The organism is Variovorax frigidus (assembly GCF_051216515.1).
In the GTDB taxonomy this organism is placed as follows: domain Bacteria; phylum Pseudomonadota; class Gammaproteobacteria; order Burkholderiales; family Burkholderiaceae_C; genus Variovorax.
This window is the reverse complement of the sequence record NZ_JBPJZF010000004.1, coordinates 506392-563313: the sequence shown is the minus strand read 5'-3', so window position 1 is coordinate 563313 and position 56922 is coordinate 506392. Positions and strand designations below refer to the sequence as shown.

Below are 56922 nucleotides of genomic sequence, written 5' to 3'. Positions count from 1 at the left end.
TACGCGGCCGGCGACCACGTCAACCAGGCGCAGGGCAAGCTCTACGAGGCCAGCGCCGAAGTCGGCCGGCTCGAGGGCGAGATCCGCTTCGTGGTCGAGGGTCGCCAGCGCGTCGAGCAGCGCCTGATCCAGCTGCGCGAGCAGATCGGCCAATGGAGCGGCCGCCGCGAGCAGGCTGAGGTCGAGATCGAGACCCTGGCCGGGCAGGGCGTCGATGCCGAGGAGCAGGCCGAACTGCTGGCCGCGCAGCTCGAGGAACACGATGCGCGCATGCCCGAGCTGGAAGACGCGCAGCAGCGCGCCCAGAACGAGGCCAATGCGCAGCGCGCGGCCGTCGTGCAGGTGCAGCAGCAGATCCAGGTGTTGGCCGCCGACCAGCGCAACATCGAGGAACAGAGCCGCCAGCTGACCTTGCGCAGCGAACGCCTGCGCACCGACAAGCAGGCGCTGGCCGCGCCCGACGAGGAAAAACTGCAGGACCTGCAGTTCCAGTTTGCCGCCGCGCAGGAAGCCGCGGCCGAAGCCGATGCCCGCCTGCAGGACCTGCAGGAAGCGGTGCCGCAGCTCGACGACGACCGCCGCACACGGCAGCAGGCCGTCAACACCGAGGGCGCACGCCATGCCGAGCTGTCGGCCCGGCTCGAGGCGCTCAAGGCGCTGCAGGAAAAGGTCAAGACCGACGGCAAGCTCGCCCCCTGGCTGGCCAAGCACGGCCTCGACGGGCTGCAGGGCCTGTGGAGCCGGATCCACATCGAGCAGGGCTGGGAGAACGCGCTCGAGTCCGCGCTGCGCGAGCGCCTGGGTGCGCTCGAAGTCTCGCGGCTGGACATGGTGCGGGCCTTCGGCGGCGACGCCCCGCCGGCCAAGCTGTCCTTCTACAGCCCGCCCGCGGCCGGCCTGCCGCCCGGCGGCGCGACGCTGCCCCGCCTGTCGGACCTGCTGCGCGTCAACGACGCCGGCCTGCAGGCGCTGCTGGTCGACTGGCTGCACGGCTGCTACACCGCGGCCAGCTTCGAGGAAGCGCTGGCCCAGCGCGGCCAGCTCCAGCCTGGCGAGGCGATCTTCGTGCAGAGCGGCCATGCGGTGAGCGCGCACAGCGCCAGCTTCTATGCCCAGGATTCCGAGCAGGCCGGTCTGCTGGGGCGCCAGCAGGAAATCGAGAACCTCGACCGCCAGTTGCGCGCCCAGACGCTGCTCAGCGAAGAGGCGCGGACCGCGCTGGTGCGCGCCGAAGCAGCGTACGCCGATGCGGCGCAGCGCCTGGTCACGGCGCGCCGCGAGGCCGGCGAGACGCAATCGCGCGCGCACGAACTGCAGGTCGAGACGCTGCGCCTCACGCAGCTGGCCGAGCAGACCCGCGCGCGCAGCGAACAGCTGGCCGCCGACCTCGGCGAGGTCGATGCGCAGCTGGAAGACCTGCAGGAGCGCCGCGTCGCCGCCGAAGGCCGCTTCGAGGAACTCGACATGCAGCTGGCCGACAGCCAGGAGCGCCACGCCCAGCTCGACGAGCGCGTGATCGAGGCCGGCCGCGCGCTGGCGGCCAGCCGCGACCAGCACCGCAGCCTCGAACGCCAGGCGCAAGAGGCCACCTTCACGCAGCGCAGCGTCGACGCACGCCGCGGCGAACTGAGCCGCGCGATCGAAACGGCCGCGCAGCAGACCGTGGCGCTGGCCGACGAACAGGAACGCGCACAGGCCGAACTCGGCCGGCTGTCGGATGCGGCCGCGCAGGCCGGCCTGCAGGATGCGCTGTCGCTCAAGCTCGAGCGCGAGACCGCCTTGGGCGCCTCGCGCAGCCAGTACGACGACCTCACGCTCAAGCTGCGCGCCAGCGACGAGCGCCGGCTGCAGCTCGAGCGCGAGCTCGATCCGCTGCGCCAGCGCATCACCGAATTCCAGCTCAAGGAACAGGCCGCGCGCCTGGGCTTCGAGCAGTACGCCACCTTGCTGGCCGACGCCCAGGCCGACCTGGAGGCGATCGCGCTGTCGATCGAGACCGACAAGGTGCGCCTGACCGGCCTGCAGGGTGAGATCGACCGGCTGCACCGCGAGGTGGCGGCGCTGGGCGCGGTCAACCTGGCGGCGCTGGACGAGCTGGCCATGGCCAGCGAGCGCAAGACCTTCCTCGATGCGCAGTCGGCCGACCTGAACGAGGCCATCGGCACGCTCGAGGACGCGATCCGCAAGATCGACGGCGAGACGCGCGAGCTGCTCGGCGGCACCTTCAAGATCGTGAACGAGCACTTCAGCCGCATGTTCCCCGAGCTGTTCGGCGGCGGCAATGCGCGCCTGGTGATGACCGGCGACGAGATCCTCGACGCCGGCGTGCAGGTGCTGGCGCAGCCGCCCGGCAAGAAGAACCAGACCATCCACCTGCTCTCGGGCGGCGAGAAGGCGCTCACCGCCATCGCGCTGGTGTTCGCGATCTTCCAGCTCAACCCCGCGCCGTTCTGCCTTTTGGACGAAGTGGATGCGCCGCTGGACGACGCCAACACCGAGCGCTATGCCAAACTGGTCACCGCCATGAGCAAGAGCACACAGTTCCTTTTCATCAGCCACAACAAGATCGCGATGGAGATGGCCGAGCAGCTGATCGGCGTGACCATGCAGGAGCAGGGTGTGTCGCGCATCGTGGCGGTGGACATGGAGTCCGCCGCATCCATGATCGAAGCCTGATCGGGTCCCGCACCACATGAGCAGCCTCACCGTCGCCCTCGCCATCCTGGGCGGACTCGTTCTCGCCGGCCTGGTGGCCTTCAACACCTGGTCCTCGCGCCGCAATGCACCGCGCCAGCCCGACGCGCCGCCGCCTACCGGGCTCGACCCGGCGTCCGCCGACGACGGGCCGACGCTGCACGTCGAGCCGCACCCCGTGCCCGGCAACGAGCGCCACGAGCCGCTGTTCGACCCGGACCTGCCCGCGCCCACGGCGCTGCCGATCCCCACGGCCGACCGTCGCGGCGGGCTCGATCCGCTGATCGACGTGATCGCGCCGGTCTCGCTCGACGGCCTGGTCTCGGGCGACGCCGCCATCGCCGCCATGCCGGCCACGCGCCGCGCGGGCAGCAAGCCGGTCGCCATCGAAGGGCTCAACGAACACAACGGCGAATGGGAGCCGCCGGTGGCGGGCCAGCGCTACGGCGCCTTCCAGGTCGGCGTGCAGCTGGCCAACCGCACCGGCGCGCTCAACGAGATCGAGTACTCGGAGTTCGTCGTCAAGGCCCAGGCCTTCGCCGACACGCTCAACGGCACGCCCGAGTTTCCAGAGATGCTCGACGAGGTCGCGCGCGCCCGCGAACTCGACCAGTTCGCCAGCGCGCACGATGCGCAGCTGGGCTTCGTGCTGCGCGCGCGCCATGCAGCGTGGAGCCCCGGCTATGTGCAGCAGAACGCAGCGCGGCTGGGCTTCGTGGCCGGACTGATCCCGGGTCGCATGGTGCTGCCGGCCGGCGAGGCCGGTCTGCCGCCGATCATTGGGCTGTCCTTCGACACCCAGGCCGCGCTGGCCGACGACCCGGCGCAGTCGGCGATCCGCGAGCTCACGCTGAGCCTCGACGTGCCACAGGTCGACCGCGCCGAGCGCCCCTTCGTGCGCATGCGCGAGTCGGCCGCCACGCTGGCGCGCGAGATGGACGGCGTCGTGACCGACGGCGACGGCCAGCTGCTGCGCGACGAGACCATGGACGTGATCGGCGCCGACCTCGAAGAGCTCTACGACATGCTCGACTCGCGCGATCTGGGCGCGGGCTCCGCGCTGGCGCGGCGGCTGTTCAGCTAGATGATTTTCCCGGCGTCGCGCACATGTCCTGTCGCTTCGCCTCTTCTTACTGCCGCGGTCGGGCCTCGCCGGAGCGCGCTGTGCCCGTTCCTGACCGCGTTCTCCTGTTGCCATGACTGCCCCTGACGAAAATGCCGCGCGCGAAGCCGCCGCGTTGAGCGAGACGCTCCGCCATCACGCGCACCTCTACTACGTGCTCGATGCGCCGGCACTGCCGGACGCCGAATACGACAAGCTGTTCCAGCGACTCCAGGCCCTGGAGGCCGAGCACCCCGAACTGCGCACCGCCGACTCGCCCACGCAGCGCGTGGGCGGCCAGGTGCTCGACGGCTTCGTCAAGGTGCGCCACCGGGTGCCGATGCTGTCGATCCGCACCGAAACCGACATCACGGCCGGCGGAGCGATCGCCTTCGATGCGCGGGTGCGCAAGGAACTCGGCCTGGCCGAGGACGCGCCGCCGGTGGCCTATGTCTGCGAGCTCAAGTTCGACGGCCTGGCGATGAACCTGCGCTACGAGCACGGCGTGCTGGTGCAGGCCGCGACGCGCGGCGACGGCGAGATCGGCGAGGAGGTCACGCAGAACATCCGCACCATCGCGCAGATCCCGCTGCGCCTGCACGGCGACGCGCCACCGCCGGTGGTCGAGGTGCGCGGCGAGGTCTACATGCGGCGCGACGATTTCGAGGCGCTCAACGACCGCCAGCGCGACCGGATCGCGGCCGGGCAGAAGAACGAGAAGGTCTTCGTCAACCCGCGCAACGCCGCGGCCGGTGCGGTGCGCCAGCTCGATCCCGCGATCGCGCGCGAACGGCCGCTGAGCTTCTTCGCCTACGGCCTGGGCGAGGTGTCGACGCCCGAGCAGGGCGGGCCCGACTGCGCGACGCAGTTCGACTGGCTCGAGCAGTTCCGCGCCTGGGGCTTCCCGGTGGCGATGCAGACCGCGCGCGCCGGCGGTGCCGAGGCGCTGGTGGCCTTCCACGAGCTCACGGGCCGCACGCGCGATGCCTTGCCCTACGACATCGACGGCGTGGTCTACAAGGTCGACAGCGTCGCGTTGCAGCGGCAGCTGGGCTTCGTTTCGCGCGAGCCGCGCTGGGCCGTGGCGCACAAGTACCCGGCGCAGGAGCAACTGACCGAGGTGCTGGCGATCGAGGTCCAGGTGGGCCGCACCGGCAAGCTCACGCCCGTGGCCAAGCTGGCGCCGGTGTTCGTCGGCGGCGTGACCGTGACCAACGCGACGCTGCACAACGAGGACGAGGCGCGCCGCAAGGACGTGCGCGTGGGCGACACCGTGATCGTGCGGCGCGCCGGCGACGTGATCCCCGAGGTGGTGGGCGTCACGCCCGAGAGCGCGGCGCGGCCCGCGGAGCAGCGCGGCGCGCTGTTCACCATGCCGCACCATTGCCCGGTCTGCGGTTCCGATGCGGTGCGCGAGGAGGACGAGGTCGACTACCGTTGCACCGGCGGCCTGTTTTGCGCGGCGCAGCGCAAGGAGGCGATCCTGCATTTCGCCGCGCGCCGCGCGCTCGACATCGAAGGCCTGGGCGACAAGCTGGTCGAGCAGCTGGTGGATGCGCAACTGATCCGCACGCTGCCCGATCTCTACAAGCTGGGCTTCGTCACGCTCGCCGGGCTCGATCGCATGGCCGACAAGTCGGCGAACAACCTCATCGCGGCGCTCGAGGCGTCGAAGAAGACCACGCTGCCGCGCTTCCTGTTCGGCCTGGGCATCCGCCACATCGGCGAGAGCACGGCCAAGGAACTGGCGCGCCATTTCGGCAAGCTCGACGCGATCATGGACGCCAGCGAGGACCAGTTGCTCGAGGTGGCCGACGTCGGCCCCGTGGTTGCGACCAGCCTGCGCACCTTCTTCGACCAGCCGCACAACCGCGAGGTGGTCGAGCAGCTGCGTGCCAGCGGCGTGCAGTGGGAAGAGGGCGAGCCCGCGCCGCGCGCGTTGAAACCGCTCGCGGGCAAGACCTTCGTGATCACCGGTACATTGCCTACGCTCTCGCGAGACGAGGCGAAGGACAAACTGGAGGCGGCCGGCGCCAAGGTGGCCGGCTCGGTCAGCAAGAAGACCGATTACCTCGTTGCCGGCGCCGAGGCGGGAAGCAAGCTCGAAAAGGCGAACTTGTTGGGTGTGGCGGTGATCGATGAAGGGGGCATGCTGCAGATGCTGCTCGAGACCCCCTCTCTTCCGTGAACCCTGCACGGAATCGCCAGGTTTCGCAGGGCCGCCTTACGTTGCGTTACCGCGCTTTGCGCAAGCGACGTCAGCAGAATGTATTTTTGGCGCCGAATGGCGTTGAAATAAGGAGATCGCTATGAAGATGAACATGCGTCGGTTGGTGATGGGTCTGGGCCTGAGCGCCGTGGTGGTGCTGGCCGGATGTGCGGCCTATCCCGCGGGAACCTACTATGACGGCGGCGGCTACAGCAGTGGTGGCTATGGTTATGGTGGCGGCTACAACGCCTACGAGGGCGGCTACTACCCCGGCACGGCCCCGGTCATCGTCCAGCAACCGCCGGTCTACGTGAACGGCGGCTACTACCGCCGCCCCGATTACCGCGGCGACTACCGTGGCGACTACCGAGATCGTGACCGCGACCACCGCCCCGGCTACCGCCCGAACCGGCCGCCGCAGAACGTGGACCGCCCGAACCGTCCCGATCCGCGCCCGCCGGTCGTGCGGCCGAACCGCCCGGCACCGTCCTCGGGCTATCCTCAGGTCGCCCCAGGTTCGCCGTCGCCGGTGCAACCGAACGGCCAGTACGTCAATTGAAGTTCGGACAACGGCGCAGCGATCGATCGTGACCGTCAGAGACATCCTGAAGATGGGCGATCCGCGCCTGCTGCGGATCGCGCAGCCGGTGGCCGCCTTCGACACCGACGAACTGCACCTGCTGGTGCGCGACATGTTCGAGACCATGCATGCGGTCAACGGCGCCGGGCTGGCCGCGCCGCAGATCGGTGTGGATCAGCAGATCGTGATCTTCGGGACCGGGGAGCCGAATCCCCGTTATCCCGATGCACCGGTGGTTCCTCGCACCGTGCTGCTCAATCCGGTCATCACGCCCTTGAGCGACGAAGAGGAAGAGGGTTGGGAAGGGTGCCTGTCGGTGCCCGGCCTGCGCGGCGTGGTGCCGCGCTTTGCGAACATCCGCTACACCGGCTTCGACCTGTACGGCGATCCGGTGGACCGCACCGTGAGCGGCTTCCATGCGCGGGTGGTGCAGCACGAAGTCGACCACCTGCTGGGCAAGCTGTACCCCATGCGCGTGCGCGATTTCACGCGCTTCGGGTTCACCGAAGTGCTGTTCCCGGGTCTCGACGCGTCGGACGACGACTGAACGAGACCCGCGTCCGGCTCAGTTGTATTTGCCGGCGACGCCGCCCACGCTCAGGCGACCCGCACCCAGGAAGGCCACCGCGATCGCGCCGAACAGGAACATGCCCTGCAGTTCGAGGGCCCAGCCGCCGCTCTTGCCCAGTGAGAACAGGTCACCCAGGTGCGCCAGCCAGATCGCGACGACCATGTTGATGGCGATGACCAGCGCGGCGGGGCGGGTGTAGAAGCCGATGATCACCAGGGCCGGTGCGACGATCTCGCCGATGTAGACCAAATAGGCCAGCACAGAGGGCAGGCCGTGCGAAGCCAGCATGCCCCCCACGCCGGTGACGCCCGTGCTGAGCTTGGCGATGCCGTGCAGCAGGATCAGGATGCCCAGCGCCAAGCGCAGGACGAGTTTTCCGGTGTCGTCGGAACGGGTCATGTCGAAAATCCTTTCAAGCCTAGAGGGCCGCATTGTGGTCCATGTTCGGGCGATTTCGCCGATCGATGGGCCTCCGCCGCTCGCGCGCTGCAGAGAGACGGCCCGGCCCGTAAACTGCGCGGGCCGTCTTTTGAGGAATTCCTGCCCATGAACACAACGTTTCGCCCCGCTCTGGCCACCCTGGCCGCCACCCTTGCACTGGCCAGCGCCGCGCCCGCCTTCGCCGGCAAGGTGCTCGACACCGTCAAGCAGCGGGGCAGCGTCAAGTGCGGCGTCACCAACGGTGTGGCCGGCTTCTCCGCGCCCGACACCCAGGGCAACTGGTCGGGCCTGGACGTCGACACCTGCCGCGCCGTCGCGGCCGCCGTGCTCGGCGATGCGAAGAAGGTCGAGTTCGTGCCGCTGAATTCGCAACAGCGCTTCTCCGCGCTGCAGGCCGGCGAAGTCGACATCCTGGCGCGCAACACGACCTGGAACCTCACGCGCGACGCGTCGCTGGGCTTCCACTTCACCACCATCAACTACTACGACGGCCAGGGCTTCCTGGTGCCCAAGAAGATCAAGGTCACGAGCGCCAAGCAGCTCAAGGGCGCGACCATCTGCACGCAGTCGGGCACCACCAACGAGAAGAACGTGGCCGACTGGTCGAAGGCGCAGGGCATTCCAGTCAAGACCGTGGTGTTCGAGAGCTTCGAGGCCTCGTTCAAGGCCTTCTTCGCGGGTCGCTGCCAGGCCTTCACCACCGACACCTCGGCGCTGGCCGGCCTGCGCAACAAGGAAGCACCGAACCCCGACGACTACCTCATCCTGCCCGAGCTGATCTCCAAGGAACCGCTCGCGCCCCTCGTGCGCCGCGGCGACGACGAGTGGTTCGCGATCGTGAAGTGGGTGCCCAACGCGCTGATCGAGGCCGAGGAAGCCGGCATCACGCAGGCCAACATCGACGAGCTCAAGCGCAGCAGCAAGGACCCGGCGCAGCAGCGGCTGGTGGGCAGCGGCGACGATCTGGGCAAGCTGCTGGGTCTGGACAAGGATTGGTCCTATCGCGCGATCAAGGCCGTGGGCAACTACGGCGAGATCTTCGAGCGCAACGTCGGACCGAAGTCCGTGCTCAAGCTGCCGCGCGGTGCGAACAACCTCTGGAACAAGGGCGGCCTTCTCTACGCGCTGCCGGTCCGGTGATCGCGTCGGGCCGCTTGAATCAACTGCGCGGGCAGTGAGCGGATGAGCGATTTTCTCCCGGCATCGCGCCGTGCCGTCTGGCGCGGGCGCGCGCTGCAACTGCTGCTGATCGCGGCCGTGGCGGGTGGCGCCTTCTGGCTCGTGCACCACGCGCTCGAGACCCTGCGGGCGCGCGGCGTGCGCTCGGGCTTCGACTTCCTGTCGCAGTCGGCCGGCTTCGACATCTCCGAAGGCTGGCTCGATTTCGATTCGGGCCAGCCCTTCTGGCGTGCCTTTCTCGCAGGGCTGATCAACACCGTGCGCGCCGCCGTGCCGGCCGCAGTGATCGCCGTGGCGTTCGGCACGCTGCTGGGCATCGGCCGGCTGGCGCCGCATGCGCTGCTGCGCGGCCTGTGCGCGGTGTACGTCGACACCGTGCGCAACGTGCCGTTGCTGGTGCAGATGCTGATGCTGTACTTCGCGCTGACCCAGCTGCTGCCGGACTCGATGGAAGCGATCGAACTGCTGCCGGGCGTCTGGCTCAGCAAGGGCGGGCTCGCGATGCCCTGGCCGCTGCGCGAGCCCGGCGCGTTCTGGCCCCGCGGGCTCGACTGGCCCGAGCAGGGCGGCTTCAACGTCACGGGCGGTGCCGCGCTGAGCCCCGAGTACCTGGCGGTGGTGGGCGCGCTCGCGCTCTACACCGCGGCCTTCGTGGCCGAGATCGTGCGCGCGGGCATCGCGTCGGTGTCGTCCGGCCAGAAGCTCGCGGCGCAGGCGCTGGGCCTGTCGTCGGGGCAGCAGCTGCGCATCGTGGTGCTGCCGCAGGCGCTGCGCGTGATCGTGCCCTCGCTGACCAACCAGCTGCTGAGCCTGACCAAGAACTCTTCGCTGGCGGTGGCCGTGGGCTACCCCGAGCTGGTCTCGGTGGCCAACACCTCGCTCAACGCCACCGGCCGCGCCTTCGAATGCATCGCGGTCGTGATGCTCGTCTACCTGCTGCTGTCGCTGGCCATTTCGGCCGTGATGAACTTCTACAACGCGCGTGTCGCGCTGCGGGGCTGGCAATGAGCACGGCGCCGCCGCCGCTCGCCGGTGCGTCGAAACGCTGGACCGCCGAGCTGTTCGGTTCGCCCTGGCGCGCGCTGGCTTCGGTGCTGCTGCTGCTCGCGATCGGCTGGGCCGCGGTGCATGCCTTCGAGTGGGCCGTGCTGCATGCGGTGTTCCGTGCCGATGCCGAGGCCTGCCGCGCGGTGCGCCACGGCGCCTGCTGGGGCGTGGTGGCCGAGAAGTGGCGGCCGATGCTGTTCGGCCGCTATCCCTACGAGGCGCAGTGGCGGCCGGCCGTGGCCGTCGTCGTGCTGTCGGCGGTCACGCTGCTGAGCGCCTGGCCGCGCAGCTGGCGCTGGTGGCTGCTGCCGCTGTGGGTGCTGGCGCTGGCGCTGTTCGTGGTGCTGATGCGCGGCGGCGTGGCCGGCCTGGCCTACGTGCCGACCAACCGCTGGGGTGGCCTGCCGTTGACCATCGGCCTGGCGGTGGTCGGGCTCGCGATGGCGTTTCCGCTGGCGTTGCTGCTCGCGCTCGGCCGCCGCTCGCAATGGCCCGCGGCGCGCGCGCTGTGTGCGACCTACATCGAGCTGGTGCGCGGCGTGCCGCTGATCTCGGTGCTGTTCATGGCCTCCTTCCTGCTGCCGCTGCTGTGGCCGGCGGGTTGGCAGCCCGACGTGCTGGTGCGCGTGCTCGCGGGGCTGTCGCTGTTCGTCGCGGCCTACCTGGCCGAGATCATCCGCGGCGGCCTGCAGGCCGTGCCGCGCGGGCAGACCGATGCCGCGGTGGCGCTGGGCTTCGGCCGTTGGCCGGTGCAGCGCGACGTGGTGCTGCCGCAGGCGCTGCGGCTGGTGGTGCCGGCCCTCACGAACAACGTGGTGGGCACGTTGAAGGACACCTCGCTGGTCACCGTGGTCGGGCTGTTCGAGCTCACCGGCGCGCTCGGCCTGGCGCTGGGCGGCGACCCGACCTGGCGGCCGTTCTACCTCGAGGGCTACCTGTTCCTCGCGCTGGTGTACTGGGTGATGTGCTTCGGCCTGTCGCGCTACAGCGCGTGGCTCGAGCGCAGGCTGGGGGCGGGCAACCGACCCTAAGCCGAAAGCGCCTCGATCAGCTCCGTCTCGATCGCGAGCTGCGCGCGTTGACCCTGCAATTCGGGCCCGCTGAGCAGGAAGGTGTCTTCCACCCGTTCGCCCAGGGTCGTGACCTTGGCCAGTTGCAGGTTCAGCTGGTGCCGCGCCAGCACGCGCGCCACCGAGTAGAGCAGGCCCGCGCGGTCGCTGGCCGAGATGCTCAGCAGCCAGCGCTGGGCCTTGTCATCGGGGATCAGGCTGATGCGCGGCTGGATCGGGAAGCTGCGCACGCGGCGCGACACGCGGCCCATGCTCGGGGCCGGCAGCGGGCCGGCCTCGGCCAGCGTCTTGGCCAGGCCGGTCTCGACCATGCTGATCAGGTCGCGGTAGTGCTCGGGCGCATAGGCCGTGACGATCTGGAAGGTGTCGAGCGCATAGCCGTTGGTGGCGGTGTGGATCTTGGCATCGAGAATGCTGAACGACGACTGGTCGAAGTAGCCGCAGATGCGCGCGAACAGGTCGCGCTGGTCGGGTGTGTAGACCACCACCTGCAGGCCTTCGCCCACCGGCGACAGCCGCGCCCGCACGATCGGCGGCGCCTTCGGGTCGACCGGCACGCCCTTGTGCGGCACGTGGCGCGACAGCTGCTTGGTGTGCCAGGCGATCTCCGACGCGTCGTGGCGCATGAAGTAGCCCACGTCCAGCGTCTCCCACAGGGCCTTGTGCACCTCGAAGGGCATGGCGTGCAGCGCGAGCTGCACCAGCGCCTCGCGCTTGCGGGCCTCGATCTCGGCGTCGGGGTCGGGCAGGTGGCCGCCCAGCGCGCGCGAGGTGGCGCGGTAGAGATCCTCGAGCAGCTTGCCCTTCCACGCGTTCCACACGCGCGGCGAGGTGCCACGGATGTCGGCGATGGTCAGCAGGTACAGGGCCGTCAGGTAGCGCTCGCTGCCCACGCGCTTGGCAAACGCGGCGATCACCTCGGGGTCGCTCAGGTCCTGCTTCTGCGCCACCGTGCTCATGGTCAGGTGCTCGGTCACCAGGAACTCGATCAGCTTCGAGTCTTCGCGGCTCACGGCATGCAGCCGGCAGAAGCGCTGCACGTCGCGCGCGCCCAGCGTCGAGTGGTCGCCGCCGCGGCCCTTGGCGATGTCGTGGAACAACGCCGCCACGTAGAGCATCCAGGGCTTGTCCCAGCCGGCCGCGAGCTGCGAGCAGAAGGGGTACTCGTGCGCATGCTCGGCGATGAAGAAGCGCCGCACGTTGCGCAGCACCATCAGGATGTGCTGGTCGACCGTGTAGACGTGGAACAGGTCGTGCTGCATCTGGCCCACGATGTCGCGGAACGGGCGCAGGTAGCGCCCCAGCACCGAGGTCTGGTTCATCAGCCGGAACGCATGCGTGATGCCGCGCGGCTGCTGCAGGATCCGCATGAAGGTGGCCTGGTTGGCCGGGTCGTTGCGGAACCTGGCGTCCATCACCGAGCGTGCGTTGTAGAGCGCGCGCAGCGTGCGGGCCGACAGGCCCTTCACGCCGATGGTCTTCTGGTAGAGCAGGAAGGTCTCGAGGACCGCGTGCGGATGCTTCAGGTACAGGTCGTCGCTCGCCACCTCGATCATCCCGGCCTTCTCGAAGAAGCGCTCGTTGATCGGGGTCGGCTCCTCGGCCTGCGGCTTGAGCCGCTCGCCGATGTTGAGCAGCAGGATCTGGCTCAACTGCGTGACCGCCTTGGCGGCCCAGTAGTAGCGCCGCATCAGCGCCTCGCTGGCCTTGCGCTGCGACAGGCCCTCGTAGCCGAAAGTGGCGGCCACGGCCGTCTGCAGGTCGAACACCAGCCGGTCCTCGCGGCGGTTGGCCGTGACGTGCAGGCGCGCGCGGATCAGGCTCAGCAGCGCCTCGTTGCGCTTGATCTGCTGCACCTCGAAGGCGGTGGCGAGTCCGTTCTTCGCCAGGTCTTCCCAGCGCTTGCCGAAGCCCGCGGCCTTGGTCATCCAGAGCACGGTCTGCAGGTCGCGCAGGCCGCCCGGCGATTCCTTGCAGTTGGGTTCGAGCGCGTAGGGCGTGTCGTCGAACTTCTGGTGGCGGTGCCGCATCTCCTGCGACTTGGCAGCGAAGAAGGCCTGCGGGTCGATGGCCGCGCAGAAGCGCTTGCGGAACGCCGCGTAGAGCTTCTTGTCGCCGGTGATCAGACGCGATTCGAGCAAGGAGGTCTGGACCGTGACGTCCTTGGCCGCCTCGTCCAGGCATTCCTCCAGCGTGCGCACGCTGGAACCGATCTCCAGGCCCGCGTCCCAGCAGCGGCCGATGAAGGCTTCGAGCCGCGTCGGATCGACGTTCGAGGCATGCACTTCCGGCAGCAGCAGCAGCACGTCGACGTCGGAGCAGGGGAACAGCTCGCCGCGGCCGAAGCCGCCCACCGCGACCAGCGCCAGGTCGTTGCCGAAGCCGGCATCGTCCCACAGCGTGGTCAGCGTTTCGTCGGCGAGCGCCGAGAACTGCCGTAGCGTGGCATGGACGCTGCGCGTGGGTGCGTGGCCGTGGCGCAGCGTGTCGAACAGCGCGAGCTTCTGCGCACGATGGGCTTCGCGCAAGGACGCCACGTCGACCGTGTTGGCGACTTCGATCACGTGCGCGTCTCCCGGGGGATCAGGTGGCCGTCGCGGTCACGAAGGACGGCAGCGGCGGGCTGCCCGCCGACAGCGTCAGGACCTCGTAGCCGGTCTCGGTCACCAGCACGCTGTGCTCCCACTGGGCCGACAGCGAATGGTCGCGCGTGACGATGGTCCAGCCGTCGTACTGGCCGCCCTTGGCGTCTTCCTTGATGTCGCGCTTGCCGGCGTTGATCATCGGCTCGATGGTGAAGATCATGCCGGGCTTGAGTTCTTCCATGGTGCCCGGGCGGCCGTAGTGCAGCACCTGCGGCTCCTCGTGGAATTTCTGGCCCACGCCGTGGCCGCAGAACTCCCGCACCACCGAATAGCCCTGGGCCTCGGCGAACTTCTGGATCGCGTGGCCCACGTCGCCCAGATGGGCGCCGGGGCGCACCTGCAGGATGCCGTGCCACATCGCTTCGTAGGTCACCGAGCACAGCCGCCTGGCGGCGATCGAGGCGTCGCCGATGACGAACATGCGGCTGTTGTCGCCGAACCAGCCGTCCTTGATGACGGTGACATCGATGTTCATGATGTCGCCCTTCTTCAGGGGCTTGTCGTTCGGGATGCCGTGGCACACCACGTGGTTGACCGAGGTGCACAGCGACTTGGGGAAGGGCACCGAGCTGGCACCCATGTAGCCGACCGTGGCCGAGGTGGTGCCCTGCCGGACCATGAATTCCGAGGCGAGGCGGTCGATTTCGTTCGTGGTGATGCCGGGCTTGATGAACGGGGTGAGGTAGTCCAGCACCTCCGAGGTCAGGCGGCCGACTGCGCGCATGGCCGCAATGCCTGCCGCGTCGTGATAGGTAATGCTCATGGCGGAATTATCCCATCCGGCATCGGAGCGGGCCGGCGCGTGCGCGCATGACCTCTGGCCGGCCGGCGGTGTGGCCCGGCGGCTAAAATTCGGGGTTTCCACGGAGGGCCCCAGTCAGCGACTCTCCGGTGCGTTTGCCGTTTTCTTCATTCACCACCAGCCCAGCCGGCCCCGCCAGCCCATCCGACCGTGACGCAGCCATCCCACACCGCCCAACCCGTCGTGACCGTGTTCGAGGGCGGCAGCGCACTCAGTGAATTCCGCGCGCGCCAGCTGCTGCCCCGGCTGCAGGCCATCGAGCCGAAGATCGAGGCCATCGCGGCCCGCTTCGTCCATCTGGTCGTGACCGATGCCGCCCCCGACACCGCCGCGCGCGAGCGCTTCCTGGCCCTGCTGAGCTACGGCGAGCCTTTCGCGGCACCCCGAAGCGCGACCGAGCTGATCGTGACGCCGCGCCTGGGCACCGTGTCGCCCTGGGCGTCGAAAGCCACCGACATCGCCCACAACTGCGGCCTGGCGCTGCGCCGCGTCGAGCGCGTGGTGCAGTACCACCTGAGCCTGAAGTCGCCGCTGATCGGCAAGGCGCCGGTGCTCGAAGGCGAGAAGCTGCTGGCCGTGGCCGGCCTGCTGCACGACCGCATGACCGAATCGGTGCTGCCCGCGCTCGACGGCGCCGCGGCGCTGTTCGCCGAGCTCGACGCGCAGCCGATGGCGCAGGTCGACGTGCTGGGCGGCGGCCGCTCGGCACTGGTCTCGGCCAACACGGCCTTCGGCCTGGCGCTGGCCGAGGACGAGATCGACTACCTGGTCGAGGCCTTCACCAGGCTCGGGCGCAACCCCAGCGACGTCGAGCTCATGATGTTCGCGCAGGCCAACAGCGAGCACTGCCGCCACAAGATCTTCAACGCCGACTTCGTGATCGATGGCGAGCAGCAGCCGATCAGCCTGTTCGGCATGATCCGCCACACCGAGAAGCAGAACCCGCAGCACACCGTGGTGGCCTACGCCGACAACGCGTCGATCATGGAAGGCTCGCAGATCGAGCGCTTCGTGGCGCGCGCGGGTGCGACCGGCGGCCGCTACGACAAGGAAAGCGCGCTGAGCCATGTGCTGATGAAGGTCGAGACGCACAACCACCCGACCGCCATCTCCCCGTTCCCGGGCGCCTCGACCGGCGCCGGCGGCGAGATTCGCGACGAGGGCGCGACCGGCCGCGGCTCCAAGCCCAAGGCCGGCCTGACCGGCTTCACCGTGTCCAAGCTCTGGCCCGAGGAAGGGCACTACGGCAAGCCCGCCCACATCGCGAGCCCACTGCAGATCATGACCGAGGGCCCGCTGGGCGGCGCCGCGTTCAACAACGAATTCGGCCGGCCCAACCTGCTCGGCTACTTCCGCGAGTACGAGCAGGCGATCGAGAGCGATGCGGACACCGTGCAGCGCGGCTACCACAAGCCCATCATGATCGCGGGCGGCCTCGGCAGCATCGACGCCGCGCAGACCAAGAAGATCCTGTTCCCCGCGGGTTCGCTGCTGATCCAGCTGGGCGGCCCGGGCATGCGCATCGGCATGGGCGGCAGTGCCGCCAGCTCGATGGCCACCGGCGCCAACGCGGCCGAGCTCGATTTCGACTCGGTGCAGCGCGGCAACCCCGAGATCGAACGCCGCGCGCAGGAGGTCATCAACCACTGCTGGCAGCAGGGCGCGGCCAACCCGATCCTGGCGATCCACGATGTGGGTGCGGGCGGCCTGAGCAACGCCTTCCCCGAACTGACCAACGACGCCGGCCGCGGCGCGCGCTTCGACCTGCGCGCGGTGCCGCTCGAAGAATCGGGCATGGCGCCCAAGGAAATCTGGTGCAACGAGAGCCAGGAACGCTACGTGCTGGCCATCGCACCCGAATCGCTCGCGCAGTTCAAGGCCTTCTGCGAACGCGAGCGATGCCCGTTCTCGGTGGTGGGCGTGGCGACCGAGGAGCGCCAGCTGCTGGTGGCCGATGAAGGCGCGCAGGCTCAACCCGTCGACATGCCGATGGACGTGCTGCTGGGCAAGCCGCCCAAGATGCTGCGCGACGTGAAGACCATCGCGCGCAAGTTCAAGCCGCTCGACCTGACCGGCGTGTCGCTGCAGAAGGCCGCGATCGACGTGCTCTCGCACCCGACCGTGGCCTCGAAGCGCTTCCTGATCACCATCGGCGACCGCACCGTCGGCGGCTTGAGCCACCGCGACCAGATGGTCGGCCCCTGGCAGGTGCCGGTGGCCGATTGCGCGGTCACGCTGGCCGACTACAGCGGCTTTGCGGGCGAGGCCATGAGCATGGGCGAGCGCACACCGCTGGCTGCGATCGACGCGCCCGCCTCCGGCCGCATGGCGGTGGCCGAGGCCATCACCAACCTGCTGGCCGCACCGATCGAACTCTCGCGCGTCAAGCTCTCGGCCAACTGGATGGCCGCCTGCGGCGAAGCCGGTGAAGACGCCGCGCTGTACGAAACCGTGAAGGCGGTCGGCCTCGCGCTGTGCCCGGCACTGGGCGTTTCGATTCCGGTCGGCAAGGATTCGCTGTCGATGCGCACGCAGTGGTCGGACGGCGCCGAGAAGAAGAAGGTCACTTCACCGGTGAGCCTGATCGTCACCGCCTTCGCCACGCTGACCGACGTGCGGGGCACGCTCACGCCGCAATTGAACCGCGACGAGGCCGACACCACGCTGGTGCTGATCGACCTGGGCCGTGGCCAGCACCGCATGGCGGGCAGCATCCTGGCGCAGACGCTGGGCCAGAGCGGCGACACCGTGCCCGACCTCGACCATCCCGAAGACCTGGTGAACCTGGTCAAGGCGGTGAACGCGCTGCGCGCCGAAGGCAAGATCCTCGCGCTGCACGACCGCAGCGACGGCGGCCTGTTCGCAGCCGCCTGCGAGATGGCCTTCGCGGGCCAGGTCGGCGTGGCGCTCAATGTCGACATGCTGGTCACCGAAGGCGACGGCATCTCCGACAGCCGCATGGAAACCGGCGACGCCAAGAACTGGGCGCAGCAGGTCAGCGCACGGCGCGAGGAACTCACGCTCAAGGCCCTGTTCAGCGAGGAACTGGGCATGGTGCTGCAGGTGCGCACGGCCGAACGCAACGAGGTGATGCAGCTGCTGCGGGCCCACGGCCTGAGCACCCACAGCCACTTTGTCGGCAAGACCCGTCCCGAGGCTTCGGCGCTGGACGTGGGCAAGGGCAAGCTCGAAGTCTGGCGCGATGCCAAGTCGGTGTTCAGCGCCACGCTGCACGACCTGTACCAGGTCTGGGATTCGGTCAGCTGGAAGATCGCGCGCGAGCGCGACAACCCGGCCTGTGCCGATGCCGAGCATGCCGCGGCCGGCGAGCCTTCGAACCCGGGCCTGCACGTGTTCCTGCCGAATGCGCCGCTGGCGGCGCCGGCCATCCTGCAGTCGCGGCCCAAGGTCGCGATCCTGCGCGAGCAGGGCGTCAATTCGCATGTCGAGATGGCCTATGCCTTCAACGAGGCCGGCTTCGAGTCCTTCGATGTCCACATGACCGATCTGCAGACCGGCCGCGCCGACCTGGCCGACTTCAAGGGCGTGGTCGCCTGCGGCGGCTTCAGCTACGGCGACACGCTGGGCGCGGGCATCGGCTGGGCGCGCAGCATCACCTTCAACCCCAAGCTCTCCGACCAGTTCCAGGCCTTCTTCGGCCGCGCCGACACCTTCGGCCTGGGCGTGTGCAACGGCTGCCAGATGTTCGCCGAACTGGCCGACATTATCCCGGGCGCCGAAGCCTGGCCACGCTTCACCACCAACCAGAGCGAGCGCTTCGAGGCCCGCCTGGCGATGGTCGAGGTGCTGGAGTCGCCCAGCATCTTCTTCGGCGGCCTGGCCGGCAGCCGCCTGCCGATCGCGGTGGCGCACGGCGAGGGCTATGCGAACTTCAAACACCGCGGCGACGCGACGAAGGCCATCGCGGCCATGCGCTATGTCGACAACCACGGTCAACCGACCGAGCAGTACCCGTTCAATCCGAACGGCAGCGCGGGCGGCCTGACCTCGGTCACGACGGCGGACGGCCGCTTCACCGCGGTCATGCCGCATCCGGAGCGTGTGTTCCGCAACATCCAGATGAGCTGGACCTCGGAAGACAAGAGCGGGCTCAGCCCGTGGATGCAGATCTGGCGCAATGCGCGGAAGTGGGTCGGCTGAGCTCACGCCGACCTTTGGTCGTGTCGTGTGCGCTGGCGCACAGCGCTCGCCCGCGGCCGCCCCGATGATCGCCCGATGCTGAATCGCCGTGACTTTGTGGGTGCCCTGGGCGCCATGCTTGCGCTGACCGACGTGTCGGCGGCCGAGCCCTTTCGCGCCCTGAAGAAGTCGCCGCGCATGCCGGTACTGTTCCTCGGCCATGGCAGCCCGATGAACGCGATCGGCGACAACGCCTACCGGCGCAGCTGGCAGGCGCTGGGCGCGGAGTTCGGCCGCCAATACCCGACGCCGCAACTGATCCTCTGCGTGTCGGCCCACTGGCTCACGCAGGGCGGCTGGTTCCTCACCGCGATGGCGAAGCCCAAGACTATCCACGACTTCGGCGGCTTCCCGCAGGAGCTGTTCGACCAGCAGTTCCCGGCGCCCGGTGCGCCGGCGGCGGCCGCGGAGATCGCGCAGGCCGTGCGCCAGCCGCTGAGCGGCGCAGCGCTGGGCCTGGATCGCGAGGACTGGGGCTTCGACCACGGCACCTGGTCGGTGCTGAAGCCGATGTTCCCGCAGGCGCAGATCCCGGTGATGCAACTGAGCATGGACTACAGCCGCCCGCCGGCCGAGCACGCGATGCTGGGCCGGCAGCTCAAGGCCTTGCGCGAGCGCGGCGTGCTGATCGTGGGCAGCGGGAACCTGGTGCACAACCTGCGCGTGACGCGCCGCGGCACGGCCCCGGACCAGGCCTACGACTGGGCCCATGCCTTCGACCGCATCGTGGCCGAGCAACTGGAGAAGGGCGACCTCGCGTCGCTGCCGCGCTTCCAGTCGCTGGGCGCCGTGGCGCAGCAGGCGCATCCGACGCACGAGCACTACCTGCCGCTGCTCTATGCAGCCGGCGCCGTCGATGCCGGCAAGGAAGCGCCGCGCTTCTTCAACGCCGACTTCCAGTCGGCCTCCATCTCGATGCGTTCGGTCGTCTGGGGCTGAACGCGGCGCTCAGCAATAGCGCTGCAGCAGCGGCCGCGCCATGCGCGGGTCGGTGGCCTGCTTCGGCTCCCACGACCACATCGACAGCGTGCCCATGATCGCGGTGCGCTCGACGCCGCCGTTCTGCGCATAGAGCCGGCTCTGCACGTTCTGGGCGCGGCGGCCGCGGCAGTCGATGGCCACCAGGTAGGCCAGCGAGCGGTAGCTGCCCAGCAGGCCGGCGTCGCGTTCCTTCTCCATGTCGACCAGCACCAGCACGGCCGGGTAGGCGCGGTCGTCGTCGGTGTTGTGGTTCTGGACTTCCACCAGCCCGCGGCGATCGACGTAGATGCCACGCACGTCGTTGCCGAACTGCATGCCTTCGAGCGCTTGCCAGCGCTCCGGTGCGGGCTGGGCGCCGGCGGAAGCGTTCAGCAGCGCCCACAGCGCCACGCCGGCCAAGCAAATGGAAGTTCTCATGGGACCTCGTGGATCGGGAAAAAGAAAAGGCGGCACGAGGCCGCCTTTTACACGAGCTCAGCCGTCGATCACTCGATCTTTGCCTTGGCGCGCAGCTCTTCTTGATACTTCTGCAGGCGCTGCTGTTGCAGCTGCTGCGTGATCTGCGGCTTGACTTCGTCGATCTTCGGCAGCTCGGCCTGGCGGACGTCGTCGACGCGGATGATGTGGTAGCCGAACTGCGACTTGATCGGGGCCGGCGTGGTCTCGCCCTTGCCCAGCTTGATCATGGCTTCCGAGAACTCGGGCACGAAGCTCGCGGGGTTGGCCCAGTCGAGGTCGCCGCCGTTGGCGCCCGATCCCGGGTCCTTGCTCTGCTTCTTGGCGATGTCCTCGAACTTCGCACCCTTCTTCAGATCGGCAATGATCTTCTTGGCTTCGTCCTCGGTTTCCACCAGGATGTGGCGCGCCTTGTATTCCTTGCCGCCGTTGGCCGCCACGAACTTGTCGTACTCGGCCTGCACGTCGGCATCGGTCACCGGATGGGTCTTGCGGTAGTTGTCGAACAGGGTGCGGATCAGGATGGCCTGGCGGGCGAGTTCGAGTTGGCTCTTGTAGTCGTCGCTGGCGTCCAGGCTCAGCTTCTGGGCTTCCTGCATGAACACTTCGCGGGCGATGACTTCTTCGCGCAATTGCGGTTCCATTTCCGGCGTTACCGGGCGGCCGGCAGCGGCCAGCTGTTGGGCGAGCACTTCCATGCGGGCCTTGGGCACGGCCTTGCCGTTGACGATCGCCACATTTTGCGCAAACGCGCCGACGGAAGCTGCGCTCAGCACGAGGGCTGCCGCCAGGGTCTTCAAGGTAGGTTGTTTCATGAAATGGTCCTCAGGACTCGCAGGGTGAGATCGCGCAAAGCGCAGGGGTGAAAGGGGGTGACTCGTGCCGCCGTAGGAGAGGGCGGTCCGCGGAGGAAATCGTGCGGCTCAGAGCGTTTCGATGGCGATGGCGTGAACGCCCTCGTCGATGAAAAAGTGCAGCGCATCATACACAAGCCGATGCCGCGCCACGCGGGGCTTTCCGGCGAATTCGAGGCTGGCGATGCGGACCCTGAAATGGGTGCCGTAGCCCTCGGCGCCGGCGCCTGCATGGCCCGCATGCGCGGCGCTTTCGTCGATCACTTCGAGGGCCGTGGGCTGCAGTTTTTCACGCAGCACCGCGTCCAGCTGGGCGGCGGTGTAGAGCGTCATGCGGCGGGCGTGTCTTCGGACTTGAGGTGGGGCGAGATGTAGAGCCCTTGCGCGATCAGGAACACGATCGGGAAGGCATAGCCCCAGAGCTTGAAGTTGACCCAGGCCTCGGTGCTGAAGTACAGCGCGACGTAGCCGTTGATGACCGCCATGAAGAGGCAATAGCCGATCCATGCGACGTTGAGGTGCGTCCAGATGCGCTGCGGCAGCTGCAGCTGTGCGCCCAGCATGGCCTGCAGGAAGTTCTTGCGGAAGCCCCACAGCGCGACGGCCAGCGCGATCGCCATGGCGCCGTACAGCACGGTCGGCTTCCACTTGATGAAGCGGTCGTCGTGCAGCACCAGCGTCAGCGTGCCGAACAGCAGGATCAGCACCAGCGTCGCCTTCTGCATGGTCTGCAGCTTGCGTTCGATGGCGTAGGTGATGGCCATCTGCAGCACGGTGGCGCCCATCAGCACGCCGGTCGCGACATAGATGTCGGCCAGCTTGTAGGCGCCGAAGAACAGCAGGATGGGGAAGAAGTCGAGGATCAGTTTCATGCGGAGCGGGGAGGCGTCAGTCCTTGCGGGGTTCGAAATCCAGCGAGGCCGAATTCATGCAGTAGCGTAACCCGGTCGGCGTGGGGCCGTCCGGAAACACATGGCCGAGGTGGGCGCCGCACTGGGTGCACACATTCTCGGTGCGCGTCATGCCGTGCGAGCGGTCGACGATGTCGGTGATGGCGCCCGGCACGGCTTCTTCCGAGAAGCTGGGCCAGCCGCAGCCGGCGTCGAACTTGGTCGCGGCCTCGAACAGCTTGGCGCCGCAGCACACGCAATGGTAGGTGCCGTCCTCCCAGTGGGCTTCGTACTTGCCGGTGAAGGGGCGCTCGGTCGCGGCGTGGCGCGTGACCTCGAAAGCGGCGCGCTCGGCGCCTTTCTCGGCCAGCAACGCCTTCCATTCGGCATCGGTCTTCTGGATCTTGGGGGATGAAGAGGAGGTCATGAGGAGCAGCTGATTTCGATCGTGGAGGCCCAATCGGGCGGGAAACCGGCAGAGGCGTCGTGGCCGGCGTGTTCTTCAAATGGGGTTTCGAGCAGCTTCAGCAAGGTGGCGACGCCCGAGAAGTCCTTGGCCGCGGCCGATTCGATCGCCTGCTGGCCCAGGTGGTTCCGCAGCACGAATTTCGGGTTGGCGGCGCGCATCGCCGCACCGGCGGGGGCCGAGGGGAGGCCGGCGTGCCGTTGCGTGAAGGTGGCGAGCCAGGCATCGATGCCCGCGGGGTCGACGAACAGGTCGCGCACCGGCTGCAGATCGCCCGTGGCCACCGCGTCGGACAACCGGCGCCAGAAGATCGTCCAATCGGTGCGCTCGGCGGCCAGCACGCGCAGGACGCCGTCGACCAGCGGGCGGTCGGCCTCGCCGGCATCTGAAAGACCCAGCTTGGCGCCCATGCGGGCGTCGAATTCGCGCGGGAAGACGGCTTTATAGGACGCGAGGGCCGCGATCGCCAGTTCCTGGTCGCCGATCAGCGGCAGCAGCGCCTGGGCCAGGCAGAACAGGTTCCAGTAGGCCACGTTGGGCTGCTGGTTGAAGGCGTAGCGGCCCTGGGTGTCGCTGTGGTTGCAGATGTGGGCCGGGTCGAAACCGTCGAGAAACTGGAATGGGCCGTAGTCGATGGTGAGCCCGAGGATGCTCATGTTGTCGGTGTTCATCACGCCATGGCAGAAACCCACCGCCTGCCAGCGGGCCAGCAGCGCGGCGGTGCGTTCGCTCACGGCTTCGAGGAAGGCCGCGTAGGCATTGCCGCCGAAACGTTCGGTGTGGCGGCAGGCAGGGTAATGGCGGTCGATCACGTGGTCGGCCAGCGCGCGCAGCTCGTCGATGCGCTCGGCGGCCGCGAAATGCTCGAAGTGGCCGAAGCGGATGAAGCTGGGCGCGACCCGCGCCACGACCGCAGCGGTTTCCAGCGTCTCGCGCCGCACCGGCTGGTCGGAGCCGGTCACGCTGAGCGCGCGCGTGGTGGGGATGCCCAGGCCGTGCATGGCTTCGCTGCAGAGGAATTCGCGGATGCTCGAGCGCAACACGGCACGGCCGTCGCCGCCGCGCGAGTAGGGTGTGCGCCCCGCGCCCTTGAGCTGGATCTCGAGGCCGCCCTCGGTTTCGCCGATGGCGATCGCACGGCCGTCGCCCAGCTGGCCGGCCCAGACGCCGAACTGGTGGCCGCTGTAGACCGTGGCGTAGGGCTGGGTGCCAGCGATCGGCAGGCTGCCGGTCAGCGCCGCGAGCGTGCGGTCCGATTGCCGCCAGTCGGTGGGCAGGCCCAGCTCGCGCGCCACCGCGTCGCTGTGGCCGACCCAGTAGGGTGCGGGCAGCGGGGTGGGCCGCAGGGCGGTGAAAAAGGCAGGGCCCAGGGTGGTGAAGCCGGGCTTCCAGCGCAATCCCAGGTCGGCGACGTCGAGGTCTTCGGCAAGCAGGCTCATGGGCCGATTGTCCGGCAGAGCGCGAAACCCCAGGCCGAGCGGGCCATCCCCGCGCCGGGGCCCGTCAATCGTTCAATGGCTGAGGGAGGGCGTGTGCCAGATCCGCGCCCGGTACTGCGCAGGCGGCAGGCCGAACCAGCGCTTGCAGGCCCGGAAGAAGTTGCTGCTGTCGACGAAGCCCAGCAGGTCGGCCACGTCGGTCAGCGTGTGGCGGTCTTCGGCCAGGTACTGCTGCGCCAGCTCGCGGCGCGTGCGGTCGAGCAGCGACTGGTAGGACACCGATTCTTCCTGCAGGCGGCGCTGCAGCGTGCGTTCGGCCAGCCCGAGTCCGGCGGCCACGTCCTGCCGGCGCGGCTCGCCCTGCTGCAGCCGGCGCGCGATCTCGGCGCACACCAGGGTGCTGGTGGTGGTTTGCCCGAGCAGGTTCAACTGGTCGTCCAGCAGGTGTTCCTGCATCTCGCCCAGCGCCGGATGGTGGGTGGGCAGCGGCATCGTCATGTCGGCTTCCGACAGCAGCATGCGGTTGGCGACCGCGTTGAAGCCCACGTCGCAGCCGAAGGCCTCGCGGTGCAGTCGGTCGCTGGCGGGTGTGGGGTAGACGAATTCCGTGGCCAGCGGCTGCAGTTCGCGCCGCGTGAGCCACTGGCATTGCATCAGCGTGGTCAGCAGCGCGTACTCGACGCGCTGGCGCGGGATCGGCAGGCGGCCACCGTTGTGCACCATGACCAGCCAGCAACCGCGCGTGTCGGATTGCAGCGAAAAGGCGGTCGCGTCGGAGATCACCGCCATGTAGCGCGCCAGCCGCGCCAGCGCCGCACCCAGGTCGGGGCTGCAGGCCATCGCGTGGCCGACCGTGCCCAGCTTGCTGTGCGTGGCGGCGAGGTCGCGGTGCAGGCCCAGCGTGGTCTTGCCGGCGCGGGCCAGCGCGAGTTGCCAGAGCACGGTGATCTCGTCGACCGGGATGCGCGCGTTCTGGCGCAGCAGCGAGTCGGGCTCGAAGCCGGCATCGCGCAGCAGCGACGGCACGTCGAGCCCCTCGGCCTCGAACATCGACAACACGCCCTCGAGCCAGGCGGCCGAGCTGGTGCGCAGTTCCGGCTGTTGCGCACAACCGGGTCGACGCACCGGCCGACGCGGATGGCGAGAGATTTGGGCTCCTGAAGTCATTGCTTTGGCTCGCTTGCGATAGCGGGGAAAACGGCGACCGTTCCTAGAATTTCGACGGGTTCGATGGCTTCGCAGTATGGGTCACCGGACACCAATCCAGAAATTCCGATTAACCCGGTGTGGATACAACAAAAATGAACGAGACAAAGAAGACAGTGGTGGGCGCCCGCGCGCTCGCTTCGACATTGGCGGCGACCGCCTGCCTGGCCCTCGCGGCCTGCGGCGGTTCCGGTGGCTCCTCGCAGGCCGCGCCGACGACCCCGCCCCCCACGCCCCCGACGGTCGAACCGCCCCCCGCAGCCGATGGTCCCATGGTGCGTCAGACCACGGCGGGCAAGATCGAGGGCGTGGACGACAGCGCGCGCTCCGGCACCTGGTCCTGGAAGGGCATTCCGTTTGCCAAGCCGCCGGTCGGCGCACTGCGCTGGCGCGCGCCGGTCGAGCCCGAGGCCTGGAGCGGCATCCGTCCGGCCGCCAAGTTCGGCAATGCCTGCCTGCAGCTCGGCCGCCTGTTCGGCCCGGGCGAGAACAACACCTACGACGCCACCATCGGCGCCACGCTGGGCCAGCCGGTGGGCAGCGAAGACTGCCTGTACGTCAACGTCTGGCGCCCGGCCACCACCGACAAGAAGCTGCCGGTGCTGCTGTTCGTTCATGGCGGCAGCAACATCTCGGGCTACACGGCCGACCCGCTGTACGACGGCGCGGCGCTGGCCAAGGCCGCCAACGCAGTGGTCATCACCACCAACTACCGGCTCGGCATCCTGGGCTTCCTGAACGTGCCGCAGCTGCGTCCCGGCGGCACGGCGGGTGACGACTCGGGCAACTTCGCGCTGCTCGACATCCTGGCGGCGCTGCGCTACATCCAGGCCAATGCCGCGAATTTCGGCGGCGATGCGGGCAACGTCACGCTGTCGGGCGAATCGGCCGGTGCCACCAACCTGCTGGCGCTCATGACCTCGCCGATGGCCAAGGGCCTGTTCCACAAGGTCTTCGAAATGAGCGGCGGGATCTCGCTGGCGAGCAACCTGCCGCCCGGCACGCTGCCCACGCTGTCGCCGGCCTCGACGAAGCAGGGCGAGACGCTGCTCGAAAAGCTGCTGGTCGCCGATGGCACTGCGGTCGATGCCGCGGCCGCACGCACCTACCTCGCGACGCGCACCACCGCCCAGGTGGCCGATTACCTGCGCGCCCAGGACGGCAAGGCGCTGCTGCGCACGGTGCAGGCTTCCGGCCTGAACAGCGCCAATCCGATTCCAGACGGCACGGTGATCCCGCTCGATCCGATCGGCGCCATCACCGCCGGCAACTACATCCAGGTGCCGGCCTTGACGGGCAACACCCGCGACGAAGGCAAGCTGTTCGCGGGCCTGCTCGGTTCGCTCGGCATCCCGGGCTTCAAGGCGGGCTGGATCGTCGACGACGCCACGCGCTTCAAGATGATGTTCGACTACAACCCCGATGCGCCGCCCACGCTCGCCGTGGAAAACATCATCGACCCTTTCTACCTGCCGGTAGACAAAGCGGGGACGGGCTACAACGCGGCCACGGGTCTGATCACGCGCGGCCTGTTCGAAGCCAACCGGGACAACCTGCTCGGCGCGATGCAGAAGCACCAGTCGAACATCTGGCACTACCGCTTCGACTGGGCGCAGGCACCGGCGCCTTGGAACGACGTCTACGGCGCGGCGCATGCCTTCGACCTGGCCTTCGTCTTCGGCAACTTCGGCCCGGCCCTGCTCACCAATGCCGAGTTCAGCCAGGCCAACAAGCCCGGGCGGATCGCGCTGTCGAACGCGGTCATGGCCAGCGTCGGCGCCTTCATGCGCAACGGCGACCCGAACACGCCGGCGCTGGGCGCCACCTGGGCACCCTGGCCGGCGCGATTGCTGCTCGACGCCACTCCTTCGGTCGCGAAGATCACGTCGCAGGCTGCCGCGCCTCCCTGAGCGTTTGCTGCAGTGCGGGTTTGTGTCATTGTGGAAGCTTCGAAAGCTTGCGTGAATCTGCGGTCGGTAAGCTTTTAAAAGTTATTTCACACAGGAGTTTGTAGATGCTGGGTTTGATGCAAGACCAACCGTTGTTGATTTCGTCCCTGATCGAATTCGCCGAACGTCACCACGGCGACGGCGAAATCGTTTCGCGGCGGGTCGAGGGCGACATTCACCGCTACACCTGGGCCGACGTGGCCCGGCGTTCGCGCCAGGTGGCCAATGCGCTGGACGGCGAGAACCTGCTGTTCAGCGACCGTATCGCCACGCTGGCCTGGAACGGCTATCGCCACCTGGAGCTCTACTACGGCGTGTCGGGTTCGGGCCGCGTGCTGCACACCATCAACCCGCGCCTGCACCCCGAGCAGATCGCCTGGATCGCCAACCACGCCGAAGACCAGATCCTGTGCTTCGACCTGAGCTTCCTGCCGCTGGTGCAGGCCGTGCACGCCAAGTGCGCCACGGTGAAGAAGTGGATCGCGCTGTGCGACGCCGACAAGCTGCCGGCCGACAGCGGCATCCCCGGTCTGGTGAGCTACGAAGCCTGGATCGGCGGCCAGTCCACCGACTACGCCTGGCCCAGTTTCGACGAGAACTCCGCCTCGAGCATGTGCTACACGAGCGGCACCACCGGCAATCCCAAGGCCGCGCTCTACAGCCATCGCTCGACCATCCTGCACGCCTACGCGGCCGCCTTGCCCGACGTCATGGGCCTGTCGGCACGCGACTCGGTGCTGCCGGTCGTGCCGATGTTCCACGTCAACGCCTGGGGCATCCCGTACTCGGCCGCGCTGACCGGTGCCAAGGTGGTCTTCCCCGGCCCGGCGCTCGACGGCAAGTCGGTCTATGAACTGATCGAGGCCGAGAAGGTGACCTACGCCGCCGGGGTGCCCACCGTCTGGCAGATGCTGCTCACGCACATGAAGCCCGCGGGCCTGCGCTTCTCGACGCTCAAGCGGACGGTGATCGGCGGTTCGGCCTGCCCGCCGGCCATGATCCACGCCTTCCAGCAGGACTACGGCGTCGAGGTGCTGCACGCCTGGGGCATGACCGAGATGAGCCCGCTGGGCACGCTCTGCACGCTCAAGAACAAGCACCTGGAGATGTCGGCCGAGGCCCAGGACGCGATCCGCCTCAAGCAGGGCCGGGCGATCTTCGGTGTCGACATGAAGATCGTCGACGGCGACGGCAAGGAACTGCCCTGGGACGGCAAGGCCTACGGCGACCTTCTGGTCAAGGGCCCCTGGATCGTCAAGGAATACTTCAAGGCCGAAGGCGGCGACCCGCTGGTTCTGGATGATCAGCAGCGCGGCTGGTTCCCCACGGGCGACGTGGCGACCATCGACGCCGACGGCTTCCTGCAGATCACCGACCGCAGCAAGGACGTGATCAAGTCCGGCGGCGAGTGGATCAGCTCGATCGACATCGAGAACATCGCGGTGGCCCATCCCGCCATTGCAATGGCCGCCTGCATCGGCGTGTTCCATCCCAAGTGGGACGAACGGCCGGTGGTCGCGGTGGTCAAGCGCCCCGGCGCCGAGGTCACGCGCGAGGAGCTGCTGAAGTTCTACGAAGGCAAGACCGCCAAGTGGCAGATCCCCGACGACGTGATCTTCGTCGAGGCGATTCCGATCGGCGCTACCGGCAAGATCCTCAAGACCAAGCTGCGCGAGCAGCTCAAGGGCTACAAGCTGCCCGGACTCTGAAACCCTGTCGGCGCGGCCTTCCTGCCGAAGGGTAGGTCGGCCGTGCCGCCGGCCCTCCGCGCGGGCAGCGGCCTGAACCCTTTGCCCGCGATTCTTTTCCGTTCCATTTCATCGCAGGAGACAAAACAGTCATGAAGTTCCCGTTGCAGGCCATCGCAGCCGTCGTTCTCGTATCCGCCGCCGCAGGCGCATTCGCCCAGAAGGGCGAGACGGTCAAGATCGCCTGGCTCGACCCACTGTCCGGCCTGATGGCTGCCGTGGGCACCAACCAGCTCAAGACCACGCAGTATTTCGCCGAGGAGTTCAACAAGAAGAACCTCTCGGGCGCGAAATTCGAGATTGTCGCCATCGACAACAAGCTGAGCCCGCAGGAAACCACCAGCGCGCTGCGCTCGGCCATGGACCAGGGCGCACGCTACGTGATGCAGGGCAACGGCTCGGGCCCGGCGCTGGCGATCATGGACGCGATCGAGAAGAACAACGCGCGCAATCCGGGCAAGGAAATGCTCTACATGAACTACGCGGCGGTCGATCCCGACCTGACCAACGCCAAGTGCAGCTACTGGCACTTCCGCGTGGACGCCGACACCTCGATGAAGATGGAAGCGCTGACCACCTTCATGAAGGACCAGACCGACGTCAAGAAGGTCTACCTGATCAACCAGAACTACGCGCATGGCCAGCAGGTGGCCAAGTACGCGAAGGACAACCTCAAGGTCAAGCGCCCGGACGTGCAGATCGTCGGCGACGACCTGCACCCGCTGGCCCAGGTGCGCGACTTCGCGCCCTACATCGCGAAGATCAAGCAGTCGGGTGCCGATACCGTGATCACCGGCAACTGGGGCTCCGACCTGTCGCTGCTGATCAAGGCCGCCAACGACGCGGGCCTGAACACCGTCAAGTTCTACACCTACTACGCCTACGGCGCGGGTGCGCCGACGGCCATGGGCGCGGCCTCCGACGGCAAGGTCTTCACCGTCGGCTACGGCCACTACAACATGGGTGGCGAGATCCAGAAGAGCATCGACGGCTACAAGAAGAAGCTCAACGACGACATGACCCAGACCTCGATCCACCATGTGTTCTCGCTGCTCGACAACGCCTTCGCGCAGACCAAGTCGACCGATCCGGTCAAGGTCGCGGCGGCGCTGGAAGGCATGAAGCTCAAGAGCTTCAACGGCGAGATCGAGATGCGCAAGTCCGATCACCAGCTGCAGCAGGGCCTGTACATCACGCGCTGGGAGAAGAAGAGCGCCAAGTACCCCTACGACGCCGAGAACACCGGCTACACGCTGGCACCGGTCAAGTACTACGAGCCCTACGTGGCCAGCACCCCGACCTCGTGCCAGATGAAGCGTCCCTGAACTGGTGCACGGTGAAGTTCTACCGCGCGGTAGGATTTTTCCGTGTCTTCTGTCGCGTGGGCGATAGAAACGCTCCCGGCGAGGCGGCCGTTACGGGCATTCCCTGACGGTCCCGCCTGCAAAGGCTTGTAATCTCGCTCGCACTCAGACCAACGACCCAGGAGACAACCATGCAATTTCCAGTCAAGTTTCTCGCCGCCTCCCTGATTGCCGCCAGCGCCGCCGGCGCCTGGGCTCAGAAGGGCGAAACCGTGAAGATCGCGTGGCTCGATCCACTGTCGGGCCTGATGGCGTCGGTCGGGACCAACCAGCTCAAGACCTTCCAGTTCCTGGCCGAGGAGTTCAACAAGAAGAACGTCGCGGGCGTGAAGTTCGAGATCATCGGCATCGACAACAAGCTGAGCCCGCAGGAAACCACCAGCGCGCTGCGCTCGGCCATGGACCAGGGCGCCCGTTACGTGGTGCAGGGCAACGGCTCGGGCCCGGCGCTGGCGATCATGGATGCGCTCGAGAAGCACAACGCCCGCAACCCCGGCAAGGAAGTGCTGTACCTCAACTACGCGGCGGTCGATCCCGACCTGACCAACAGCAAGTGCAGCTACTGGCACTTCCGGCTCGATGCCGACACCTCGATGAAGATGGAAGCGCTGACCACCTTCATGAAGGACCAGACCGACATCAAGAAGGTCTACCTGATCAACCAGAACTACGCGCATGGCCAGCAGGTCTCCAAATACGCCAAGGAGAACCTCAAGGCCAAGCGTCCGGACGTGCAGATCGTCGGCGACGACCTGCATCCGCTGGCCCAGGTGCGCGACTTCGCGCCCTACATCGCGAAGATCAAGCAGTCGGGTGCCGACACCGTCATCACCGGCAACTGGGGCTCCGACCTGGCGCTGCTGATCAAGGCCTCGAACGACGCCGGCCTCAACGTCAAGTTCTACACCTACTACGCCGTGACCACCGGCACGCCGACCGCCATGGGCGCGGCCTCCGACGGCAAGGTCTACCAGGTGGGCTACAGCCACTACAACGCACCGGGCCCGATGGTGCCGCTGATGGCCGAGTACAAGAAGCGCTTCAACGACGACATGTACACCACCGCCGTCTACACCGCCTACGCGATGCTGAGCGAGGCCTTCGTTCGCACCAAGTCGACCGATCCGGTCAAGGTGGCGGCGGCGCTGGAAGGCATGAAGTTCAAGAGCTTCAACGGCGACGTCGAGATGCGCAAGTCCGACCACCAACTGCAGCAGGGCCTGTACATCACGCGCTGGCAGAAGACCGATGCCAAGAACCCCTATAGCCCGGAGAACACCGGCTACACGCTGGCACCGGTCAAGTACTACGAGTCCTACGTCTCGAGCACACCGACCAGTTGCGAGATGAAGCGGCCCTCCTGACGCGCACCCGCGCCTGAGTGTCGAGGCCCGACTTCGCAACTCGGGCCTTTTTCTTTTCACCACCGAACGGAACGATGAACGTCGAATTCTTTGTCATCTCGCTGCTCAATGGCGTCAGCTATGGGCTGCTGCTGTTCATGCTGAGCTCGGGCCTTACGCTCATCTTCAGCATGATGGGTGTGCTCAATTTCGCGCACACCAGCTTCTACATGCTCGGCGCCTACCTGGCCTACACGATCTCGGGGCTGGTCGGCTTCTGGCCGGCGCTGATCATCGCGCCGCTGGTGGTGTTCGCGCTGGGCGCGCTGTTCGAGCGCTACAGCCTGCGCCGGGTCCACAAGTTCGGCCATGTGCCGGAACTGCTCGTGACCTTCGGCCTGTCGTACCTCATTCTGGAAGTCGTGCAACTGCTGTGGGGCCGCTCGACGGTGCCCTACGGCTTGCCGACGCAGCTTCAGGGCCCGCTGTTCACGCTCTATGGCACCCAGTTCCCCAAGTCGCGTTCCTTCATCATGCTGGTCGCCATGCTGATGCTGGTGTCGGTGTGGCTGCTGCTCACGCGCACGCGCATCGGGCTGGTGATCCAGGCCGCGCTCAAGAATCCGGAAATGGTCGAAGCGCTGGGCCACAACGTGCCGCGCGTGTTCATGCTGGTGTTCGGCGGTGGCGCCGCACTGGCCGGCCTGGCCGGCGTGATCGGTGGCAACACCTATGTCACCGAGCCGGCGATGGCGGCTTCGGTGGGTTCGATCATCTTCGTGGTGGTGGTGGTCGGCGGCATGGGGTCGCTGGCCGGCGCTTTCCTGGCCTCGCTGCTGATCGGCATCGTGCAGACCTTCGCCGTGGCCATGGACTACTCGGTCGCCACCGGCCTGCAAGGCCTGGGCGTGGCCGTGACCGAGCAGACCTTCGGCTACGAGCTGATGAAGCTCACCATCTCGCAGGTCGCTCCGATCCTGCCCTACCTGTTCCTCGTGCTGATCCTGATCTTCCGCCCGAAGGGGCTCCTCGGCACCCGTGAAGACTGAGATGAAAAACCACCCCCGAAGCGCCTTCGGCGCCTCCCCCTCAAGGGGGCGATACCAGCGGCCCGGCGAAGCCGGTTCCGCGGTATCCCTGGCCCACCCCCGAAGCGCCTTCGGCGCCTCCCCCTCAAGGGGGCGATACCAGCGGCCCGGCGAAGCCGGTTCCGCGGTATCCCTCGCCTTGGGGCTTGCCGGTTTCATGTGTCGTGTGCCACGCAATGGCGTGCTGGAAAACTGAGATGAATTCACTTGCATCCGCGTCAGCGCCCGTGCGCTACCACCGCTTCAAGCCCTGGAACCTCGGCCGCATCCTGGTGTGGTCGCTGTTCGCCATCGCGCTGATCGTCGCGCCGATGCTGTTCCGCAGCAGCCTGGCGCTGACCATGCTCTCGCAGATCGGCTACCTGATCATCATCTGCCTGAGCTACAACATGCTGCTGGGGCAGGGCGGCATGCTGAGCTTCGGCCACGCGGTCTACACCGGCCTGGGCTCCTTCATCGCCATCCACACCATGAACCTGGCGGCCAAGGGCAGCATCCCGGTGCCGCTGGTGCTGATCCCGCTGGTGGGCGGGCTGGGCGGCATGTTCTTCGCGATCCTGTTCGGCTACGTCACGACCAAGAAGTCGGGCACCACCTTCGCGATGATCACGCTGGGCCTGGGCGAACTGGTGGCCTCGATGGCGCTGATGTTCCCCACCTTTTTCGGCGGCGAGGGCGGCATCACGACCAACCGGGTCTACGGCACGCCCTTCTTCGGCCTGAACTTCGGCTCGCAGATGCAGGTGTACTACCTGATCGCGGTCTACTGCTTCATCTGCACCGCGCTGATGTTCGCCTTCACCGGCACGCCGCTGGGCCGCATCCTGAACGCGGTGCGCGACAACCCCGAGCGCGTCGAGTTCATCGGCTACAACACGCAGCGCGTGCGCTACACCGCCTTCATCATCGCGGGCTTCTTCGCCGGCATCGGCGGCGGGCTGGCCTCGATCAACTTCGAGATCGTCAACGCCGCCGACAGCCTCAACGGCCTTCGCTCGGGCGGCTACCTGCTGTTCACCTTCCTGGGCGGCGCGACCTTCTTCTTCGGGCCGATCATCGGCGCGGTGCTGCTGGTGTTCGCTTCGATCCTGCTGTCCGAGCTCAGCAAGGCCTGGCTGCTGTACCTGGGCCTGATCTTCCTGTTCATGGTGATGTTCGCGCCGGGCGGCGTGGCCAGCCTGATCATGATGAACCTGCGGGTGGCCAAGTTCGGCCTCTTCAAGCCCTTCTGGAAGCTCTACGCAGGGCTGTTCGCGACCGGTGCCGTGCTGGTCGCCGGGGTGGCCAGCGTGGTCGAGATGATCTATCACCTGCAGCTCAACGCGGCCCTGGGCCCGACGGTGCGCTTCTTCGGTTTCACGCTCGACACCTCGAGTGCGACGACCTGGGCGGTGTCGATCGGGCTGATGGTGGTCGGCGGCGTGCTGCTGGAAATCGTGCGTCGCCGCTTCGTGCGCGAATGGGGCGCGGCACAGGAAGTGATCGAGCGCGAGATCAAGCGCGGGGAGACGGCATGAGCGCCACACTGAACTACGCACTGGAACTCAAGGACCTGCGCAAGAACTTCGGCAAGACCGAGATCATCCGCGGCGCCAACCTCGCGGTGAAGGCCGGCGAGCGCGTCGCGATCATCGGGCCCAACGGCGCGGGCAAGTCCACGCTGTTCAACCTCATCAGCGGCCGGCTCACGCCGACCAGCGGCGATGTGCTGCTCAACGGCCAGCGGGTCAACGGCATGCGGCCCTATGAGATCAACCGCATGGGGCTGTCGCGCAGCTTCCAGATCACCAACATCTTCCCCAAGCTCAGCGTGTTCGAGAACCTGCGCTGCGGCGTGTTGTGGAGCCTGGGCTACCGCTACACCTTCCTGCGTTTTCTCTCGAACCTCGACGATGCCAACGAGCGCACCGAGCAGCTGATGCGCCAGGTGGGCCTGGACCGCAAGCGCAACGTGCTGGCGGTGAATCTCACCTACGCCGAGCAGCGGGCGCTGGAGATCGGTGTGACCATCGCCGGCGGTGCCAACGTGATCCTGCTGGACGAACCCACGGCCGGCATGAGCACGTCCGAGACCGCGCACTTCATCGCGCTCATCAAGGAGGTGACCGTGGGTCGCACGCTGCTGACGGTGGAACACGACATGGGCGTGGTGTTCGGCCTGGCCGACCGGATCGCGGTGGTGGTCTACGGCGAGGTGATCGCCTTCGACACGCCGGCGGCGGTGCGTGCCAATGCACGCGTGCAGGAAGCCTACCTGGGTTCCTCGGTCGCCGACGCGCAGGGAGGGCACTGATGACCTTGCCCCCACGCTCATCACTTCGTGTATTCGCTGCCCCCCGAGGGGGCTGCGGCCTCCCTTGGGGCGGCCCGGCGGGACTGTTGCCCCCACGCTCATCACTTCGTGTATTCGCTGCCCCCCGAGGGGGCTACGGCCTCCCTTGGGGCGGCCCGGCGGGAGACCTGACATGTTGAAACTCCAAGACCTGCACGCCTACTACGGCAAGAGCCATGTGCTGCATGGCGTGTCCTTCGAGGTCCAGCCGGGCCAGATCGTCGCGCTGCTGGGCCGCAACGGCTCGGGCCGTTCTACCACGGCCAAGGCCATCATGGGCCTGGTGCATGCCGAGGGCGGCCTGCACTGGAAGGGCCAGGACATCCTGCGCCGCAAGGCCTACGAGATCGCGCACCTGGGCGTCGGCTATGTGCCCGAGAACCGCGAGATCTTCCCCAAGCTCACGGTGCACCAGAACCTGCTGCTCGGGCAGAAGGGCAAGGCGGCGGTCAAGTCCAGCCGCTGGTCCTTCGACGACATGTATGCGATGTTCCCGCGCCTCAAGGAGCGCCAGCACAACGAGGCCGGCGTGCTCTCGGGCGGCGAGCAGCAGATGCTCACCCTGTGCCGCACGCTCATGGGCGACCCCGACCTGATCATCATCGACGAGCCCACCGAAGGCCTGGCGCCCAAGATCGTCGAACTGGTCGGCGAGTACCTCAAGCGGCTCAAGGACCGCGGTGTGTCGGTGCTGCTGATCGAGCAGAAGCTCACCATCGCGATGCAGATCTCCGACCGCGCGCTGGTCATGGGCCACGGCAGCATCGTGTTCGACGGCACGCCCGATGGCTTGCGCGCCGACGCGGCCACCCGCAAGGAATGGCTCGAGGTTTAAGTGGAAGGGCCGGCCGCCTGCACCGCGGGCCCGGTCTTGCACGACTTGTCCCTCCAGCGACTGGGCGACATTGCCCGGTCGCTGGAAATGCCTAGAATCCCGAAAAAAAGAACACTCGTTCTTTTCGGAGACAGTCCCAGCCGGGCGCCCTGCGTCCGGGCGTGGGCGCTCCGCGGTTCATCCTCTCCAACCCTCTCATTCGAAGGAAAGCAGCATGACGGCTGAATACAAAGTGCTCGGCGAGGTCGCCGTGATCACGCTGGCCAACCCCCCGGTCAACGGCCTGGGCTTTGCGACGCGCGTGGGCATCACCGACGGGCTGGCGAAGGCGCTGGCCGACGACGCGGTGAAGTCGGTCGTCATCACCGGTGCCGGCAAGGCCTTCTCGGGCGGCGCGGACATCAAGGAATTCGGCACCGCCAAGGCGCTGCAGGACCCGAACCTGCTGAGCGTGATCCTCGCGCTCGAAGCCTCGACCAAGCCGATCGTGGCTGCTATCCACTCGGTCTGCATGGGCGGCGGCCTCGAGCTCGCGCTCGGCTGCCACTACCGTGTGGCCGCACCCGGCACCAGCGTCGCGCTGCCCGAAGTCAAGCTGGGCCTGCTGCCCGGCGCCGGCGGCACGCAGCGCCTGCCGCGCGTGCTCGGCGTGGAAACCGCACTCAACATGATCGTGAGCGGCGAGGCCGTGAAGAGCGAAGTGCTGGCCAGCCTGCCGGGCCAGAAGCTGTTCGACGCGCTGTCGGCCTCGGCCGAATCGCTGTTCGACGAGGCCGTGGCCCTGGCCAAGTCGGTCGCCGGCAAGACCGGCGATGCGCTGCCGCTGGTGCGCAACCTGCCGTGCAAGCACCCGCAGGGCGACGCCTACTTCCAGTTCGCGCGCAACATGGTCGGCGGCATGTCGAAGAACTACCCGGCGCCGTTGAAATGCGTCGATGCGGTCGAGGCCGCGGCCAAGCTCAAGTTCGACGACGGCCTGGCCGAAGAGCGCCGCCTGTTCACCGCGCTGATGTTCACGCCCGAGTCGCTGGCGCTGCGCCACCTGTTCATGGCCGAGCGTGCCGCGAGCAAGATCCCCGATGTGGCCGACGACACGGTCAAGCGCGAGATCAAGTCGGTGGCCGTGATCGGCGCCGGCACCATGGGTGGCGGCATCTCGATGAACTTCCTGAACGCCGGCGTGCCGGTGAAGATTCTCGAGATGAAGCAGGAGGCGCTGGACCGTGGCGTCGCCACGATCAAGAAGAACTACGAGGCCCAGGTCAAGAAGGGCAAGCTCAAGCAGGACAAGTACGAGCAGCGCATGGCCTTGCTGACGACCACGCTGAGCTATGACGATCTCAAGGACGCCGACCTGATCATCGAGGCCGTGTTCGAAGAACTCGGCGTCAAGGAAAAGGTCTTCGGCGAACTCGATCGCGTGGCCAAGCCCGGTGCGATCCTGGCGTCCAACACCTCGACGCTCGATGTCGACAAGATCGCCGCCTTCACCAAGCGTCCGCAGGACGTGGTGGGCATGCACTTCTTCAGCCCCGCCAACGTGATGAAGCTGCTGGAAGTGGTGCGCGGCGCCAAGACCGGCAAGGACGTGCTGGCCACCGTGATGGGCGTGGCCAAGAAGATCAAGAAGACGGCCGTGGTGTCGGGCGTGTGCGACGGCTTCATCGGCAACCGCATGATCGAGCAGTACTCGCGCCAGGCCGGCTTCCTGCTGGACGAAGGCGCGACGCCGCAGCAGGTCGACCGCGCGGTCGAGAAGTTCGGCTTCGCGATGGGCCCGTTCCGCATGGGCGACCTGGCCGGCAACGACATCGGCTGGGCGATCCGCAAGCGCCGCGCCACCGAGCGCGCCGACATGAAGTACAGCAAGACGGCCGACAAGCTCTGCGAACTGGGCCGCTTCGGCCAGAAGACCGGCGCGGGCTGGTACGACTACCAGGCCGGCAAGCGCGACGCGATCCCGAGCCAGGTCGTGCTCGACCTGATCGCGCAGCACCGCAAGGACGAAGGCATCACGCCGCGCAAGATCAGCGACGAGGAAATCGTGCAGCGCCTGGTCTACGCCCTGGTCAACGAAGGCGCGCACATCCTCGAGGACGGCATCGCCTCGAAGTCGGGCGACATCGACATGGTCTACCTCACGGGCTACGGCTTCCCGATCTGGCGCGGCGGCCCGATGCACTACGCGGGCCAGGTCGGCCTCTACAACGTGGCCGAGGCGATGAAGCGCTTTGCCAAGAACCCGCACGACGATGCGTCGTTCTGGGAACCGGCACCGCTGATCCGCAAGCTGGTGGCCGAAGGCAAGTCCTTCGCCTGACGCAAGGCCCAACGTGCTGAAGCGAGCGTTCGTCGGATTGCTGGGCATCGTCGTCGTGCTGACCGCGGCGATGGCGGTGAACACCTGGCGAACGCCGTCGCAGCAGGTGGCGGTGGCGGCCCCACCGCCCCTGGCCATCGACCTCGATGCGGCCGTGCAGCGCTTGTCGGGCGCGGTGCAGTTGCGCACGGTGTCGAGCCTGGAGAACGTGGCGCAGAGCGAGGCCGAGTTCGACAAGCTCCACGCCCTGCTGGCGCAGCAGTTCCCCAAGCTGCACGCCACGCTGAAGAAGGAAGTGGTCGGCAGCAAGGCGCTGCTCTACACCTGGGTCGGCAGCGATCCGGCCGCCGCCCCGGTGGCATTGCTCGCGCACCAGGACGTGGTGCCGATCGCGCCGGGCACCGAGAAGATGTGGACCGTCGCGCCCTTCAGCGGCACCGTGCAGGACGGTTTCGTCTGGGGCCGCGGCACGCTCGATAACAAGAGCAACCTGATGGCCCAGCTCGAGGCCGTCGAGATGCTGGTGGCCGCGGGCTTTCAGCCGCGCCAGACCGTGTATTTCGTCTTCGGCGACGACGAGGAGGTCAGCGGTCTGCGGGGCGCACTGCCCATTGCCCAGCTGTTGAAGTCGCGCGGCGTGCGGCTCGACTGGGTGCTCGACGAAGGCCTGCTCGTGCTCGACGGCGTGCTGCCCGGCCTGAGCAAGCCCGCCGCCTTGATCGGCCTGGCCGAGAAGGGCTATGCCACCTTCTTCCTCTCGCTCGACACCGCGCCAGGCCATTCCTCGATGCCGCCCGCGCACAGCGCCATCGGCCAGATGAGCGCCGCGCTGGCCCGGCTCGAGGCCACGCCCATGCCGGGCGGGATCAAAGGCGTCGCGCGTTCGATGTTCGGCACGCTGGCGCCCGAGATGGGCGGCGTCAACCGCTTCATGCTCACCAACCTCTGGCTGACCGCGCCGCTGGTGCAGGGCCAGCTGGAGAAGAGCCCGAGCAGCAACGCGATGCTGCGCACGACCACGGCCCTGACCATCGTGAAGGCCGGCAACAAGGACAACGTGCTGCCCGGCCGCGCCGAGGCGGCGGTGAACTTCCGCGTGCTGCCCGGCGATTCGCTGCAAAGCGTCGAGGCGCATCTGCGCCGCACGCTGGCCAACGACGCGATCCAGATCGAGGCGTACCCGGGCAACTCGGAGCCTTCGCCGGTGTCGCCTACCGAAGGCCGCGGCTACGCCACCATCGCGCGCTCGGTGCGCGAGGTCTTCCCCGAGGCCGTGGTGGCGCCGGGCCTCATGACGGCGGCCACCGACTCGCGGCACTTCAGCCTGGTCAGCGACGCGGTCTACCGCTTCTCGCCGCTGCAGATGAAGGGCGACGACTTGTCGCGCTTCCACGGGACCAACGAGCGCCTGGCGCTCGCCAACTACGCCCGGATGATCCAGTTCTATCACCAGATTCTGCGCAGCACCGGCCCGGCCGCGGCCGCGCAGTGACCTCTTTCCCTTCCATTCTCCAAAGGACCTCACCATGACCCGCGCCGTCATCGTTTCCACCGCCCGCACGCCGCTCGCCAAGAGCTGGAAGGGTGCCTTCAACATGACGCACGGCGCCACGCTGGGCGGCCATGCGGTGCAGCACGCGGTGGCGCGTGCCGGCATCGACGGCGCCGACGTCGACGACGTGATCATGGGCTGTGCCACGCCCGAAGGCGCGACCGGTTCCAACATCGCGCGCCAGATCGCGCTGCGCGCCGGCCTGCCCATCACCACCTCGGGCATGACCATCAACCGCTTCTGCTCGTCGGGCCTGCAGACCATCGCCACCGCGGCCCAGCGCATCATCGCGGGCGAGGGCGAGGTCTACGTGGCCGGCGGCGTCGAGAGCATCTCGTGCGTGCAGAACGAGGCCAACCGCCACATGATCACCGACCCCTGGCTGGTCAAGCACAAGCCCGAGATCTACTGGAACATGCTGCAGACCGCCGAGCAGGTGGCCAAGCGCTACAACATCGGCCGCGATGCGATGGACGAGTACGGCGCCGCCAGCCAGCAGCGCGCCACCGCCGCGCTCGAAGCCGGCCGCTTCAAGAACGAGATCGCCCCCATCACCGTGCTGGCCGGCGTGGCCGACCCGGTGCTGGGCCTGCGCACCAAGGAAGTCACGGTCGAGAACGACGAAGGCATCCGCGCCGGCACCACCAAGGAAGGCATCAGCGGCATCCGCTCGGCCATGCCCGGCGGCCTGATCTCGGCCGGCAACGCCAGCCAGTTCTCCGACGGCGGCGGCGCCTGCGTGCTGGTCGACGAAGCCTATGCCGAGCGCAAGGGCCTGAAGCCGCTGGGCCGCTTCCTCGGCTTCGCGGTCGCGGGCTGCGAACCCGACGAGATGGGCATCGGCCCGGTGTTCGCGATCCCCAAGGTGCTGAAGAAGCTGGGCCTGACGGTCAACGACATCGACCTGTGGGAACTCAACGAAGCCTTCGCGGTGCAGGTGATCTACTGCCGCGACAAGCTGGGCATCCCGGCCGACCGCCTCAACGTCGACGGCGGCGCCATCGCCGTGGGCCATCCCTACGGCGTGAGCGGCCAGCGCCTCACGGGCCACGCACTGATCGAAGGCAAGCGCCGCGGCGCGAAGAAGGTCGTGGTCACGATGTGCATCGGCGGCGGCATGGGCGCTGCGGGCGTGTTCGAAGTGATCTGATCTTCGCGCCGCAACGGCCAGGAAGAGGCCGCGTCGGGCATCCAGCCCGGCGCGGCCTTTTTCATGCGGGTCCCGAGGGGCGCGCGTCTACGCGGAATGCGCCCAGTTGGCCATCAGCGTGTTCGACGGCAGGTTTTCGTCGAGCAGCTTGCGCGCGGTCTCCACGCCGGCCACGGGCAGTCCGGTCGGGTCGAGCTTGCCGATCTGGACCAGCACGCTGGCCTGATCCCAATAGATGTGCTCGTGGTAGAGCTTGTCGCCGCGGAACTTCACGATGGCGACGAGCGGGATCTCCACGCGCTTGCCGGTCGGCGGCACGCCGGGCAGCAGCCAGTCGATCTCGCAGCTGTGGGTGAAGCAGAACAGCATCTCGTCGACGATCTGGCTGGTGCCGACGGTGCGTGAGATCGGGATCAGCGTGGTGTCGGGCGGGTTCGCATCGACGAAGTGGTGGTGGTAGAAGCGCGACAGCAGCTTGTGGCCCACACCGCCGGTCATCGTGGGGATGTGGTTGACGTAGGGCTCGGCCACCATCGTGGCCATGGTGGCCTCGACATCGCGGGTGGCGAATTCATGCTCGCAATGCTTGTCCCACAGCGCCGAGAAATCGCAGTGCGGCCCCAGCACCTTGCGGAAGGCAGCAATGCTGCGCTGATGCGCCATCAGGGCCGAGGGTTTGTGGAAGTGCTCGCTGCCGGTGCGGGCGAAGGCATGGTCCGCGCCGGGGTAGACGTAGAGTTCCACGCCGACGCGTCCCTGCAGGGCCTGCAGGATCGCGCTGCGCGCTGCCGGCGGACAGAAGCCGTCCTGCTCGGCGATGTGCAGCACCAGCGGCTTGCCCGTCAGGGCCTGCGCCTCGTCCAGCGCCTGTTCGATGCCGACGCCGTAGTAGGCCACGGCCACATCGCAGTCGGTGCGGCAGGCGGCGAGGTAGGCCAGCTTGCCGCCCAGGCAGAAGCCGAGGACGCCCGCCTGTCCCGCGAAGGCCGGCAGCGTCCGCAAGGCGTCCAGCGTGGCCTGGATGTCTTCCACGCCCTTGGCCTCGTCGAAGCCTTTGTAGAGCGCCAGCGCGCGGTCGAACTGCGACTCTTCGAGTTCGATGCCGGGTTCCTGGCGCCAGAAGAGATCGGGCACCAGCGCGACGTAGCCTTCCTCGGCGTAATAGTCGGCCAGCTCGCGCATCGTCTTGTTGACGCCGAAGATCTCCTGCGCGATGACGATGCCCGGGCCCTTGCCCGCGGCGGGCAGGGCGAGGTAGGCGCCGAATTCGCCGCTGCCGTCGGTGGCGCGGATCGTCATGCGGCTCGCATGCATCTCGGGTCTCGTGCTCATGGGGTGATGTCTCCTTGTGCTTGCAATGTGGTGTAGCGGCCGTCGGCATAGAGCAGCGGCGCATGGCGGCCCGGGTGCAGTTGCACGGCCTTGATCTCGCCGATGATCACGGCGTGGCTGTGCGCGACCATCATTTCGTCGACGACGCAGTCGAAGGCCACCAGTGCGTCGCGCAGGATGGGGGCGCCCGTGGTCAGGGTGTCCCACAGTCCGGCCTCGAACAGGTCGCCCGCGCCGGGCCCGGCGCCGCCGAAGCGCCCCGCCAGATCGGCATGGTGCGTGGCCAGCAGGTTCACGCTCATGCGTCGGCTTTCGGTGATGCCGCGGAAGGTGCTGCCGTTGAGGTTGATGCAGGTCAACAGGCGCGCGGGCTCCGCCGACAGTGCCGTGACGGCCGTGGCCGTGAGGCCCGTGAGCCGCTGTCCGTCGGTCGTGGCGACGATGCAGACCGCGCCGGCGAGCCGGCGCATGGCCAGGCGGAAGTCGGCCGGCGGCAGGCAGGCGGACCGGCGCAAGACCTGCAGCGGGGGCAGGGCGATGGGCGCTTCGACCATGCTCATGCGGCCTCCTCGGCCGGGGCGACCTGTGCAAGGTAGGCATCGGCCAGGTCCGGGCGCATGAAGAAGTTCGCGTAGTCGGTCGGATCGTTGAAGCCGTTGACGATGCGCCGCGCCACCGCGGGCGAGGCCGCGGCGCTGCCCAGCAGCCGCATCACATGCGGGGGCGGCGCCGCCAGCATGGCGTTGGTCCAGCCGCTCACATGCGTGCCGTAGCCGTTCCAGAAGCCTTCGAAGGTGTCTTGCATGAAGCGCTCGTCGAATGCTGCCCGGCCCTGCGCGACGATGGCGGTCTCCACCGCATGCGCGAACTTCGCTGCGTTGTTCGAGCCCTGGCCGGTGATCGGGTCGTTGAGCATCACCGCATCGGCCATGCCCATCACGAGCCGGCCGCTGGGCAGGCGTCCGACGGGCTTGCGCACGGTCGGCGGGAACGCGCCGCTGAGGAGGCCGTTGGCGTCGGTGAGTTCCACCTGGGTGCAGCGCGCGGCCTCCCAGGGCAGGAAGCATTGCAGGATATCCAGCGAGCGCGCCAGGTGCTCCGCGGGGCTGCGAACGTCGGCCCAGCAGTCCATGGGGCCGCCCGGGATGCCTTCGAACACCATGATCTCGCAAGAGCCGCTGTGCGTGAGCGCGGGGAAGACGAAATACTCGCCCACGCCCGGGATCAGGTTGAGGCTCACCGCGCTGTGCTCCTCGCGCGGCCGCATGCCGTGCACGTAGGTGAGGGCCAGGGCGCGCTGGGGCCGGTCGTAGGGGCTGCGATCGGCGTCGCGCTCGAACATCCTGGCGATGGCGCCCTTGCCGGCGGCCACGATCACCAGGTCGTGTTCGCGCGTCCACTGCTCCAGGTCCTCGATCTCGGCGTCCTTGAAGAGCAGTTGGCCGCCGCGCTGGCTGAAGGTCGCCATCCAGGCCGGCACCTTGATGCGCTGATCGACCGACTGCGCGACATGGTCGAGCCGGTGGCTCCAGCTCAGAGCCTTCACGCCCGCCTGCTCGGGATGGGGCACGGCGAAGGAAATGCCCTCCACCGGCGGGCAGTCCTGTTCCCAGAAGGCGAGGCCGCGGTCGCGCTCCAGTTGCAGGCTGTCGTGGAACATGCATTGGCTGGACATGACCTTGCCGCCGCGGATGTCGTCCGCCGAGCGGTTCGACACGACAGTCACGGCGTAGCCCCGGGCCTGCAGGCCCAGGGCGAGTTGCAGGCCGGACTGGCCGGCGCCGACGATGAGGATGTTGCGCATGGGATGTCTCCAGTGGGTGGGGGGTGCGGCTCAGGCCATCAGCTTCGGAATGGCGGGCTCGAAGGACTCCGGCCCCATGGCCGAGTAGCCGCCGTCGACGGCGTAGTCCGCCCCGGTGACGAAGCTGGCGTGGTCGGAGCACAGGAACAGCACCACCTGCGCGACTTCCTCTGGGTCGCCCACGCGGCGCAGCATGTGGAAGGGGGCGGCCACGCGATCGGTCTTGTCGCGGTCGCCGTCGGTGAGCTGGTTCATGATGGCCGACCAGGTCCAGCCGGGCGAGACGCTGTTGACGCGGATGTTGTCCGGCGCCAGGTCCATGGCCATGCTGCGCGTGAGTTGCACCAGCGCGGCCTTGCTGGTGGGATAGAGCCAGCGGCCGGTCTGCGCCACGCCGGAGGAGATGCTGGTGAAGTTCACCACGGCGCCGCCACCGCCGCGGCGCAGGTGCGGCAGCACCGCCTGCAACATCACGACGGCGCTGGCCACGTTCACGTTCAGCGCCGTGAGCCAGTCCGAGCGCGGCGATTCGATGCCGTTGTCGACGTAGCTGCAGGCCAGGTTGACCAGGAAGTCCACCCGGCCGAAGCGTGCAGCCGTCTGGTCGGCGCAGGCCCGGACCTGGGCGTCATCGGTGATGTCGGTGCGGCGGAACCACACCTTGTCGTCACCGCCGCAGCTGGCGGCGACGCGGGCGCCGCCCTCGGCATCGATGTCCGCGAGCGTCACCCGCACCCCGGCCTCGTGCAATGCGCGCACCACCCCCGCCCCGATGAGGGTCGCCCCGCCGGTCACGATCGCCACCTTGTGTTGCAAGCCCTTGAACATCACCGTCTCCTTCTGTCGTTGGGATGAGCCGAACGATAGGCAGGGCAGGGGGCGCGCAGGGGCCGGAAAACGCAGCGCGAATCCCGAATGCGCAGCTCTTTGCCGGACGCTCCGGGCCGGCCCCGATGTGCACCGGGCGGCCTTTTGATAGATTGGCATCACCATGCTGGCTCGGCCCCTTTCGCTGCCCCTGTCGCGCTTCAGCCTGTTCCACACCCGCGATGTGGACCAGGCGCGCGAAAGCGTGGCGCGGGTGTTCTGCCCGCACGTGCTCAACACCTGCCACCCCCGCGATGCACTGGACGCCCGCCATCACAGCGCGCCGCTGGGTGTGGATGCCAGCCTCAACTACGTGCAGTACGGCCCGGCTGTGGAGATCGACCCCGGCCATCTGGGCAGCTTCTACCTGCTGCAGATTCCGTTGCGCGGCGGCGCCAACGTCTGGTGCGGCGGCAAGGAGGTGCGGGCCGACCGCACCATGGCCTCCCTGCCATCGCCGATGGAGCCCCTGCGCATGCGGTGGGCCGACGACAGCCCCCACCTGATCGTGCGCTTCTCGCAGGCCGCCGTGCTCACGCAACTCGCGCAGCTGGCGCAGTGCGAAGTGCAAGGTGCGCCGGTCTTCGAACCCGGCGTGCGGCTGGACGAACCGGGCGTGGCGCCCGCCGTGGCCTTCGTTCGCTACCTGTGCGAGGCGCTGGACGGCGACCCGAACTTTGCCGGCTCGGCGTTGGCCCGCCAGGCGGAAAGCTACCTGATCTCCACCTTGCTGCTGCAGTTGCCGCACAGCCACCGGCCGGTGCTCGACGCCTCGGCCCGGCGTGCCCTGCTGCCGCGCACGGTGCGCCGGGCCCAGGAGTTCATGCGTGCCCATGCGGCGGAACCGTTCACGCTGGTCGATCTGTGCCGCCATCTGGGCGTGAGCGCGCGGGGCCTGCAGCAGGCTTTCGCGGCCGCCACCGGCGAAAGCCCGATGACCTGGTGGCGGGGACTGCGCCTGGACCGGGTGCGCGAGGAACTGGTGAGCGGCGCGGTCCACGGCGTGCCCGGCGGCCTGACCAGGCTCGCCGAGCGCTACGGCTTCTTCCATGCGGGCCATTTCGCGGCCCACTATCAGCGGCGCTTTGGCGAGCGGCCGGGCGATACGGCGCGTGTCTTCAAGGAGTCAGGGCCTGCGCATTGATTCCAGTACATTGACCGGCTTGTCTTCTTCCAGCACGGCACGGCCATGACGTTTCGCCCCACCCTCGACTTCCTCCTCTACGACTGGCTCGACGCCGAGTCGCTCAATCAGAACGAGCGTTTCGCGGACCATTCGCGCGAAACCTTCGACGCCGTGCTCGACACCTGCGAGCGCATCGCGCGCGAGAAGTACGCGCCGGCCAATCGCATTGTCGACACGCAGGAGCCCCGCTTCGACGGCGAGAAGGTGATCCTGCCGCAGGCCACGCACGACGCCCATGCGGCCTTCGCGGGCTCTGGCATGCTCAGCGCCGCGCAGGATTACGAGATCGGGGGCATGCAACTGCCCTACACGGTGCAGTCGGCCGCCAACGCCTTCTTCGCGATGGCCTCGGTCAGCATCGGCTCGAACATGCTGACCAGCGGCAACGCCAACCTGCTGATGGTGCACGGCACGCCGATGCAGCAGGAGGTGTTCGCGAAGAACGAGTTCTCGGGCCGCTGGGCCGGCACCATGTGCCTGTCGGAGCCGCAGGCCGGCTCGTCGCTGAGCGATGTCGCCACGCGCGCCGTCCCTGACGGTGCCGATTTCCAGGACGACCCGCTGGGCCCGCGCTACCGCCTCACGGGCAACAAGATGTGGATTTCGTCCGGCGACCACGAGCTGACCGAGAACATCGTGCACATCGTGCTGGCCAAGATCCCCGACGCCGACGGCAAGCTGGTGCCGGGCACGCGCGGGATCTCGCTGTTCATCGTGCCGAAGAGGATGGTGGAGATCAAGAACCCTCTCCCGCAGGCGGGAGAGGGGGCGAATGGCAGCGTGAGCGTCACGCTGGGAGATCGGAACGACGTGGCGCTGGCCGGCCTGAACCACAAGCTGGGCTGGCGTGGCACCACCAACACGCTGCTGAACTTCGGCGAGGGCAAGTACCCGGTCGACGGCAAGGCCGGCGCCGTGGGCTACCTGGTCGGGCAGCCCGGCAAGGGCCTGCACTGCATGTTCCACATGATGAACGAGGCGCGCATCGCCATCGGCATGGCGGCCTCGATGCTCGGCATGGCCGGCTACGAAGCCTCGCTGGCCTATGCCAAACAACGCCCGCAGGGCCGCCCCGTGGGCCCGGCCGGCAAGGACGCGGCCAAGCCGCAGGTGCGCATCATCGAGCACGCCGACGTGCGCCGCATGCTGCTCGCGCAGAAGTCCTATTGCGAAGGCGCGCTGGCGCTGCAGCTCTACTGCGCGCGGCTCGTCGACGTGCAGAAGACCGGCGACGCACAGGCGGCCGACGAGGCGCGGCTGCTGCTGGAGGTGCTCACGCCCATCGCCAAGAGCTGGCCCAGCGAGTGGTGCCTCGAGGCCAATTCGCTGGCCATCCAGGTCCATGGCGGCTACGGCTACACGCGCGATTTCCCGGTCGAGCAGTACTGGCGCGACAACCGCCTGAACATGATCCACGAGGGCACGCACGGCATCCAGGCGGCCGACCTGCTGGGCCGCAAGGTGCTGATGGAAGAGGGCCGCGGCATGGCGCTGCTGGCCGCACGCATCGCCGAAACGGCCGCGCGCGCGGCCGCCGTGCCGGCGCTCGCGGCCGACGCCAAAGCCCTGACCGAGGCGCTCGCCCAGGTCGAGGCCGCCACCCGCGCCGCCTGGTCGACCGGCGATCCGGGAGAAGCCCTCGCGAACGCGGTACCCTATATGCAGGCTTTCGGCCATACCGTGCTGGCGTGGATCTGGCTCGACGTTGCACATCGCTCCCTTCAGGGCGATGCGGCAGCATCGACGCCGGCCACTGTCGGCAGGCTCGGGGCCGCAAGCTATTTCTATCACTACGAACTGCCGAAAATCGGCGCCTGGCTCCATGTGGTCGAGACCCGAGATCCCACATGCGCCCAAATGCCCGAGGAAGCATTCTGATGAACAGCGGAAGTTACATGCCCAAACTACGTTCGACCGAACCGCCCAAGCCGCACGCGAAGCTGGAGAAGTGGACCTGGATCCTGATCTACGCCGGCTTGTTCCTGATGACACTGGGAATCGCCACCGCTCGCACCGACACGGTGCTCGGGTGGAGCATGGCGACGCCCGGCGCATTGGCGGCGGTCGCAGGCGTCGTGCTGATCTACCTGCGTTCGCGCATCAAGGACTGAGCATGATCAAGCACATCGTGATGTGGAAACTCGTCGACGCCGCCCAGGCGCCGCAATTCAAGCAGCTGCTCGACACCTGCAAGGGCATCGTGCCCGGCATGCGCGAGTTCGAGGTCGCCGTGCAGGCCGAGGGCCTGGAAGCCAACCACGACGTGGCGCTGTACTCGGTGTTCGACGACGCGGCCTCGCTGCAGGCCTACGTGGTGCACCCGCGCCACCAGGAAGTGGTGGCCACCTTGCCCGCACGCGCTTCGCGCAGCGTGTTCGATTATCAGATTTAACCCCCCCGAAGCGCCTGCGGCGCCTCCCCCCAGGGGGCGATACCGGCGGCCCGGCAGAGCCGGTTCCGCGGTATCCCTGGATTTGGTCCTGCCGGTTGTGACGCGGCGGGCGAGAACCCGAACAAAGAAAGATGCACCCATGAGCCAACGCAACGTTCAACAACTCTTCGACCTCAGCGGCAAGACCGCGCTCATCACCGGTGGCTCGCGCGGCCTGGGCTTGCAGATGGCCCATGCGCTCGGCGAGGCGGGTGCCCGCATCATGCTGAGTTCGCGCAAGGCCGACGACCTGGAGCAGGCGACCGCCGACCTGCAGGCCGCGGGCATCGACGCGCGCTGGATCGCCGCCGACTGCGCGAAGGAAGAAGACACGCGCCGCCTGGCCGACCAGACGCTCGAGCGCATGGGGGCCATCGACATCCTGGTCAACAACGCCGGCGCGAGCTGGGGTGCACCGGCCGAGTCGCACCCGGTCGCGGCCTGGGACAAGGTGATGAACCTCAACGTGCGCGGCTACTTCGTGCTGGCGCAGCAGGTGGCCAACAAGTACATGATTCCGAACAAGACCGGTCGGATCATCAACATCGCATCGATCGCGGGTCTGAACGGCAACGGGCCTGAAATCCAGACCCTGGCCTACAACACCTCGAAGACCGCGGTGATCGGCTTCACCAAGACGCTGGCCGCCGAATGGGGCAAGTACAACATCAACGTCAACGCGATCTGCCCCGGCTTCTTCATGACCAAGATGGCCTCGGTGCTGATCCAGAACGTGGGCGAGGACAAGATGACGGCCGCCGTGCCGCTGGGCCGGCTCGGCGACGACGAGGACCTGAAGGGCATCACGCTGCTCTACGCAAGCGATGCCGGCAAGCACATCACCGGGCAGTGGCTGGCGGTCGACGGCGGCGTGAGCGTCGTGCTGGCCTGAATGGACACGACCGTGACCGACAACGACATCAACGTCCGTTCCTACACCAGCCAGATCCCGTTCGCGCGGCACCTGGGCTTCGAGCTCACGAAGTTCGAAGACGGCGCCTCCGAGATTCTCTACACGCCCAAGCCCGAGCACCTGAACACCTTCGACGTCGCGCACGGCGGCGCCTGCATGACGCTGCTCGACATCGCGATGGCCGCGGCCGCGCGCAGCCAGACCCCCGAAGTCGGCGTGGTCACGATCGAGATGAAGACCAGCTTCATGCGGCCCTCGGTCGGCCCGCTGCGCGCGTGCGGCCGGCTGATCCACCGCACCGCGACGCTGGCCTTCGTCGAGGCCACGATCTACGACGAGAAGGAGCAGGCCTGCGCGCAGTCGACGGGCACCTTCAAGTACGTGAAGCGGCGGCTGCCGACGGGCCCGGCCAGCGCGAACGCACAGCGTCCGCCGTCGACTGACTAGCCCCCCGAAGCGCCTTCGGCGCCTCCCCCCCGGAGGGGGGCGATACCAGCGGCCCGGCGAAGCCGGTTCCGCGGTATCCCTGAGTGAAGACAGACAACCACATTGCACAGGAGCTTTCCATGCCCACCAATCGCCAGCAGCATCTTGACAACCGCCCCGACGGTGAAGCCGTCGCGAGCAACTTCAAGCTCGTGACCGCCGAGACACCCGCACTGGAGGACAACCAGGTGCTGGTGCGCCACCACTACCTGAGCCTGGACCCGTACATGCGCGGGCGCATGAACGATTCCAAGAGCTACGCGCAGCCGCAGCCGCTGGGCCAGGTGATGCAGGGCGGCACCGTCGGCGAGGTGGTCGAGAGCCGGCATCCGAAGTACGCCGTCGGCGACAAGGTGGTCGGCTTCGGCGGCTGGCAGGAATACAGCGTGGTCGACGGTTCGGTGGTCGGCGCGCTGCGCAAGGTCGACACCACGCACGTGCCGCTGTCGCACTACCTGGGCGCGGTCGGCATGCCGGGCGTGACCGCCTGGTATGGGCTGGTGAAGATCATTGCGCCCAAGGCCGGTGAGACAGTGGTCGTCACGGCCGCCAGCGGCGCGGTGGGCAGTGCCTTCGCCGCGCTGGCCAAGGCCCGCGGCTGCCGCGTGGTGGGCATCGCGGGCGGTGCGGACAAGTGCCGCTACGCGACCGAGGAACTGGGCTTCGACGTCTGCATCGACTACAAGCAGCATCCCGACGTCAAGAGCATGTCGCAGGCGCTCAAGGAAGCCTGCCCGGACGGCATCGACGGCTACTTCGAGAACGTCGGCGGCTACATCTTCGATGCGGTGCTGCTGCGTACCAACGCCTTCGCCCGCGTGGCGCTGTGCGGAATGATCGCCGGCTACGACGGCGCGCCGCTGCCGCTGGCCAACCCGGCGCTGATCCTGATCAACCGCCTGAAGATCGAAGGCTTCATCGTCAGCGAGCACATGGAATTCTGGCCCGAAGCGCTCAAGGAGCTGGGCGGCCTGGTGGCCAGCGGCAAGCTGCGCCCGCGCGAGTCGGTGGCCGAGGGCATCGCCGCGGCGCCCGAGGCCTTCCTGGGCCTGCTCAAGGGCCGCAACTTCGGCAAGCAGCTGGTCAAGCTCGTCTGAGCAACTGAACCGGGCGGCGCCAGAAGGCGGTGTGTCGCGCCCAGGACTCGACGTTGCCGGGGTGAACGGGTAGGGTGGCGGCATGACCGATCTCATCCTGCATCACTATCCTTCCTCGCCCTTCTCCGAGAAGGTCCGTCTGATCCTGGGCATCAAGAAGCTGCCGTGGAAGTCGGTCTTCATCCCGCCGATCATGCCCAAGCCAGAGGTGCTGGAGCTCACGGGCGGCTACCGCAAGACGCCCTTCCTGCAGGTCGGGGCCGACATGTACTGCGACTCGGCGCTCATCGCCGACGTGCTGGAACACCTGCAGCCCCAGGCCACGCTGTACCCGGAACCCGAGAAGGGCATGTCGCGCATCCTGTCGCAGTGGGCCGACACCACGCTGTTCTGGGCGGCGATGGCGTGGAACCTGCAGCCCAGGGGCGCGGCCGAAGTGTTCGCCAAGGCGCCACCCGAAGCGGCCAAGGCCTTCGGCGAAGACCGCGGCAAGATGAGCGCGGGCAACATGACGCGTCTGCGGCCGGCCGATGCCACCAGCGCCTACAAGTCCTATCTGCGGCGCCTGTCGGACATGCTCGACGACAAGCCCTTCCTGCTCGGCGAGGTGCCTTGCATCGCCGACTTCTCCGCCTACCACCCGCTCTGGTACACCCGCCGCATCGAGGCCGTGAAGGGCATCCTCGACCTCACGCCCGCGGTGGTCGACTGGATGGACCGCATCGCGGCCATCGGACACGGCCATTCGGAGAAGTTCAGCGCGCAGGAAGCGATCGCCGTGGCCAAGGCGTCGACGCCCCTGACGGTGCTGACCGACAGCACCTTCCAGGACGACCACGGCATCCCGCTCGGCAGCGAGGTCACGATCCGCGCCGAGAGCTTCGGCCTCGAGGACACCGCCGGCAAGCTGGTCGCCGCGACGCGCACGCACTACACGCTGGAACGCAGCAGCGAACGCGCGGGCACCGTGCACGTGCACTTCCCGCGCATCGGCTACGTGCTGCGCAAGGCCGAGGGCTGAGCGCCGTCGCGCGCAGGACATCGCCCGGCCACGCAACGCGGTTCAATACGGGATCGAGACCCAGAGACAACGCAAAGGACCGCTTCCATGATTCAGGATTTCAAGGGCAAGACCGCCGTGCTCACCGGCGCGGGTTCGGGCTTCGGCCTCGAGTGCGCGCGCATCGGCGCGGCGCGCGGCATGAACCTCGTGCTGGTCGACGTGCAGCAGGATGCGCTCGACCGCGCCCAGGCCGAGATGGAGGCCGCGGGCGCCCAGGTGCTGGCCCGCCGCGTCGACGTGTCGAAGGCCGATCAGATGGAATCGCTCGCGCAGGCCGTGCAGGAGCGCTTCGGCGCGCCGCACTTCGTCTTCAACAACGCGGGCGTGGGCGCGGGCGGGCTGGTGTGGGAGAACACCGTGGCCGACTGGGAATGGGTGCTGGGCGTCAACGTCTGGGGCGTGGTGCACGGCGTGCGCCTGTTCACGCCGATGATGCTGGCTGCCGCCGCGAAGGACCCGTCTTACCGCGGTCACATCGTCAACACGGCCAGCATGGCCGGCCTGCTCACGCCGCCCAACATGGGCGTCTACAACGTCAGCAAGCACGCCGTGGTGAGCCTCACCGAAACGCTGTATCAGGACCTTTCGCTGGTGACCGACCAGGTCGGCGCGAGCCTGCTGTGCCCGTACTTCGTGGCCACCGGCATCCACAGCAGCGAGCGCAACCGCCCGGGCGACCTGCCCGCGGGCGAGCTGACCAAGAGCCAGCTGATCGGCCAGGCCATGACCTCCAAGGCCGTGAGCAGCGGCAAGGTCAGCGCGGCCGACGTGGCGGGCAAGGTGTTCGACGCGATCCGCGACAACCAGTTCTACGTCTTCAGCCACCCGAAGGCACTGGGCAACGTGCGCAGTCGCATGGAGGGCATCGTCTCGGGCACCAACCCGGCCGACCCCTTCCTCGAGCGGCCGGAAATCGGCCAGCAACTGCGAGCCCAGCTGCGCGCCTGAGCCCCGGCGAGCCGACCTGTTTTCCTACACGGCGCCGCTGCGGCGGCGCGTAGGGTGACCGGATCATGTTGAATCCCATTTCCCTGCGCCAGGCCCTTCGGGGCCTTCCGGCCGTCGCGCTCGGCCTCTCTCTGCTGTGTGCGGGTGGCACCGCCGTCGCCCAGGACGCGGCCGCGCTCAAGGCCCGGCACCAGGCCCTGACGGCGCGCCTGACGGACAACCCGTTCCAGCGCCGGCTGGTGCTCGACTCCACCGAAAGCGCCGATCGCCTCAGTGGCGACATCTACGCGGTGGTCGACCATCCCTTCGCCGAACTGGCCGCGCTCGAGCGGCCGGCCAGCTGGTGCGAGGTGCTGATGCTGCACCTCAACACCAAGCATTGCGCAGTGAAGGGTGGCGCCGCAGCGCCGGTGGTCGAGGTGGCGATCGGGCGCAAGTTCGACCAGCCGCTCGACAAGGCGCAACGCGTGCCCTTCGCCTGGGGCGGTGCCTCGTCGACGGCCGACTACCTGTCGGTGCGCCTGTCGGCCGCCAGCGGACCGATGTCGACGCGCGACTACCGCATCGGCTTCGAAGCCACGCCGCTGGGCGCGAAGCAGAGCTTCGTGCACCTGTCCTATGCCTACGGCTACGGCACCGCGGCGCGGCTGGCCATGCAGGCCTACCTCGGCACGCTGGGCAGCGACAAGGTCGGCTTCACGGCCTCCGGCCGCGACGGCGACGGCAAGCCGGCTTACATCGGTGGCGTGCGCGGCGTGGTCGAGCGCAACACCATGCGCTACTACCTGGCGATCGATGCCTTCCTCGACGCGCCGCGGCCCGAGCAGCTCGATCGCCGGCTGGCCGCCTGGTTCGACGCCACCGAGCAGTACGCGCGACAGCTGCACGAAACCGAACGATCGGACTACCTCGACATGAAGCGCAGCGAATACGCGCGGTTGAAGACGGGGTCCTGAAGCACAGCGCAGGCGGGCCGCGGCGCGAGCCGTCAGGAGGGCTTACTACAATGTTTGCTCATCCTTGAACGGTGTGTTCCATGTCCTCCTCCGCCGCGGTCCGGAATGCCGATATCGTCGACTCCCTGCCGCAGGCCCTCTTCGCATGCGACGCCCTGGGTGTCTACCTGCGGGTCAATCCCGCCTACGAGCGCCTGACCGGCCACGCGGCCCACGAGTTGGTCCATCGCCAGACGATCGCGCTGGTGCATGGCGCATTCGAGTTGCCCCCGGGTCCCGAGTCGCTGTCGCGCCCGTCGTGGACCAGCCGGCATCGCGATGGTCGCACGCTGCAGTTTCAGCTCGTGCTCACGGCCATGCCGCAGCAGGACGATGCACCGCAGCGCTGGGTCGGCACGATGGTGCCCCTGCCGCCGCGCGAGTCGCAGACGCTGGCCCGCTGGAACGACGGCTTCCATGACACCTGGACCCAGCTGCCCAACGTGGCCTGGCTGCGCGAACGCGCGGCGCTGAAACTGCAGGCGGCCCGCCAACGCGAGCGGCCCTGCGCGCTGCTGGTGGTCGAGCTCGACCAGATGGACCGGTTGCGCGATTCGCAGGGCGACGAGATGCTGGGCCAGGTGCTGCAACTGTGTGCCCACCGCATCCGTGGCGCCCTCGGGCCCGAGGCGGTGCTCGCGACGCTGGGCGGCGGGCTGCTCGCCTGCCTGGTGGATGGCGGCACGCAAGAGGTCAACGTCCGCATCGACGCCATGCTGCACGGCCTGTCGTTGCCCATGCAGGGCGCCGACCGCAGCCTGCGCCTCACGGCCTGCATCGGCGCGGCGATCAGCAGCCTCGAGACTCGCACCGACGTGGGGGAACTGATGCACCGTGCGCGCGTCGCGCTGGGCGTGGCCAAGGCCGCGGGCGCGGCGCAGGCGCGCTGGTTCACCGGCGCGATGCAGAGTCAGGCCGAAGGGCGGCTGCAACTCGAGGGCCTGCTGCGCGAAGCGCTCGAGCGCAACGAGTTCAGCCTGGTGTTCCAGCCGCAATTGCATTTGTCGACCGGACGCATCCGGCACATGGAGGCGCTGCTGCGCTGGCAGTCGCCGACCCTGGGAGCGGTCAGCCCGGCCGCCTTCATCCCGGTGGCCGAGGACATCGGCATGATCGTGCCGATCGGCGAATGGGTGATGCGCGAGGCCTGCCGCGAAGTGGGCCGGCTGCATCGCCTGCTCGCGCGCAAGGGCGGCGAAGCGCCGCGCGTGGCGGTCAACGTGTCGGCGCACCAGTTGCTGTCGCCCGGGCTGGTCGAGATGGTGCAGAGCGCGCTGGTCGATGCGGGGCTGGGCCCGGAGCACCTGGAGATCGAGATCACCGAGAGCATCTTCCTCAACGATGCGGCGCGCGCGTTGGCCACGCTGGAGTCGCTGCGCCAGCTGGGCATCGAACTGGCCATCGATGACTTCGGCACCGGCTACTCGAGCTTTTCCTACCTCACGCAATTTCCGTTCGATCGGCTCAAGATCGACCGCTCGCTGGTCATGAACGTCGACCAGCCGGGCAAGGGTTACGCCATCGTCTCTGCCATCGTGTCGCTCGCGCACGCGCTGGGCATGAAGGTCACGGCCGAGGGCATGGAGACACCCGCGCAAGCCGCGGCGCTCGAGGCGTTGAAGTGCGACGACGTGCAGGGTTATGGTTTCGCGCGGCCCCTGCAGCCCAAGGCGCTCGAACGGCTGCTGACCGGCGCGCCTGCGGCGGACCCGAACTGAAGGGTCTTCAATTCAGGTTGCGTTGCAGATAGGCGCCACGAGCCGCGTCTGTCACTGTTTCTTTGACATCCCACGCAGCCACGCCTTCCGCGTCGCCGTCGCCGATCTGCGCGGACATGCGGGTCAATCGGTGTTGCGCAGGGGAGGTAAAGTGCGCTGGCTTTCCCCCTTCGATCCCCTCCAGAAAGGCAGCACGACACCATGGCAGTTTTGCGTACCCCTGAGACAGCACCGGGCGAATACGGCGATCTCTTCGCGTTCCTGATGGAGGAGCTGAAGCTCTTCAAACGCAAGCTGCTCGTGATGCTCAAGCATGTGGAGACCGGCGAATCGATGGTGTACGAGCAGGCCTGGTACGCCTTCGCGCTCAAGGACCGCCTGACCGCGCTGCTCAAGGCGGAGGACTACGAGGCGGTCGCGCAGTTGCCCCTCGTCAAGGAAGGGCAGACCGGCATCTACATCGAGACCCGCTACGTGCCCTCGGGCAAGCTGGTGGGACTTCAGCTCGTCGAGGCCCGGCCGCACGAAGGCGGGCGCTATGTGGGCCTGACGCCGGCCACGGTGTACACCGACGCGGACGGCGAACGCGTGCTGGCGTTCGCCAGGACGCTCAAGTAGAGGCCTCGCGATGCGAGGGGGCTTCGCGCTCTTCGCCACGGCGATCGGCCATTGCAGCATCGCCTGGAGCGAACGCGGCATCGTGGGCGTGCAACTGCCCGAGCATGACGAGGCCCTGACCCATGCGCGCATGCAGGCGAGCTTTCCCGCGCTGGTCGAGTCGCTGCCACCGGCGAGCGTGCAGGAGGCCATCGACGCCACGGCCGCGATGCTGGCCGGCGCGCCGCTCGACCTGCTGGAGATCGTGCTCGACGAGGAGGGCGTGCCGGCATTCCATCGGCGCGTCTATGCGATCGCGCGGCGCATCAGGCCGGGCGAGACAAGGACTTACGGGGAGGTCGCCGAGGAACTCGGCGGCAAGGGACTGGCCCGTGCGGTGGGGCAGGCGCTGGGTCGCAATCCCTTCGCGCCCATCGTGCCCTGCCACCGCGTGCTGGCGGCCGATGGCCGGCCGGGCGGGTTTTCTGCGCCGGGCGGCGCGCTGGCCAAGATGCGCATGCTGCACAACGAGGGTGCGCGGCCGACCGGGACGGCCTCGCTGTTCGACGACTTCTGAGCCGTACAGCGGGCCGCCTGCCTCGGCTTAGCGCGAAGCTTGCTGCGTGAACGACACGCGGGGCTTCAGGTAAGCCGTGGGCACCTGGTCACGGTAGAAGGCGCGGCGGTCCAGGCTCTGCAGCGGGTTGTGCGCAGCGGCCACGGCCTCGGCGCGCACCGAGGCGCGGTCGACGGTCGAATTGACGGCCAGCACGCCGCTACCGTAGGTGTCGCCGTAGATGTTGCCGGCGCGGGCGGCTGCAACGGCCTGGTCTTGCGTGTCGGCGCGGCTCAGGCTGGAGCGGACGGTCAGCACGCCGTCATAGGTTTCGGCTTGGGCGCCGACGGCAGCGACGAGGGAGAGGGCTGCGACGGCGAGGATCTTGCGGGTGTTCATTTCAATTTCTCTTTCAA

General features: G+C 68.0%; 49 protein-coding genes (1 of these 49 only partly in view). 34 read left to right on the top strand and 15 right to left on the bottom strand.

Features of this window, described 5'->3' with window-relative positions; all coding sequences use genetic code 11:
• The 5 genes from smc to def all read left to right on the top strand — a co-directional run.
• Positions 1–2676 carry the 3' portion of a chromosome segregation protein SMC gene (gene smc, locus ACSFBC_RS14900; RefSeq protein ID WP_435511094.1) on the top strand. Its footprint begins 837 nt before the window's first position, so 2676 of the gene's 3513 nt are visible here — the last part of the coding sequence; its start codon lies beyond the left edge, outside the window; it ends in the stop codon at positions 2674–2676.
• 16 nt (positions 2677–2692) lie between these two features.
• Complete coding sequence (locus tag ACSFBC_RS14895; RefSeq protein WP_435511093.1) at positions 2693–3778, top strand: cell division protein ZipA C-terminal FtsZ-binding domain-containing protein; 1086 nt, start codon at positions 2693–2695, stop codon at positions 3776–3778.
• Positions 3779–3890: 112 nt separating this feature from the next.
• A complete protein-coding gene (gene ligA, locus ACSFBC_RS14890; protein ID WP_435511092.1) occupies positions 3891–5984 on the top strand; it encodes an NAD-dependent DNA ligase LigA in 2094 nt (697 codons plus the stop codon).
• Positions 5985–6105: 121 nt separating this feature from the next.
• A complete protein-coding gene (locus ACSFBC_RS14885; RefSeq protein ID WP_435511091.1) occupies positions 6106–6564 on the top strand; it encodes a hypothetical protein in 459 nt (152 codons plus the stop codon).
• A gap of 28 nt (positions 6565–6592) precedes the next feature.
• Positions 6593–7132: a peptide deformylase gene (def, locus tag ACSFBC_RS14880; protein ID WP_435511090.1), complete on the top strand. Its 540-nt coding sequence runs from the start codon at positions 6593–6595 to the stop codon at positions 7130–7132.
• Positions 7133–7150: 18 nt separating this feature from the next.
• On the opposite strand, the gene ACSFBC_RS14875 is transcribed toward def, so the two are convergent.
• Positions 7151–7555, bottom strand: a complete 405-nt coding sequence (locus ACSFBC_RS14875) for a DoxX family protein (protein ID WP_435511089.1) — start codon at positions 7553–7555, stop codon at positions 7151–7153.
• Between the two features lie 147 nt (positions 7556–7702).
• Between ACSFBC_RS14875 and ACSFBC_RS14870 the strand changes: the two genes are divergently transcribed.
• The 3 genes from ACSFBC_RS14870 to ACSFBC_RS14860 are packed head-to-tail and all read left to right on the top strand — an operon-like array spanning position 7703 to position 10854.
• Positions 7703–8737, top strand: coding sequence for an amino acid ABC transporter substrate-binding protein (locus ACSFBC_RS14870; RefSeq protein ID WP_435511088.1), 1035 nt, complete (start codon positions 7703–7705; stop codon positions 8735–8737).
• Between the two features lie 42 nt (positions 8738–8779).
• Complete coding sequence (locus ACSFBC_RS14865) at positions 8780–9784, top strand: amino acid ABC transporter permease (protein ID WP_435511087.1); 1005 nt, start codon at positions 8780–8782, stop codon at positions 9782–9784.
• Positions 9781–10854: an amino acid ABC transporter permease gene (locus tag ACSFBC_RS14860; protein ID WP_435511086.1), complete on the top strand. Its 1074-nt coding sequence runs from the start codon at positions 9781–9783 to the stop codon at positions 10852–10854. The genes ACSFBC_RS14865 and ACSFBC_RS14860 overlap by 4 nt, the downstream gene beginning before the upstream one ends.
• Here ACSFBC_RS14860 and ACSFBC_RS14855 read toward each other — a convergent pair.
• Positions 10851–13457 carry a [protein-PII] uridylyltransferase gene (locus ACSFBC_RS14855; RefSeq protein ID WP_435511085.1) on the bottom strand — a complete coding sequence of 869 codons (2607 nt, stop codon included), beginning with the start codon at positions 13455–13457 and terminating at the stop codon, positions 10851–10853. The genes ACSFBC_RS14860 and ACSFBC_RS14855 overlap by 4 nt on opposite strands.
• 19 nt (positions 13458–13476) lie before the next feature.
• Positions 13477–14301 carry a type I methionyl aminopeptidase gene (map, locus tag ACSFBC_RS14850; RefSeq protein WP_435511084.1) on the bottom strand — a complete coding sequence of 275 codons (825 nt, stop codon included), beginning with the start codon at positions 14299–14301 and terminating at the stop codon, positions 13477–13479.
• A gap of 189 nt (positions 14302–14490) precedes the next feature.
• On the opposite strand from map, the gene purL reads away from it, so the two are divergent.
• On the top strand, positions 14491–18501 hold the full coding sequence (gene purL / locus ACSFBC_RS14845; RefSeq protein ID WP_435511083.1) for a phosphoribosylformylglycinamidine synthase: 4011 nt from the start codon (positions 14491–14493) through the stop codon (positions 18499–18501).
• A gap of 114 nt (positions 18502–18615) precedes the next feature.
• On the top strand, positions 18616–19479 hold the full coding sequence (ygiD, locus tag ACSFBC_RS14840) for a 4,5-DOPA-extradiol-dioxygenase (protein WP_435511188.1): 864 nt from the start codon (positions 18616–18618) through the stop codon (positions 19477–19479).
• 9 nt (positions 19480–19488) lie between these two features.
• Here the strand turns inward: ygiD and ACSFBC_RS14835 are convergent, their stop codons facing one another.
• The 7 genes from ACSFBC_RS14835 to ACSFBC_RS14805 all read right to left on the bottom strand — a co-directional run bounded on the left by ACSFBC_RS14835 (position 19489) and on the right by ACSFBC_RS14805 (position 24793).
• The gene (locus ACSFBC_RS14835; protein ID WP_435511082.1) at positions 19489–19938 is read right to left on the bottom strand and encodes a hypothetical protein; all 450 of its coding nucleotides are present in this window, start codon (positions 19936–19938) and stop codon (positions 19489–19491) included.
• A gap of 68 nt (positions 19939–20006) precedes the next feature.
• A complete protein-coding gene (locus ACSFBC_RS14830) occupies positions 20007–20792 on the bottom strand; it encodes a foldase protein PrsA (RefSeq protein WP_435511081.1) in 786 nt (261 codons plus the stop codon).
• A gap of 108 nt (positions 20793–20900) precedes the next feature.
• Positions 20901–21164 carry a BolA family protein gene (locus ACSFBC_RS14825; RefSeq protein ID WP_435511080.1) on the bottom strand — a complete coding sequence of 88 codons (264 nt, stop codon included), beginning with the start codon at positions 21162–21164 and terminating at the stop codon, positions 20901–20903.
• Positions 21161–21703, bottom strand: a complete 543-nt coding sequence (locus ACSFBC_RS14820; protein ID WP_435511079.1) for a septation protein A — start codon at positions 21701–21703, stop codon at positions 21161–21163. Before ACSFBC_RS14820 ends, ACSFBC_RS14825 begins: the two co-directional genes overlap by 4 nt.
• Before the next feature lie 16 nt (positions 21704–21719).
• Positions 21720–22148: a peptide-methionine (R)-S-oxide reductase MsrB gene (gene msrB, locus ACSFBC_RS14815; protein WP_435511078.1), complete on the bottom strand. Its 429-nt coding sequence runs from the start codon at positions 22146–22148 to the stop codon at positions 21720–21722.
• Positions 22145–23626, bottom strand: coding sequence for a protein adenylyltransferase SelO (locus ACSFBC_RS14810; protein WP_435511077.1), 1482 nt, complete (start codon positions 23624–23626; stop codon positions 22145–22147). The genes msrB and ACSFBC_RS14810 overlap by 4 nt, the downstream gene beginning before the upstream one ends.
• 72 nt (positions 23627–23698) lie before the next feature.
• Entirely contained in the window at positions 23699–24793 is a 1095-nt protein-coding gene (locus ACSFBC_RS14805) for an AraC family transcriptional regulator (protein WP_435511076.1), read from the bottom strand.
• Between the two features lie 134 nt (positions 24794–24927).
• Between ACSFBC_RS14805 and ACSFBC_RS14800 the strand changes: the two genes are divergently transcribed.
• The 11 genes from ACSFBC_RS14800 to ACSFBC_RS14750 all read left to right on the top strand — a co-directional run bounded on the left by ACSFBC_RS14800 (position 24928) and on the right by ACSFBC_RS14750 (position 40513).
• Positions 24928–26742, top strand: a complete 1815-nt coding sequence (locus tag ACSFBC_RS14800) for a carboxylesterase/lipase family protein (protein WP_435511075.1) — start codon at positions 24928–24930, stop codon at positions 26740–26742.
• Positions 26743–26846: 104 nt separating this feature from the next.
• Positions 26847–28490, top strand: coding sequence for a 3-(methylthio)propionyl-CoA ligase (locus ACSFBC_RS14795; RefSeq protein ID WP_435511074.1), 1644 nt, complete (start codon positions 26847–26849; stop codon positions 28488–28490).
• Between the two features lie 131 nt (positions 28491–28621).
• Positions 28622–29854 carry a branched-chain amino acid ABC transporter substrate-binding protein gene (locus tag ACSFBC_RS14790; protein ID WP_435511073.1) on the top strand — a complete coding sequence of 411 codons (1233 nt, stop codon included), beginning with the start codon at positions 28622–28624 and terminating at the stop codon, positions 29852–29854.
• A 170-nt stretch (positions 29855–30024) separates the two neighbouring features.
• The gene (locus ACSFBC_RS14785; protein ID WP_435511072.1) at positions 30025–31257 is read left to right on the top strand and encodes a branched-chain amino acid ABC transporter substrate-binding protein; all 1233 of its coding nucleotides are present in this window, start codon (positions 30025–30027) and stop codon (positions 31255–31257) included.
• Between the two features lie 74 nt (positions 31258–31331).
• Entirely contained in the window at positions 31332–32285 is a 954-nt protein-coding gene (locus tag ACSFBC_RS14780) for a branched-chain amino acid ABC transporter permease (protein WP_435511071.1), read from the top strand.
• A gap of 236 nt (positions 32286–32521) precedes the next feature.
• Positions 32522–33841, top strand: a complete 1320-nt coding sequence (locus ACSFBC_RS14775; protein WP_435511070.1) for a branched-chain amino acid ABC transporter permease — start codon at positions 32522–32524, stop codon at positions 33839–33841.
• Positions 33838–34617, top strand: coding sequence for an ABC transporter ATP-binding protein (locus tag ACSFBC_RS14770; protein WP_435511069.1), 780 nt, complete (start codon positions 33838–33840; stop codon positions 34615–34617). Before ACSFBC_RS14775 ends, ACSFBC_RS14770 begins: the two co-directional genes overlap by 4 nt.
• Before the next feature lie 172 nt (positions 34618–34789).
• On the top strand, positions 34790–35491 hold the full coding sequence (locus tag ACSFBC_RS14765; protein WP_435511068.1) for an ABC transporter ATP-binding protein: 702 nt from the start codon (positions 34790–34792) through the stop codon (positions 35489–35491).
• Between the two features lie 214 nt (positions 35492–35705).
• The gene (locus ACSFBC_RS14760) at positions 35706–37811 is read left to right on the top strand and encodes a 3-hydroxyacyl-CoA dehydrogenase NAD-binding domain-containing protein (RefSeq protein ID WP_435511067.1); all 2106 of its coding nucleotides are present in this window, start codon (positions 35706–35708) and stop codon (positions 37809–37811) included.
• Positions 37812–37824: 13 nt separating this feature from the next.
• Positions 37825–39303 (top strand): M20 family peptidase, encoded by a 1479-nt coding sequence (locus ACSFBC_RS14755; protein WP_435511066.1) that lies wholly within the window; start codon positions 37825–37827, stop codon positions 39301–39303.
• Between the two features lie 34 nt (positions 39304–39337).
• On the top strand, positions 39338–40513 hold the full coding sequence (locus ACSFBC_RS14750; protein WP_435511065.1) for an acetyl-CoA C-acyltransferase: 1176 nt from the start codon (positions 39338–39340) through the stop codon (positions 40511–40513).
• Positions 40514–40600: 87 nt separating this feature from the next.
• Here ACSFBC_RS14750 and ACSFBC_RS14745 read toward each other — a convergent pair whose 3' ends face one another.
• From ACSFBC_RS14745 to ACSFBC_RS14730, 4 genes are read right to left on the bottom strand one after another with little or no spacing between them, the layout of a single operon-like run.
• The gene (locus ACSFBC_RS14745) at positions 40601–41812 is read right to left on the bottom strand and encodes a dienelactone hydrolase family protein (protein WP_435511187.1); all 1212 of its coding nucleotides are present in this window, start codon (positions 41810–41812) and stop codon (positions 40601–40603) included.
• Between the two features lie 29 nt (positions 41813–41841).
• Positions 41842–42405, bottom strand: coding sequence for a flavin reductase family protein (locus tag ACSFBC_RS14740; protein WP_435511064.1), 564 nt, complete (start codon positions 42403–42405; stop codon positions 41842–41844).
• Positions 42402–43649 (bottom strand): styrene monooxygenase/indole monooxygenase family protein, encoded by a 1248-nt coding sequence (locus ACSFBC_RS14735; RefSeq protein ID WP_435511063.1) that lies wholly within the window; start codon positions 43647–43649, stop codon positions 42402–42404. The genes ACSFBC_RS14740 and ACSFBC_RS14735 overlap by 4 nt, the downstream gene beginning before the upstream one ends.
• A gap of 30 nt (positions 43650–43679) precedes the next feature.
• On the bottom strand, positions 43680–44477 hold the full coding sequence (locus tag ACSFBC_RS14730; RefSeq protein WP_435511062.1) for an SDR family oxidoreductase: 798 nt from the start codon (positions 44475–44477) through the stop codon (positions 43680–43682).
• 163 nt (positions 44478–44640) lie between these two features.
• Between ACSFBC_RS14730 and ACSFBC_RS14725 the strand changes: the two genes are divergently transcribed.
• The 13 genes from ACSFBC_RS14725 (at position 44641) to ACSFBC_RS14665 (ending at position 56527) form a co-directional block, all read left to right on the top strand.
• On the top strand, positions 44641–45660 hold the full coding sequence (locus tag ACSFBC_RS14725; RefSeq protein ID WP_435511061.1) for an AraC-like ligand-binding domain-containing protein: 1020 nt from the start codon (positions 44641–44643) through the stop codon (positions 45658–45660).
• Between the two features lie 45 nt (positions 45661–45705).
• On the top strand, positions 45706–47580 hold the full coding sequence (locus tag ACSFBC_RS14720) for an acyl-CoA dehydrogenase (protein ID WP_435511060.1): 1875 nt from the start codon (positions 45706–45708) through the stop codon (positions 47578–47580).
• Between the two features lie 17 nt (positions 47581–47597).
• A complete protein-coding gene (locus ACSFBC_RS14715; RefSeq protein WP_435511059.1) occupies positions 47598–47813 on the top strand; it encodes a hypothetical protein in 216 nt (71 codons plus the stop codon).
• Between the two features lie 2 nt (positions 47814–47815).
• On the top strand, positions 47816–48094 hold the full coding sequence (locus tag ACSFBC_RS14710; RefSeq protein ID WP_435511058.1) for a Dabb family protein: 279 nt from the start codon (positions 47816–47818) through the stop codon (positions 48092–48094).
• A gap of 139 nt (positions 48095–48233) precedes the next feature.
• Positions 48234–49025, top strand: a complete 792-nt coding sequence (locus ACSFBC_RS14705; protein WP_435511057.1) for an SDR family oxidoreductase — start codon at positions 48234–48236, stop codon at positions 49023–49025.
• A complete protein-coding gene (locus tag ACSFBC_RS14700; RefSeq protein ID WP_435511056.1) occupies positions 49026–49493 on the top strand; it encodes a PaaI family thioesterase in 468 nt (155 codons plus the stop codon).
• Positions 49494–49612: 119 nt separating this feature from the next.
• On the top strand, positions 49613–50629 hold the full coding sequence (locus ACSFBC_RS14695; protein WP_435511055.1) for an NADP-dependent oxidoreductase: 1017 nt from the start codon (positions 49613–49615) through the stop codon (positions 50627–50629).
• Between the two features lie 82 nt (positions 50630–50711).
• Positions 50712–51650: a glutathione S-transferase family protein gene (locus tag ACSFBC_RS14690; protein WP_435511054.1), complete on the top strand. Its 939-nt coding sequence runs from the start codon at positions 50712–50714 to the stop codon at positions 51648–51650.
• An 87-nt stretch (positions 51651–51737) separates the two neighbouring features.
• Positions 51738–52640 carry an SDR family oxidoreductase gene (locus tag ACSFBC_RS14685; RefSeq protein ID WP_435511053.1) on the top strand — a complete coding sequence of 301 codons (903 nt, stop codon included), beginning with the start codon at positions 51738–51740 and terminating at the stop codon, positions 52638–52640.
• A gap of 65 nt (positions 52641–52705) precedes the next feature.
• A complete protein-coding gene (locus tag ACSFBC_RS14680) occupies positions 52706–53596 on the top strand; it encodes a hypothetical protein (protein WP_435511052.1) in 891 nt (296 codons plus the stop codon).
• A gap of 80 nt (positions 53597–53676) precedes the next feature.
• Complete coding sequence (locus ACSFBC_RS14675) at positions 53677–55353, top strand: putative bifunctional diguanylate cyclase/phosphodiesterase (RefSeq protein WP_435511051.1); 1677 nt, start codon at positions 53677–53679, stop codon at positions 55351–55353.
• Between the two features lie 201 nt (positions 55354–55554).
• A complete protein-coding gene (locus ACSFBC_RS14670) occupies positions 55555–55971 on the top strand; it encodes a hypothetical protein (RefSeq protein WP_435511050.1) in 417 nt (138 codons plus the stop codon).
• 10 nt (positions 55972–55981) lie between these two features.
• Entirely contained in the window at positions 55982–56527 is a 546-nt protein-coding gene (locus tag ACSFBC_RS14665; RefSeq protein WP_435511049.1) for a methylated-DNA--[protein]-cysteine S-methyltransferase, read from the top strand.
• 27 nt (positions 56528–56554) lie between these two features.
• Here ACSFBC_RS14665 and ACSFBC_RS14660 read toward each other — a convergent pair whose 3' ends face one another.
• Positions 56555–56905, bottom strand: coding sequence for an alpha/beta hydrolase (locus tag ACSFBC_RS14660; protein WP_435511048.1), 351 nt, complete (start codon positions 56903–56905; stop codon positions 56555–56557).
• Positions 56906–56922 lie beyond the last annotated feature (17 nt).

Bases quoted from the DNA above. Each gene is read 5' to 3' on its own strand.
- ACSFBC_RS14680 (WP_435511052.1), top strand. From the start codon at position 52,706: ATGTTGAATCCCATTTCCCTGCGCCAGGCCCTTCGGGGCCTTCCGGCC.
- ACSFBC_RS14785 (WP_435511072.1), top strand. From the start codon at position 30,025: ATGCAATTTCCAGTCAAGTTTCTCGCCGCCTCCCTGATTGCCGCCAGC.
- ACSFBC_RS14705 (WP_435511057.1), top strand. From the start codon at position 48,234: ATGAGCCAACGCAACGTTCAACAACTCTTCGACCTCAGCGGCAAGACC.
- ACSFBC_RS14875 (WP_435511089.1), bottom strand. From the start codon at position 7,555: ATGACCCGTTCCGACGACACCGGAAAACTCGTCCTGCGCTTGGCGCTG.
- ACSFBC_RS14720 (WP_435511060.1), top strand. From the start codon at position 45,706: ATGACGTTTCGCCCCACCCTCGACTTCCTCCTCTACGACTGGCTCGAC.
- ACSFBC_RS14790 (WP_435511073.1), top strand. From the start codon at position 28,622: ATGAAGTTCCCGTTGCAGGCCATCGCAGCCGTCGTTCTCGTATCCGCC.
- ACSFBC_RS14675 (WP_435511051.1), top strand. From the start codon at position 53,677: ATGTCCTCCTCCGCCGCGGTCCGGAATGCCGATATCGTCGACTCCCTG.
- ACSFBC_RS14765 (WP_435511068.1), top strand. From the start codon at position 34,790: ATGTTGAAACTCCAAGACCTGCACGCCTACTACGGCAAGAGCCATGTG.
- ACSFBC_RS14725 (WP_435511061.1), top strand. From the start codon at position 44,641: ATGCTGGCTCGGCCCCTTTCGCTGCCCCTGTCGCGCTTCAGCCTGTTC.
- ACSFBC_RS14775 (WP_435511070.1), top strand. From the start codon at position 32,522: ATGAATTCACTTGCATCCGCGTCAGCGCCCGTGCGCTACCACCGCTTC.
- ACSFBC_RS14830 (WP_435511081.1), bottom strand. From the start codon at position 20,792: ATGAAACAACCTACCTTGAAGACCCTGGCGGCAGCCCTCGTGCTGAGC.
- ACSFBC_RS14760 (WP_435511067.1), top strand. From the start codon at position 35,706: ATGACGGCTGAATACAAAGTGCTCGGCGAGGTCGCCGTGATCACGCTG.
- ACSFBC_RS14805 (WP_435511076.1), bottom strand. From the start codon at position 24,793: ATGACTTCAGGAGCCCAAATCTCTCGCCATCCGCGTCGGCCGGTGCGT.
- ACSFBC_RS14730 (WP_435511062.1), bottom strand. From the start codon at position 44,477: ATGTTCAAGGGCTTGCAACACAAGGTGGCGATCGTGACCGGCGGGGCG.
- ygiD (WP_435511188.1), top strand. From the start codon at position 18,616: ATGCTTGCGCTGACCGACGTGTCGGCGGCCGAGCCCTTTCGCGCCCTG.
- ACSFBC_RS14665 (WP_435511049.1), top strand. From the start codon at position 55,982: ATGCGAGGGGGCTTCGCGCTCTTCGCCACGGCGATCGGCCATTGCAGC.
- msrB (WP_435511078.1), bottom strand. From the start codon at position 22,148: ATGACCTCCTCTTCATCCCCCAAGATCCAGAAGACCGATGCCGAATGG.
- ACSFBC_RS14695 (WP_435511055.1), top strand. From the start codon at position 49,613: ATGCCCACCAATCGCCAGCAGCATCTTGACAACCGCCCCGACGGTGAA.
- ACSFBC_RS14670 (WP_435511050.1), top strand. From the start codon at position 55,555: ATGGCAGTTTTGCGTACCCCTGAGACAGCACCGGGCGAATACGGCGAT.
- ACSFBC_RS14870 (WP_435511088.1), top strand. From the start codon at position 7,703: ATGAACACAACGTTTCGCCCCGCTCTGGCCACCCTGGCCGCCACCCTT.
- ACSFBC_RS14860 (WP_435511086.1), top strand. From the start codon at position 9,781: ATGAGCACGGCGCCGCCGCCGCTCGCCGGTGCGTCGAAACGCTGGACC.
- ligA (WP_435511092.1), top strand. From the start codon at position 3,891: ATGACTGCCCCTGACGAAAATGCCGCGCGCGAAGCCGCCGCGTTGAGC.
- ACSFBC_RS14710 (WP_435511058.1), top strand. From the start codon at position 47,816: ATGATCAAGCACATCGTGATGTGGAAACTCGTCGACGCCGCCCAGGCG.
- map (WP_435511084.1), bottom strand. From the start codon at position 14,301: ATGAGCATTACCTATCACGACGCGGCAGGCATTGCGGCCATGCGCGCA.
- ACSFBC_RS14700 (WP_435511056.1), top strand. From the start codon at position 49,026: ATGGACACGACCGTGACCGACAACGACATCAACGTCCGTTCCTACACC.
- ACSFBC_RS14825 (WP_435511080.1), bottom strand. From the start codon at position 21,164: ATGACGCTCTACACCGCCGCCCAGCTGGACGCGGTGCTGCGTGAAAAA.
- ACSFBC_RS14810 (WP_435511077.1), bottom strand. From the start codon at position 23,626: ATGAGCCTGCTTGCCGAAGACCTCGACGTCGCCGACCTGGGATTGCGC.
- ACSFBC_RS14800 (WP_435511075.1), top strand. From the start codon at position 24,928: ATGAACGAGACAAAGAAGACAGTGGTGGGCGCCCGCGCGCTCGCTTCG.
- ACSFBC_RS14750 (WP_435511065.1), top strand. From the start codon at position 39,338: ATGACCCGCGCCGTCATCGTTTCCACCGCCCGCACGCCGCTCGCCAAG.
- ACSFBC_RS14740 (WP_435511064.1), bottom strand. From the start codon at position 42,405: ATGAGCATGGTCGAAGCGCCCATCGCCCTGCCCCCGCTGCAGGTCTTG.
- ACSFBC_RS14660 (WP_435511048.1), bottom strand. From the start codon at position 56,905: ATGAACACCCGCAAGATCCTCGCCGTCGCAGCCCTCTCCCTCGTCGCT.
- ACSFBC_RS14780 (WP_435511071.1), top strand. From the start codon at position 31,332: ATGAACGTCGAATTCTTTGTCATCTCGCTGCTCAATGGCGTCAGCTAT.
- ACSFBC_RS14835 (WP_435511082.1), bottom strand. From the start codon at position 19,938: ATGAGAACTTCCATTTGCTTGGCCGGCGTGGCGCTGTGGGCGCTGCTG.
- ACSFBC_RS14865 (WP_435511087.1), top strand. From the start codon at position 8,780: ATGAGCGATTTTCTCCCGGCATCGCGCCGTGCCGTCTGGCGCGGGCGC.
- ACSFBC_RS14770 (WP_435511069.1), top strand. From the start codon at position 33,838: ATGAGCGCCACACTGAACTACGCACTGGAACTCAAGGACCTGCGCAAG.
- ACSFBC_RS14685 (WP_435511053.1), top strand. From the start codon at position 51,738: ATGATTCAGGATTTCAAGGGCAAGACCGCCGTGCTCACCGGCGCGGGT.
- ACSFBC_RS14820 (WP_435511079.1), bottom strand. From the start codon at position 21,703: ATGAAACTGATCCTCGACTTCTTCCCCATCCTGCTGTTCTTCGGCGCC.
- ACSFBC_RS14735 (WP_435511063.1), bottom strand. From the start codon at position 43,649: ATGCGCAACATCCTCATCGTCGGCGCCGGCCAGTCCGGCCTGCAACTC.
- ACSFBC_RS14715 (WP_435511059.1), top strand. From the start codon at position 47,598: ATGCCCAAACTACGTTCGACCGAACCGCCCAAGCCGCACGCGAAGCTG.
- ACSFBC_RS14745 (WP_435511187.1), bottom strand. From the start codon at position 41,812: ATGACGATCCGCGCCACCGACGGCAGCGGCGAATTCGGCGCCTACCTC.
- ACSFBC_RS14885 (WP_435511091.1), top strand. From the start codon at position 6,106: ATGAAGATGAACATGCGTCGGTTGGTGATGGGTCTGGGCCTGAGCGCC.
- ACSFBC_RS14690 (WP_435511054.1), top strand. From the start codon at position 50,712: ATGACCGATCTCATCCTGCATCACTATCCTTCCTCGCCCTTCTCCGAG.
- ACSFBC_RS14795 (WP_435511074.1), top strand. From the start codon at position 26,847: ATGCTGGGTTTGATGCAAGACCAACCGTTGTTGATTTCGTCCCTGATC.
- ACSFBC_RS14895 (WP_435511093.1), top strand. From the start codon at position 2,693: ATGAGCAGCCTCACCGTCGCCCTCGCCATCCTGGGCGGACTCGTTCTC.